This window comes from Paenibacillus sp. D51F (genome assembly GCF_053345695.1).
The window spans coordinates 621,490-671,408 of the sequence record NZ_JBKFAO010000002.1 but is presented as its reverse complement, the minus strand read 5'-3'; the positions used below and the strand labels follow the sequence as shown (position 1 = coordinate 671,408).

The window sequence follows — 49,919 nt, the reverse complement described above, 5'->3', positions numbered from 1 at the left end:
CTGCCGCTTTTAACGGTTGAAATCCGGGGACAAAGGCGACCACATCCGTTTCTCCAGAACGATTTCGCGCCTTACGCTACTTTTTCAGTGGCCTCACGCTGGCCGGCTGCTTCCCTATGCCGATCTCAAGCGAATCCTAGTCTCTGCCGCGTGACCGTCTCTGCCGCGTGACCGTCTCTGCCGCGTGACCGTCTCTGCCGCGTGACCGTCTCTGCCGCGTGACCGTCTCTGCCGCGTGACCATCTCTGCTGTGTGACCGTCTCTGCCGTCTGCCAGTCTCCGCCGGAGCTTGAGCCCGGTTCCAGCGCGCATCTGTCAGCGAGTGTTGGACAACGTTCACACTTCCGCTTTGTCTGTCCGGCCTCCTTCTTGTAAACTAAGGCTGACATACGGAAAGGACGTGTTCAGGCATCATGCAAGTAAATTCTGATCTTCGGCTGTCGCGGCGGCGCCCGCAGCCGATCTATATGAGCTTCCGCTGCCTGATGGCGCTGGCGGCAGCCGCGGCGATCTGGCTCAGCCTGCTGCCCGGCATCGCCTCGGCGCACGCCTCGCTGCAGGAGGCGTCACCGGCAGCCGGCACCCGCGTGGAAGCGGCTCCGTCCGAAGTGAGGCTCGTCTTCAACGAGAGGATCGAGGAAGCGGTAGGAGCGCTCCAGGTACTGGACGGCAAGTCGGCCAGCGTCACATCCGGGAAAGCCGTCCTCAGCAGCGACCATCGGGCGCTGACGCTCGCGCTGCCCAAGCTGGACGAAGGCGTCTACACCGTTTCTTACCGGATCATATCCGAGGACGGCCATCCGGTGGGAGGCTCTTACGTGTTCGTAGTGGGCAATCCTCCCGCGGCCAAGGACGCCTCCGCCTTCGATCTGCACGCGCAGCTCGGCCATGCCGGGCATGAAGCGGAAGGGGCGCTAACGACCGCTGCCTTGCTGCTCTATGCGGTGAGGTTCATCTATTACGCCGCCTTGATGTTCGCGGCGGGAGCGGCGATCTGGTTCTTCCTGTACCGGCCTCTTGCGGGGCTGGCCGAGCCGCTGCGCTCCCGGCTGGAGAGACTGCCGGGCCAAGGGCTGATGCTGGCTGCCCTGCTCTATGTGTTCATGGAATCGACGCAGCTGATGGAAGGGCAGGCCGGATCCGAATGGATCAAGCTGTTCACCCGGACATCGGTCGGCATCACATGGCTGTCGCTGCTCGTCCTGGCGGCTGCAGGACTGATGGTGCCCGCCCGCCTGGCGAAGACGCGGGCTCTATGGGCGCTGCTGCTGCTCGCCCAGGAGGCGTGGAGCGGGCATGCGGCCGCGCTGGAGCCGATGGCGGTCAATCTGGCGCTCGACTATATCCATCTGATTGGAGCCGCATTGTGGGCAGGCGGCCTCATGCTGCTGCTGTCGCTGTGGGCGGGAGACCGCAAGGAAGCCGGACGCTTTGCCGCCAGCTTCACCCGGGCGGCATGGATCAGCATCGCGGTGCTGACTCTTTCCGGCATCGCCATGACGCTGTTGTGGCTGACGGATCTCTCTTATCTGTTCATTACTCCATGGGGAGTCATGCTGCTCGTCAAGACCGGCCTCGTCGTGCTCGTCGCCGTCACGGGAGCCTTCATCCGGCGCCGGATGAAGCGTTCCGGCTTTCCGTCCGGAGCCATGCTCAAAGCCGACGGCATCCTCATGAGCCTGATCCTGATCGTCGTCGGCGCCTTCACCTATTTGAGCCCGCTGCCGGCCAACGAGCCGGTGGCATGGCATCAGATGGGCAGCGCCCTCCATGTGTCGATCCGCATCGCCCCGAACGTGCCGGGAGACAATGAATTCACGACGAGGGTGTGGATGTTCAACAAGCTCGGAGCGCCCAAGTCGGTGAAGCTGCGGCTGATCTCCGAGGACAAGCCCGACATGGGCCCGATCGAGGTGCCGGTGGAGCCGTTCAAGGATGACGAGATCAGCACGTTTGACGGATATACGAAGTTCGCTTACAAGGTAAAAGGCCCTTATCTTCCGTTTGCCGGGAAATGGACGGTCGAGGTCAGGGTGCTGGATTCCAACGACGACGAGCATGTCGAGCGGACCAGCTTCCGCAATTATTGACGGAGGGCGGGAAGACGGATGAAGGCTGTTGCGATCAAGCGCCTGATCCTATGGACGCCGACTGTGGTCACGGCCGCATGGGAATACTCCAGGCATACGTTCCTGCTTCCCTATTTGTCCATGGATACCGGCAATCTGATCAGTCCGGTGCTTGTTTTTCTCGTCACGGTCACTCTGCTGTACCGGCTCTTCGAGATGCTGGAAAATGTCCAGGAGCAGCTGAGGCGGGAGCAGGCGGTCAAAGCCGCCTTTCAGGAGCGGGATCAGCTGGCGCGCGAGCTTCATGACGGCATCTCCCAGTCGCTGTTCCTGCTGTCGGTCAAGCTGGACCGGCTTGAACGGTCGGCTGGCGCAGGGGATGTGAAGGAGGCGACCGACGAGATCCGCCGCACGGTGCGGCATGTCTATGACGATGTGAGGGAATCGATCGCCAATCTGCGCAGCGCGCCCGAGCCCGAGGAGATTCCGTGGCTGAAGTCGCTGAAGGAAGCGGCTTCGGAGCTGGAAGCATCCGGCACCCGCGTCGCGATCGACTGGCGCATCCCCGAAGCCCAGCTGACGAGCCGGGAAAAGGTGGAGCTGCTGGCGATCATCCGCGAGGCGCTGATGAACGTGCGCAAGCACGCCTCGGCTTCGCTTGTGGAAGTGAGCGGGCGCACCGAAGGAGCAGGCGGCTTCCGCTGCCGCATCGTGGACGACGGGGGCGGAGCCGCTCCGGGCGCCGTCGAGGCCAAGGACCGGTACGGAGTTCGCATGATGAAGGACCGCGCTGCCGGAGCGGGCTGGACCTTCCGCTTCTCCAGTCCGGCGGATTCGCAGGGCGGCGGGGGAACGGCCGTAGAGGTGGCGCGGATGCCGGCTGCGGTGAAGAAGGCTGATGACTGAGCGGATTCCAGGCTAGATGGCCGGAATCGGAAAGGAAGTGCGCATATGGAAGAGCCTCAAAGCGCGGAAGAGATTCAAGGCGCAGCAGCGGATCGCTGCAGGGTGCTGCTTGTCGACGACCATCCGCATGGCCGCGAAGGCATGCGGATCATCCTATCGGAGGATGGCTACTTTCAGATCGCAGGAGAAGCATCCGGGGGCGAAGAAGCGGTGCGGCTCGCCGGGGAGCTTGAACCCGATCTGATCCTGATGGATATCCGGATGCCGGATCTCGGAGGACTGGAAGCCACCTCGCGGATCAAGGCGGCGCAGCCCGGAATCAAGATCGTCATGGTGACCGTATCGGATGATATTGCCGATCTGTTCGAGGCGATCAAGCGAGGGGCTCAAGGCTACTTGCTCAAAAACCTCTCTCCATCGGCTTGGCTGGATTATTTGCGGGCGGTGTCGCTGGATCAGGCGCCCATGAGCAGAGAGCTTGCGACCCGCATTCTGCATGAATTCCTGCCTGCCGGCGGCGGAGCGGCGGCTCCGTCCGCCTATCGGGCCAAGCCGGCCAAGCGGGCGGCTTCCTCGTCCCTCACTCCGCTCACCGAGCGGGAAAAAGGAATTCTGGAGCGGGTAGCGCATGGCGAGTCCAACAAAGAAATCGGGGCTGTGCTCGGCATTTCGGAGCATACGGTGAAGAACCATCTCAAAAATATTTTGCAGAAGCTGCATCTGGACAACCGGGTCCAGCTTACCCGATACGCCTTCGAGCAGGGAATGATGGACCGGGGCTGAACGTTCGACGGATGTTCACATCCTTTTGCTTCTGGTAGCTCTTTGGAGTCATGTCCTTTATTGGGAGCAGGACTATACTTTGAAGCAGAGTTATTCAGACCATAAGGAATGGACGGGTGCATGATGAAAGCAAAAGGCATGAAAAAGATGTTCCCTGCGGCGGGAGCCGCGATTCTGATGATGCTCCTGATGAGCAGCATCGCGAGCGCGCATGTGACCGTATGGCCGAAGGCGACGACACAGGGCTCCTACGAGGTGTTCACGGTCCGAGTACCGAGCGAGAAGGCGGATGTCACGACGTCGGCGGTCAAGGTCCGCGTTCCGGACGGGGTGGAAGTATCCCGCACGCAGCCGCTTCCGGGCTGGAAGACGACGCTCGAGACGACGGCGGACGGCAGGATCGAGTCCATCACCTGGACGGCGGATGAAGGAAAAGGCCTCACGCAGCAGGAATTCAACGAATTCAAGGTTTCTGGAAAAGTTGCCGCCGACGCCAAGGAGCTGAGCTGGAAAGCCTACCAGACGTACAGCGACAGCAGCGTCGTGGAGTGGGTCGGAGCGGCCGACGCCGAATATCCCGCTTCCGTCACGACGGTAGCTGCGGGAACCGGCGAAGGCGACGGCCATGGACATGGCGCCGCTGCCGGCACAGAGCCTGCCGCTTCTCCGGCACCTGCTGACGCCGATCATGCGGCAGCTCCGGCGGAGAAGGAGAGCAGCTTGCCGCTCTACTTGTCGATCGCCGCTCTCGTTCTCGGCGCGGTAGCGGTCATTGCCGCATTTGCCCGCCGGGGCGCGAAAGGGTAAGAGCCGGAATCGGGCATCGCCGCTTGCGGCTGTGCATGAGGACTAGACTTAGAAAAAAAGCGAGCCGGATTCCATGAGGCCACTGAAAAAGTAGCGTAAGGCGCGAAATCGTTCTGGAGAAACGGATGTGGTCGCCTTTGTCCTCGGATTTCAACCGCTAAAAGCGGCAGAAATCAGAGAAATCTGGGGACAACAGCGATCGGAAGAATGATTTCCGTCTGCGGCGACACATTTTCAGTGGCCTCGGATTCCATCCGGCTCGCTTTTTTTGATTAATCCAGAGGCAGCTACAGGACGAATTTCCACAGCAGCCAGCTGACCAGAGCCGACAGCCAGGAGATGAGGCCGAAAACGATGACGATCCGGTTCTCGCTCCAGCCGTATTTCAGGCTGAAGTGGTAGTGGATCGGGGTCATGCGGAACAGGCGGAGCTTGGTGCGCTTGTAATGCCATACTTGCAGGATGACGGAGAGCTGCTCGGCCAGGTAGACCGAGAACAGGATCGGAATCAGGATCTCGACTTTTTCGAGGACCGCCAGAAACGACAGGGAGCCGCCGATCGCGAGCGATCCCGTATCTCCCATGAACGCTCTGGCCGGGTGGATGTTATAGAGAAGCAGCCCGAGCAGGCAGGCGATCATGATGAGGGAGAAAGCCTGGACTTCCAGCCGTTCTGAAATGGCAAAGAAGAAAAAAAACGTCGGGATCGCAGCATTGATCAGCAGGCCGTCCAGTCCGTCCGTGAAGTTGATCGCATTGGCCGATCCAACGATGAAGAGCAGCATGACGGCGACATATGCGGCAACGGGCAAATGCAGAGCGAAGCCTTGGAACAGCGCGATCTCGCTTGTCAGAGAAAAATAACGGAACAGGACATAGAGCAGCATTCCGGCGAAAGCGAATTGCAGCACGAGCTTGGCGCGGCCGGAAATGCCTCCAGGATCCTGGCAAGCCGCCTTGCGGTAATCGTCCATGAAGCCGATGGAGCCGAACAGCAGGAAGGCCGAGCAGAGGAAGAGCATCAGCGGCGTCGCATTGAATTGCATGGACATGACGATGCCGACGAGGAGGACGAGACCTGCCATCAGCGGAGTCCCGCGCTTGGCCTGATGATCCGGGGGCAGCTCCGCCCGGATCGGCTGCGTCAGCTTCAGGCTCTGCAGCATCCGGATCAGCAGCGGAGAGCCTGCCGCGACCAGCAGGAAGGTCAATCCCGAAACTACCAGCATTCCATTCATTCTCCGCACGCTCTTTCTTCCGGCGGCGATCCGCCTTTTTAAATTCCAGCAAGCTGGACAACTAGTTCCTATGTATGCCGCCATGGCGATGGATATGCTCGTAGTTCATGTCTTTGACGCGCTCCCGCCGCCGCTTGTTTCACCGGCTGTGCCCAATTTTTCCATCTTTATAGAAGGAACATCACGAAAACGGCTGTAAGCCAAAAACGATGCCTGCCTCGACGGGCTGCCGGCGCCGCTCGCGGCCAGCACGCTCGCGCACGGCAGCCTCAAGCCGCGCTCCTGAGCGGAGGAGGCGTGAGCCCGGGTTGCAACCGCGGCTGAACCCGGATATAATGGGACATAATTGTCTTATTCAATCACATTGCGATGAGGGAGACCAGTAAGCCAGGCCTGATCCACAGGGAGGGAACGCCGCAGATTGAGAGCGTCCCCGGGTTATCAGCATGGCCGAATTCACTCCGGAGCGGAGCTCTGAACGCACGGCCCCGGCCGCGCCTGTAGGAGGCTACGGTCAGCCGGCCGTTATCCGGCAAGAGCAGCCGGGCGCATGATGCGCCAGGGCGGCATGGCTCCTATCCTCGGGTAGGGCGGCCATTTCGTCAAGCAGGCTGGAATCAGGGTGGTACCACGGTCCTTTCGTCCCTTTGCGGAGAGAGGGCCTTTTTGTATTTTTTTATTGAGGTTTCTACGAGGAGTTTAATCAGGGAGGCATGTGAGCCATGAAGGAACGGTTGGAGGCGCTGCGCGCCGAAGCGCTGCAGGAGCTGGAGAAGGTAGCCGGCCCGCAGGAGCTGGGAGATCTCAGAATCAAGTATTTGGGCAAAAAAGGCGCGCTGACGGAAATTCTGCGCGGGATGGGCGCGCTGAGCGCCGAGGAGCGTCCGGTCATCGGCGAGCTCGCGAACAATGTGCGCGGCGCGATCGAGGCCGTGCTGGAAGAGAAAGGCGCCGCTTACCGCCGCGCCGAGACGGATGCGCGGCTGCGCACGGAGACGATCGATGTGTCGCTGCCGGGCAACGTGCTGCCGACGGGCGCGATCCATCCGCTCGTGAAGGTGCAGCAGGAAATCGAGGATATTTTCATCGGCCTCGGTTATTCCATCGCGGAAGGACCTGAAGTCGAAACCGACTATTACAACTTCGAGGCGCTCAACCTGCCGAAAAACCATCCGGCGCGCGATATGCAGGACTCTTTCTATGTGACCGAAGACATACTCATGCGCACGCAGACATCCCCGGTGCAGATCCGCGCGATGAAGGCCAGCGGCGGCAAAACTCCGCTCAAGGTCATCTGCCCCGGCAAAGTATACCGCCGCGACGACGACGACGCGACGCACAGCTTCCAGTTCAACCAGGTGGAAGGCCTTGTCGTCGCCAAAGGCATCCGCATGAGCGATCTGAAGGGAACGCTGCTCCAGTTCGTGCAGGAGATGTTCGGCCGCCAGGCCCGCATCCGTCTGCGCCCGAGCTTCTTCCCGTTCACCGAGCCGAGCGCCGAGGTCGACGTCACCTGCTCGCAGTGCGGCGGCAGCGGCTGCCGGATGTGCAAGCAGACGGGCTGGCTCGAGATTCTCGGCTGCGGCATGGTGCATCCGAAGGTGCTTGAAGCGGGCGGCTACGATCCGGAGGAAGTCAGCGGCTTCGCCTTCGGCATGGGCATCGAGCGCATCGCGCTTCTGAAGTACGGCATTGACGACATTCGTCATTTCTATACCAATGATCTGCGCTTCCTGAGCCAGTTCGCGAGAATGTAAGGGGGAACGAGCGATGAAAGTATCTACGAGCTGGCTGAAGGATTACGTCGACCTGAGCGGCATCACGCCGCAGGAGCTTGCCGAGAAAATGACGGACGGCGGCATCGAGATCGATGCGGTCGAACCGATGGACAAGGGCGTGACCGGAGTTGTCGTCGGTTATGTCAAAGAAAAGACGAAGCATCCCGATGCCGACAAGCTGAATGTATGCAAGGTCGATGTCGGCACCGGAGAGGATCTGCAGATCGTCTGCGGCGCGCCGAACGTCGACGCCGGCCAGCATGTGCCGGTCGCCACGGTCGGAGCCAGGCTGCCGGGCGGACTGAACATCAAGCGCGCGAAGCTGCGCGGCGTGGAATCGCAGGGCATGATCTGCTCCGCCCGCGAGCTCGGCCTGAACGACAAGCTGCTGCCCAAGGAGCTGCAGGAAGGCATTCTCGTTCTGCCCAAGCTGGAGCTGGGCCGTCCGATCGGCGAGGTTCTCGACCTCGACACGCATGTGCTTGAGCTTGACCTGACGCCCAACCGCTCCGATGCGCTGAGCATGCTCGGCGTCGCATACGAGGTCGGCGCGCTGACCGGCCGTCCGGTCAAGCTGCCTGAGCAGGACGTCTTCGCAACGGCAGAGAAGGCGGCCGACCATCTGTCCGTCAGCGTCGAGGCTGCGGAGCTATGCTCCCATTACAGCGCCCGCTACATCAAAGGCGTCAAGATCGCTCCGTCCCCGCTCTGGCTGCAGAACCGCCTCATGGCGGCCGGCGTGCGGCCGATCAACAACATCGTCGACGTGACGAATTACGTCATGCTGGAATACGGCCAGCCGCTGCATGCCTTCGACGCGGATCAAGTGGCGGGCGGCAGCATTGTCGTGCGCCTCGCCCGCGAAGGCGAGACGCTGGAAACGCTCGACGGCCAGCAGCGGACGCTGCAGCCCCATATGCTCGTCATCGCGGACCGCGACAAGCCGGTCGCGCTTGCGGGCGTCATGGGCGGCGCGAACTCCGAAGTGACGGAGGATACGGTCAATATCGTGCTGGAATCGGCGAAGTTCGACGGCTCGACCGTGCGCCGCACTTCCCGCCAGCTCGGCCTGCGCTCCGAATCGAGCCTGCGCTTCGAGAAGGAAGTGGATCCGGCCCGAGTCATCCCGGCGCTTGACCGGGCGGCGTCGCTGATCGCCCGCCTCGGCCAGGGACTCGTAGCGGACGGCGTCGTGCAGGAAGTTTCCAAGTCTGTGGAACCGGCTGTCATTACGGTCGGCCTGGAGCGGATCAACACCTATCTTGGAACGGAGCTTGCGAAGCTGGAAATCCAGACGATCTTCGGCCGCCTCGGCTTCGGCTCCGAAATTTCGGCGGACGGCTCCGCCGTCAAGGTGGAAGTGCCGACCCGCCGCGGCGATATTTCCCGCGATGTGGACTTGATCGAGGAAGTCGCGCGCCTGTACGGCTACGACAACATTCCGACGACGCCGATCCACGGGGACACGACGCCGGGCGGTTTGACGGCTTCCCAGGCGATCCGCCGCGAGCTGCGGCGCCGGCTCTCCGACGCAGGACTGAGCGAAGTGATCAACTATTCGTTCACATCCCCGTCCCGCACGGAGCTGTTCCCTGCGCTTGGAGGGGGCTCTCGTCCGATCCGGCTGGCGATGCCGATGAGCGAGGAGCGGAGCGTCCTGCGCACCTCGCTGCTGCCTCAGCTGCTGGAGACGGCGACATACAACCGGAACCGCAAAAATCCGGATCTCGCCGTATTCGAGATCGGGACGGTATTCCATACCGACGAAGAGGCGCTGACGACTCTTCCTCACGAGAAGCATCGTCTGGCCGTGCTGCTTACAGGCGCCCTGCGCGGCGCTTCCTGGAACCGCAAAGCGGAAAAGGCCGACTTCTACGATGCCAAAGGCGTGCTGGAATCGGTATTCGCCGCGCTCGGCCTGAGCGGTTCCGTCACCTACGAAGCGGACGCGCCGGAGCATCTGCATCCGGGCCGGACAGCTGCCGTCAAGCTGCATACGGAACTCGGCGAGCAGACGATCGGGTACGTCGGCCAGCTTCATCCGGAAGCCCAGCAGGCGGAGGATCTGGACGATACCTTCGTCGCCGAGATCGATCTCGGCGTTCTGTACGACGCTGCGGACCGCTCCATCGTCTACCGCACGCTGCCGAGATATCCGGCCGCGGAGCGCGACATCGCCGTCACGGTAGATGCCGGCGTCGCGGCGGCTGCTCTCACGGCAGCGGTGAAGGAAGCGGCCGGCGAGCTGCTTGAGTCCGTACGTGTCTTCGACGTCTATACGGGCGAGAAGCTCGGTGCCGGACGCAAGAGCGTCGCGCTGTCGCTCGTCTACCGCCATCCGGAGCGCACGATGACGGACGAAGAGGTCGCTGGCCTGCATGCCAAGGCCGTCGCCGAATTGGAACAATCTTTCTCCGCTGAATTGCGAAAATAGGCAGGAAACCCGTAAAGCCGCATCGAAGTAGTCCCCAAAGAGGACTGCGGATGCGGTTTTTCCTTTTGAGTACCGGACTCGGAAGCCTTTTGGGGCTTTTGCTCGTCGTAAGGAAATAGGGTTTTCGCGATAGGAGCATATGGATCGGGCAATCGCTACATAACGAGCAAAACGGAACGGATCGACCCCTAGGGAACCTAGGGACTATATAGATCCAAAGGAACACGTGAACGACATGAACAACATGAACCATATGAACCATATGAACAACATGAACCATATAAACCACATGAACCATATGAACCACATGAACTTCTGAACCATCGCCCGTCACCGGGCCTTAATATAGAGGCTTGCACCGATGCCCGGCACCGCCGAAGACAGGGAGCGCTTGTTCCCCGGGAGCGGTTTCATCGCCGCTGGCAGCCATCGGGAGCACAGCCGTACAACAACGGGAGGATACCGCCTTGAAGGAAGCCGATCGCTTGAAAGTAACGGTTGATATATACGGACATCAATATAAACTCACAGGCCACTCCAGCGTCGACTATATCCGCCGGGTGGCGGCTCTCGTCGACGAGAACATGCATAAGCTGGCGAAAGGCTATCCGAGACTGGACATGCCGAGGCTGGCTGTACTGGCGGCGGTGCATATGGCGGAGGATGTGTTCCGGCTGCGCAGCGACAGCGACCTGCTGAAGGAAGAGCAGAGCCTGCGCAAGACGCTTGTCGGAGAGCTTGAGAAAGCTCAGGCTTCGGTCGAGGGCATGCAAAGGGAAATGAAGCGGCGCGAGGAAGAGTCCAGGGCACGGCTCGATCAGCTGCTGAACGAACGGGAAGAAGCCGAGCGGGCCATGCGCAGCGAAGCGGAAGAAAGGCTTGGAGCCGTGCAGGCCGCCGTAAAGGAAGAGACGCTGCGTCTGGAGCGCGAAGGCTCCGAAGCCGCCGCGCGGCTTGAGGAGCGTTGGCTGGCTGAGCGCGAGGAGCTCGTAAGGGCGCATCGCAGCGAGATCGAGGAGCGCGAGCGGCAGCATGAGAGCGAACGCGGCGAAGCGGCCCGCTTGCTGGAGTCGGAGCGCAAGGAATGGGAGCGGATGTACGAGGAGGAGTCCCGGGAGCGCGAAGAAGCTCACGCTGCGGCGCTGGAGCAGTCGGCGAGCCGGTATGCGGCGGAAAGCTCGGCGCTGAAGGATGGCTTGGAGCGCGAGCGCGAGCTTCTTCAGACACAGCTTGAGGAATCCAGGCGGGAGCTCGAGGAACTGCTGGAAAGCGAGCGGGCAGCGGCTGCGGCACGCTTCGAGGAGCAGCGCCGCGAGCTCGACGAGGCTCATGCCGTACAGATCGAGGAGCGGGAAGCCAGGTTCGCCTCCGAGATGAAGAGCCTCGAAAGCTCCTTGCAGCAAAGAGTCGCAGAGCTGCAGGAGCTGTACGACCGGGAGGCGGATGCCCGCGCCGTGGAGCGCGCCGAGCTTGAACAGCTCTATGAAGCGGAGTGCCGCGAGCGCGAGCAGGAGAGGGAAGCTCTGCTTCAGCAGCATCAGGAGGAGCTGGCTGCGCGCGAGAAGCTGTATCGCGAGCAGGTGAGCGCTCTGGAAGAGAAGCTGCTCGCCGAGCGCAAGGGCAAGGAAAGCGAGCTGGAGCAGCTGCGCGTGCGATTGAGAGCGGAAATGGAAGGCGGGCTTGCCGGCCGGGAGGCCGATTGGCGGAGCGAGGCTGCGAAGCTGGAGGAGCGCCATGAGACGCTTCTCGCAGAAGCGGCCGCCGCTGCGGAAGCGGTTATGCAGCAACGCGAGGCGCAGCTGCGGCTGGAGCTTGAGAGCCGGCATAGCGATGCGGCCGCCGCTGCGGAAGCGTCCTGGCAGGCGCGTGAAGCTGAGCTGCGCAAGCGGCATGAGAGTGAGCGCAGCCAGGCGGCGGCCGCTGCACAAGCGGCCTTGCAGGCGCGTGAAGCTGAGCTGCGCAAGCAGCATGAGAGCGAGCGCAGCCAGGTGTCAGCAGCGGCGGAAGCGGCTTTGCAGGCGCGTGAGGCAGAGCTGCGCAAGCAGCATGAGAGCGAGCTTGGCGAGGCGTTGGCCGCTGCCGAAGCTTTGCTGCAGGAGGCGGAGCAGGCCCGTATCGACGCTGAAGCGCGGCTGCGCGAGCGGACGGCCTCTCTCGAGGCCGAGCTGGAACGACTGCGTCTGGCGTCTTCGGCCGAGCGGGAAGCTGCGGCAAGCGAGCTTAGGGAGTCGCTGGAGCGCGCAGCGCGGGAGATCGAGCATGTGAAGGAAGCCGCAGAGCGCAGGGAGCTGGAGCGCTCGAAGGACGCCGAGGCGGAGCTGGAGCGTGTGAGAGAAGAAGCGGCAGCCGAGGCGGAGCGGATCCGCGAGGAAATGAGGCTGTCGGCCGCAGCTGCGGCCGAGAAGCTTGCCTCGGCGGAAGCGGCAGCCGCGAGTTCGGAAGAAATCGCAGCCAAGGCGGAAGCCAAGGCCGCCAAGCTGGAGGAGAGCCATTCCCGGAACCGCGACCAATGGCAGTCGGAGCTTAAGAAGCTGGAAGATGCCCATCAAGGGGAGCTTCTTCGCAGCGCAGACGGCTGGGCGGAGGAACGAAGCGGGCTGGAACAGCGGCTTAGAGAGGTTGCGGCCACCAATGCCGCGCTGCAGGAGGAATGGAGCAAGCGGATAAGCGACGCCGAGGAGCATCTCTACTCCGTGCTTGAGCAGGAGGAGGCGCGCGGCCGGCTGCTTGAGGCATCGCAAGCCCAGCTCCGCGGCACCCAGCAGGATCTGGATCTTGCCCGCGGTCGGCTGGAGGAGCTGCAAGCCAAGCTGGCGGCAGCCGAAGATCGCCTTGCGCAAGTCGAGCAAGGCCATCAGGGCCGCGTAAGCGGATTGCTTGAGGAGCTCCGGAGCGCCCAAGCGCGCGCCGAATCGTTGGAGCGGCAGGCCGCGGAGCGGTCGGCCCAGGCGGAAGCGGAGCGGGAAGCTTCCGAGCGTGCAGCCGGGGAGCGGATGCTCCAGCTGGAGGACAAGCTTCGGGAGCTGCAGCAGCTGGCGGCTCAGCGTGAAGATCAGCTTAGACAGCTGGCTGAAGAGCAGGAGGAGCAATCCGGCACGGAAGCCGAGCTGCGGCGGGAGATGGAGCGTGCCCGCCAGGAGGCTGCGGCATCGGGAACAGCTCTTGAGCGGCTGGAGAGCGTCCTGCAGGAGCTGGAAGCGGAGCGTTCGGACAATCGCGACGGCATCAGCCATCTCCATACGGAAAACGAGCGGCTGGCCGAATCCCATGAACGGCTTAAGATCGAGCATGAAAAGCTCCGCAGCGAATATTCCAAGCTGCAGACGGAGTACAACGAATGGATCGAGCTGATCGAACAGAGCTGACAGGCTTTGCGACGCCTGCACGCTCTTCACTGAAGCTCAAAAAAACCGTCTCTTTGCCGCTTGCGGCAACCGAGACGGTTTTTTATCATGCCGGCACACTTCATGCCCGCTGCATAATTTGGGAGCGAAGCTCCCTGGAAGAACTCAACCTTACTGGACTTTGAGAACCGCGCGCATTTTTTCGTGGCCGGGTCCGCATGGTATGCTGCAGACAATTTCATATTCGCCGGCATCATTGATGGTGTATACCTTCGATTGTCCGGCTTTCAAGGCAATATCCGTATTGGCGACCTTGATGCCGTGGATGCCGTCGGTTTCGACCTTGATCCGCACCGGCTCGCCTTTTTTCACTTCGTATGTCTGCTGGTCGAACTTGTAATTGGTGGCTTTCACGACGACCTCCTGGGAGGCTGGAGTCGAATCCTCCATCGTGGAGGCGGAATTGCTCGCGCCGGAGCCGCATGCGGCAAGAGCCACGAGAAGTACGGCCATGGCGGCCGCGAGCGGCAGCTTTCTTCCCCATTTATGCAACATGACAGTGTTTGTCCCCTTTCGGATTATCTTCTATCTATCATAACGAATTTGGATGAGGGATGAAACGAGTATGCCGGACAGGGTTTGAACAAAAAATGACATATGTAGAGGCACGAAAGGAGCGGTTTACTGCTCCGTTTCGTGCCTTCGTTCAATGCTCTTTCTTGCTGCGGCCGGCATCGAAAGGCGTCGGAATGAAGAGATCGATGATCCCGATGACAAGCGCGGCCAGAATGGCGCCGAGCCAGGTCGCGTGTACTCCTCCGACGATGAATTGGGCCAGCCAGATGACGACGACGCTCGCGATGAAGCCGACGATGCCGCGTCCAAAGGGGGACACTCTTTTGCCGAAAATGCCTTCGATGACCCATCCAAGCAGAGCAATGACCAGAGCCAGCATCAAAGCGCTCCAGAATCCTCCTACGGCAAACTGGGGAACGATATAACCCACCAGCATCAGAACGATGGCCGCGACGATAAAACGAACGACATGTCCTAAAAAGCTCATGCGGGTACCTCCTTAGTGAATTGAAGTTTGAACTCAGCCTTCGCTTCCTAGTGTGGATGTTTTCGGGCTATTTCATGTATAGCCGATTTGACCTGCGTGCGCGGATTCCCCGCTTCCGGTATAATGACGTTGAAAGGAGCTGCATGACGCTCGTGGACAGCAAAATCCTGCATACACTCGAATATGCCAAAATCATCGATCAGCTGCTTCAACATACATCGACCCCGATGGGGCGCCGTCTGGCCGAAGAGCTCGCTCCCTCTTCGGATCTTCACGATGTCGACCGTTCTCTTCAAGCTACCGAGGAAGCGGCGGCGGCATACCGTCTGAAAGGTATCGGCCCGTTCCGCGGCATTGCCGACATCCGCGCCCATCTCAAGCGGGCGGTCATCGGAGGAACGCTGAGCTCGGCGGAGCTGCTGGAAACGGCGCTTACCGCCAGAGGAGCCCGCAGGGTCCGAAGCCATATCCTGCATTTGCATGAAGATCATCCGATTCCTCTGCTGGAGCATATCGCCGAAGGCATTTATCCGCGGAAGGAGCTCGAGGACGCGATCTTCGCCTGCATCGACGAGGACGGCCATGTCCTCGACAGCGCCAGCAGCGAGCTGGCCCAGATCCGCCGGGAACTCCGACAGGGCGAGGGCAAGGTAAGGGAGAAGCTCGAATCGATGCTGCGCTCTTCCTCCGTCCAGAAGATGCTTCAGGACAGCCTGATCACGCTGCGGGGAGACCGTTATGTCATCCCGGTGAAGCAGGAGTACCGCTCTCACTTCGGCGGCATCGTCCATGACCAGTCCAATTCCGGCGCGACGCTGTTCATCGAGCCGGAGGCAGTCGTCGCGATGAACAACAAGCTGCGGGAGGTCAAGGCTGCGGAAGCGCGGGAGATCGAGCGCATCCTTCAGAAGCTGACCGCCGAGGCGGCCGAAGCGGCCGAGGATCTGGCCATCAACCACGATCTGCTTGCACAGCTGGATTTCGCCTTCGCCAAAGCCGTGCTTGCGCATAGCATGCGAGCCGAGCGCCCGGCCATGAACGGCAACGGGTACTTGCGCATCCGGCGAGGACGCCATCCTTTGATCGAGCGGGACAAGGCTGTGCCTCTCGATCTGGAGATGGGAGGAAGCCATACCGGCATCATCGTAACGGGTCCTAATACCGGAGGCAAGACGGTCGCGCTCAAGACGGTCGGCCTGCTCAGCCTGATGGCGATGTCGGGATTGTTCGTTCCGGCTGACGACAGTACGGAGCTTTGCGTCTTCGATGCCATCTATGCCGATATCGGCGACGAGCAGAGCATCGAGCAAAGCCTCAGCACGTTCTCCAGCCACATGACCAACATCATTCGCATTCTCGGACGCATGACATCGAGCAGCCTGGTGCTGCTCGACGAGCTTGGCGCCGGAACGGATCCGGCGGAAGGCTCCGCGCTCGCCATCGCCATTCTCGACCATATCCACCGGTCCGGCGCCCGCATGCTGGCCACGACCCATTACAGCGAGCTGAAGGCCTATGCGTACAACCGCGAAGGACTCATCAATGCGAGCATGGAATTCGATATCGCGACCTTGAGTCCGACCTATCGCCTTCTGGTCGGCGTGCCGGGCCGAAGCAATGCGTTCGCCATTGCCGAGAGGCTTGGTCTCGACAAAGGCATTATCCAGCAGGCCCGGGGTGAAGTCAGCGAGGACGATCTCCGCGTAGAAAGCATGATCGCTTCGCTCGAGCGGGACCGCCAAAGCGCTGAAGCGGAGCGCGGACTGGCCGAAGCGCTTCGCAGAGAGCTGGAAGAGGAGCGCACCCTGTACGATCAGGAGCTTAGGCGCTTCGAGGAGCAGCGGGAACGGATGCTGGCCAAAGCGCAGGAAGAAGCCCGACTTGCCGTGGCCAAGGCGAGGCGCGAAGCGGAAGAGATCATCTCGGAGCTGCGCCAGCTTGCCAAGGAAGAAGGAGCGGCGGTCAAAGACCATAAGCTGACCGAAGCCCGCAAGCGGCTCGAGGAGGCTTCTCCGGAGCTTGTCCGGAAGCAGTCCGCCCGCAAGAAAGCGGAAGCCGGCCGCAGCATCGGTCCTGGGGACGAGGTTATCGTGCACAGCCTGAATCAGAAGGGCTACGTCGTAGACATGTCCGGGGGCGAGGCTACCGTGCAGCTAGGCATCCTCAAGATGAAGGTCAAGGAAGACGATCTGGAGCTCGTGAAGCAGGCTCCGGCTCCGAAGACGCAGCCGCCCAAAGCTTCGGCGACGCTCAAGCGCACCCGTGACGACAGCGTGAAGATGGAGCTCGACCTCAGAGGCAGCAATCTGGATGAATCCATCATCGAGGTCGACCGGTTCCTGGACGAGTCGTTCTTGTCGGGGATGGGGCAGGTGTACATTATCCATGGCAAGGGAACGGGAGTGCTCCGGACGGGCATTCAGGACTTCCTGCGCCGCCACAAGCTTGTGAAGAGCTATCGTCTGGGCAACTATGGCGAAGGCGGATCGGGAGTGACCGTCGCGGAGCTGAAGTAAGCCTCGCGGCTGCGGCGGGCTATGGAGAAGCGCCTTATTGAAGCAAAGGCAAGCAGGGAGGAGGTGCAGGAATGGACAAAATTGTCGATGGTCTGCTTCGCAACGAGTACTTTTCCTCCCTGATTTATGTATCCATAGCCATCATGGCTTTGATCCTGTTCTTATCCTTGTTCGAATGGGTCGCGAAGTATAAATGCTGGGATGAAATCAGCAAAGGCAACATGGCGGTCGCGTTCGCGACCGGCGGCAAAATATTCGGCATCTGCAACATTTTCCGTTTTTCCGCCAATGCCGGGGATTCCATCTATGCGGGCTTGCTTTGGGGCGCATACGGGTTTATCATATTGCTTCTCGCCTACTTTCTGTTCGAGTTTCTGACTCCGGTATTCCGGATCGACGAGGAAATCAGGAAGGATAACCGTGCGGTTGGATTCATCGCAATGGTCATATCCGTCTCCATTTCCTTCGTGATCGGAGGAACGATATAGAAGCCGGACTTGCGAGGCATAAGCAGCGGAGGGCTTGGGATGAAATACTTATGGGGTACGCTGGCCGTGCTTGCGGTATTGTTTTTTGTTTTGGGAATCATCTATTTGAATTGACGGAAGGAGACGGAGCCGATGAGCAAGGAAATGCAGGAAACAGGCTTGATCTGCCCCTGGTGCTCGACCGAGATCGTATGGGATGAGGAGATCGGTCCGGAAGAGTACTGCCCTCATTGCGAGAACGAGCTGACCGGATACCGGACGTTGAAGCTTGGCGAGAACGATGCGGACGCACCTGAAGCGGCAGAGGCAGAGGAAGGCGAAGCTGCGGACTGGGATGAAGACGATCAGGCCGGCGACGACACGGGCTGGGCCGGAGGAGGCAGGCCTCGTTCCTGGCTGCAGGCCGACGAGAAAATCCAGCGGATCATGGACGATCAGGAGGAAATGCCGGAATGTCCATCCTGCAGAGAGTACATGCTGTTCGGCGGCACCCAGCAGCTGGCTCCATTCGAGCCGGCCGCGCCTCCGGCGCTGAAGAAGCCGCTCCTCCCGCCGTCGCCGAGCCTGCAGGTATACGTCTGCCCGGCTTGCCATGAAGTGTCGCTCAAGCTTGACCGCGATGCGAGGGGGTTCTTGACTTCCGCGCTCGGCGCGGAAAGCTGATTCTGCTGTTTTTGCGAATCGACGGCTGAACAAAAGCCGGGGCTGTCCTGCAAGTCATGAAAATGACCAGGGGCAGCCCTTTTCGTTTTTTTAGCTTTATGTTCCAAAGGAAAAGAAACGAATGTCTTCCCGCTGAACCAAATAAAGGCATGCAGACGAACTGGGCGGCCGGGGAATGCTGTCATGATGGAGGTGGCTGCAGACATGAGCAAACGCAAATATCGCAGGCGGCGGCTGTCTGCTCCGGCAGACTTGCCTGTTCCCGGACAGGGCACGGAACCGGGAAGAGGAGACGTGGAGGCAGCTGCAATGGCGGGAGAAATGCCGATCGGAAGGGGCGGCAGGCAGGAGGCTGCAAGCCGGGGCTCGGCGGCCATCGACGGCCAAGCCGCGATGCTGCTCGTCGTGCTGACCTTGTTCAATGCGGCGAATGCCTTTTCGGGGACGTTCGTACCGGTCTACCTGTTCAAGGCAGGCCATAACTACAGCCTGGTCGGCGTGTATTCCCTGCTCCAATACTTATGCGGAGGAATATGCGTATGGCTCGCCGGGGCATGGGTGAAGCAGAAGGGACTGGTGCTTTCGCTGAGAACCGGCGTCGCTTTATCCGGCATCTTTTATTTGAGCGTGCTGCTGCTGGGGGGAGCGGCCCGAAGTTATGCCGCGCCGCTCGGCATGCTGCATGGCATCGCTGGCGGATTTTTTTGGCTCGCTTACAATGTCCTCTATTTTGAAATTACCGAAAGGGACAACCGGGACCGGTTCAACGGCTGGGCCGGCTTGCTCGGTTCGGGGGTCGGCATGTTCGCGCCATGGCTGTCCGGAATCATCATCGCTGCCCGTGGAGGCGATGCCGGATATGCGGTTATTTTCGGCTTGTCGCTTGCTCTGTTCGTATTGGCCGCTGTCTTCAGCGCCAAGCTGAAAAAAAGACCGCCTCAAGGACGATACGAATGGTTCATGGCCATACGGGAGCTGAGGAATCCGTCAAGCCCGTGGCGCCGCTTCGTGCCGGCCATTCTTTTTCAAGGGCTGAGGGACGGCGTCTTCATGTTCCTGATCGGCTTGACGGTATACGCGGCGACCCAGCAGGAAAAGCAGCTCGGCACCTTTTATCTCGTCACCTCGCTTGTCGCCCTGGTGAGCTTCTGGATCTGCGGCAAGCTGCTGACGCCGTCCAGACGGAACGCGGCTATGCTGGCGGGTACGCTGGCCATGACGGCGGTCATCGCTCCTCTTCTGGCCGGAGTGGAATATTCCACGCTGCTTCTGCTTGGGATCGGGACGTCTTTGTTCGCTCCGCTCTATATGATTCCCATGACTTCCGCCGTGTTTGATCTGATCGGAAGAAGCGAGGATTCGGCAAGGAGAAGGGTGGAATATACGGCGCTTAGAGAAGCCTCGCTCACAGTCGGACGCGTGGCGGGAGTGTCGGCGTTCCTCGTCGTGGCTGCCGGAGGAACCCCGAGTCCGGAGCGGCTGGCTTGGCTTCTGCTTATTCTGGGATCTGCTCCGATCGCCGGCTGGTGGTTCATCAGGCGTTCCCTGAGGCCGCAGGAGCAGCAGGCGTCGGCCGCAGCGGGGAGACAGCCATGAATTTGCCGGCCCAGTCTGCGGGTGCCCCGCCAACTGTCGGCTCCAGTCTGCGGAACCGCCCGCCAACTGCCGGCCCAGTCAAAGGAACCGTCAACAGCAGGCTCAGTCTTATGAACCGCCAGCTGCCGGATCAGTCTGCGGAACCGCCCGCCAACTGCCGGCGAGGCAAGCTTGCGCCATCACCAAGCCAGCGTCTCAGCTCAGCCCTGACAAATCGGCGGCGTTTGCCGATGTAGGCGAGGATGAAGGCTTTCTCTCCGCTGAACGCCTTCAGCGTCGCTGCACGCGCTGGATCGAGCTTGACGGCCGCAGCGATCCTCTCCAGCATGCCGCCCGCGGCGGGACCGATCCTCTCTTCCGTGAATTCCGTCTCCATGACGCGCTCCAGCTCTTCGGCATATCGCCTTCTCCATTCCGGGAACTGGAAGATCCGGCGCGTCAAGCCGTTGTAGCCCTGGATTCGTACGAGATCAGCCGAGCAGGGCTTGCCGTAGCAATTGCGGCCCCATGTGCCTTCATAGTCCCAAGGAAGGATCCCGTAGCGGCCGGAAGCGTCATCCTCGTACAAGGCGTAGTTCTGCTCGAAGCCGTCGTAGTTGCCGGTGAGCACGGCTCCGGCCAGCCATTTGAAATACAGGTCCAAATCAAGCCGCTCCTCGATCGCCTCCTGCAGGCTCGAGTCTTTAAGCCGATGGAGCCGGCCGATGAAGTCGGATAACCGGACAAGCGTGCCCCCGTCTCCCTCGACGAACTCGTATCCGTCAGAGAGAGAGCGCTTGCGGCGCCGGGACTCGGGATCCTTGAGCTCGAAGTTGGCGCTGTCGTTGGCCGCATACAGAAGAGACCGGTAGCGGATTCCGCGCATGGAAAAGAAGCGGGAGTTGACGGCTTCGATTTCCAGATAGATGCCGTCCGGCTTGCCGCTGACCGACAGCCATACCGGGCGCGTGCGCGGGGAAGGGACCCCGATCCGCTCCATGAAATGAAAGCTGAGCGCGTTGCGGATCATGGAAGGGTCATCCGATTCCGCATTCCAATGAAGGACCAGCCCGCTGTCCAATTGGATCTCATAGGATTTCTTCGCGTATTCCCGCGTATGTCCGCCTCTGTAGCGGATTCTTGCGCCTGATATCCGTCCGCCGATGCCGAGCTTCGCAGGCACATATCTGCGGCTCCATATATCCCGGTCAAGCTCCGACCTCTGATCCGGTCCCATCAACACCGCCCGCTCCGGAATTCCTGTCCGCATATGCCCATCCTCCTCTTTCCGCCTTCGGCATGCGGCGTATCCGCCCATGCGTTACCCTATTCGGAATACGGCAGGATGGTTCGGCAGCCGGCAGCTTTCCCGCTCCGCCAACCTCCCTGTCGCCGTGAAGACAGGCTGCATATACTGGGGACAGGAAGAGCGGTTATGCGTCCGAGAGCTTCTTCCTTCAAGAGGAGGCGATCCAACAGCATCCATGAAATCCAAACATCCCTGGCAGAGCCGCTTCGTAACCGTCATTCTGGAAGGAGGCGGCAGGCTGGAGGGAATTTTATGCGAGATGGGCGAAGACGTGCTCTCCATGTTCATCCTCCCGTCGCAGCGCCACGGCTACATTCCTCTGGTGCAAGTCAAGGAGCTGTCCGTCTCCACCGTTCCCGTCCCCGAAGGCTCCCCGATCGTCGATGACCATCCTTACCGCACCCCGTCCGAGCGCATGAGCTACCGCAAGATCCTGCTGGCGTCCAAAGGCTCGTTCTCCGAAATCAAGCTTTCCTCCCATCGGCAGCTTCACGGCTACCTGGCGGGAGTCATGAACGATTTCCTGATCTTCTGCGTGCCGATGAACGGGGTCGTGCTTGTCCCGCTCGGCAGACTGCGCTGCCTCTCGCCCTACCCACCAGGCCTGGCGCCGTACCATCTGACGTTGGAACAGTTTCCGCTGCGCCCGCTGTCGCTTGGCCTGGCGCGCAGCTTCTCCCAGCAGCTGGCCAAGCTGCAGGGGGAATTCATTCTTGCCGGAAGAGGCGAATTGCCGGATCTGTCCGGCGTTCTTGCCGCGATCGACGGTCAGCTCGTCACGCTGACGGACGCGTCCGGCAGCAGCGTCTGCCTGCATTTCTCCGCAATCGAAGCGCTGCATCTCTAACCTCGGAATCCCGCCCGCCGCACTTATGCCGCAGTTGGCGCCGAGGGTACATATTGACAGTCCGACGGGGCATCCTACAGCTTGGAAGCAATTCAAAACCAAGGGAGTGGGCACCATGCTGCAACCGATGACCAGCAAGGAAATTCAATACATCTCCGATTCCATGACCAATGAGGACCTGCTGATGAAGCAATGCGCCTGCATGGCTACAAGCGTGGGCAATCCCGGCGTCAGCCAGCTCGCCTCGAGAATGGTCATGAACCACCAGCAAAATTACGCAGCGCTCTTGAACAGCTTGTACCAGCATCAGACGATGGCTCCGTCCTCGCCGCAAAGCTGACAACCATTCCAGCAAGGAGGCCAATATATGTATCAGCAGCAAAATCAAAACGCCATGCAGACTCCGTTCCCGGAAGACGCGTGGGCCAATACGGTCCTGTGCGACCTGAAGCGGGTCGTGCGCGAATACGCGACGGCCGCGACGGAGAGCTCCTGTCCCGAAGTGCGCAAGATGTTCACGTCTCTGACGAACAGCACCCTGCAGCTGCAAGGAGAGCTGTTCAACGCCATGCAGCAGGCGAATATGTACACGGTGCCTTCGCCTGCGCTGCGCCAGGACATCCAGAAGAATATCGCTTCGTTCCAGCAGCAGCAGCAGCAGACCCAGCAATTTCTCCACCAGCGGATGAGCGGCCAGGCGGCGCAGCCTTACATGCAGTCTCAGGCGAAATCGCAGCAGCCTTACATGCAGCCGCAGATGCACTCTCCGCAGCAGTATGTGCAGCCGCAGATTCCGCAGCCCGTGCAGGATCATCAGCACCAGCATTTCTATAGTTGAGCAGCCGGAAGAAGGCGGGCGGGGACATGTTCCCTGCCTGTCTTTTTTTGTGCCGGAACTTGCTTCGCGATCAGCCTCCGGCGTACGGCTCTGTCTTCGTCAGGAAGTTTGTCGCGATGGCGGAGTCCGCGGAATCGGGAGTGGGGACGAGGCTGGAGCGCCGGACGAGCGGCATGGGGATGATCTGCATCTGGCGGACAAGCTTGCGATTTCACTTTCCAAATAGCTTGTTAACGGTGTAAAATGTTCTTTATAACGCTTCAGGAAGGGAGTCAAAGACGATGAACGAAATGAAATTCAAGGTGCTCGAGCTGCTCAAGGAAGACGCTCGCAGGAGCCCCGAACTGATCGCCACGATGCTTGGAAAGCCTCAGGAAGAGGTGGAGCAGGCGATCGCGGAAATGGAGCAGGATCACGTCATCGTCAAATATGCGCCCGTAATCAACTGGAGCAAGGTGGACGACCAGAAAGTGACGGCTCTGATCGAGGTTCAGATTACGCCCGAGCGCGGCCGCGGCTTCGAAGGAATCGCGGAGCGGATCTACCTGTACCCGGAAGTGAAGACGGTCTACCTGATGTCTGGAGCGTACGATCTGCTCGTCGAGGTGGAGGGCCGCACGCTGAACGAAGTGGCCTCGTTCGTCTCCAGCAAGCTGTCGACGATCGACTCGGTGCTTTCGACCAAGACTTTCTTCATCTTGAAGAAATACAAGCAGGACGGCATCATTTTCGAAGAAAAAGAAGGGGATCAGCGGCTGCTGGTCACTCCGTGAGGTTGACGGATCATGACCATCTCCAGCAAGACTCCAACTCCGTCCGAACCTTCTGTCCGCCGTTCCATGTCCGACTACCTGTCCCCGAGCGCAAGGGCGATCAAGCCATCCGGAATCCGCCGGTTCTTCGATCTGGCGAACAGCCGCAAGGATGTGATCACGCTTGGCGTAGGCGAACCGGACTTCGTCACCCCGTGGCATGTCCGCGACGCCTGCGTGGCCTCGCTGGAAGCGGGCAAGACGCAGTATACGTCCAACGCCGGCACGCCTGAGCTCAGAGGAGCGATCGGCCAATACCTGAACGACTCGTTCAGTGTCGCGTACGACCCGGCCAAGGAAATTCTCGTAACGGTCGGAGGCAGCGAAGCGATCGACCTCGCTCTGCGGGCTCTGATCAGTCCCGGGGACGAGATTCTCGTGCCGGAGCCGAGCTACATCTCGTATTCGCCGATTACGACGCTGTCCGGCGGGGTGGCCGTCGGCGTGGAGACATTCGCGGAGCATGCCTTCAAGCTGCAGGCCGACACGCTGCGGGCTGCCATCACGCCCCGCTCCAAGATTCTGATCCTCAGCTATCCGAGCAATCCGACCGGCGGCATCATGACCTACGAGGACTGGCTCCCCATCGCCAAGGTCGTGGAGGAGCATGATCTGGTCGTCATATCCGACGAGATCTATGCCGAGCTGACCTATGGAAGCAAGCATGTCAGCTTCGCCGCCATGCCGGGAATGAAGGACCGCACGATTCTGGTCAGCGGCTTCTCCAAGGCGTTCGCCATGACGGGCTGGAGGATCGGCTACGCTTGCGGCCATCCCGAGCTGATCGGCACGATGCTCAAGATCCACCAGTACACGGTCATGTGCGCCTCCAATATGGCGCAGGTCGCCGCGCTGGAGGCGCTGACGAACGGCATGGAAGAGATGTACCGCATGATGGAGTCGTACAACCAGCGCCGCCGCCTCGTCGTCAAAGGGCTGCGCGACATCGGCCTGCACTGCCACGAGCCGCAGGGAGCCTTCTATGCCTTCCCGTCGATCGCATCGACAGGGCTGAGCTCGGAGGAATTCGCGGAACGGCTCGTTCAGGAGCATGGCGTAGCGGCTGTTCCGGGCAGCGTGTTCGGACTTGGCGGAGAGGGACATCTGAGATGCTCCTACGCGACTTCCGTATCCCAGCTGAATGAAGCGTTGGATCGAATGGGAGCGTTCGTCCACAAAATCAGGTAGGAATCAGGAAGATGTTTTGCTATAATCAGGACTAATAAAAATTCAATTTTTTTACATCCTGTCGAGCGAACGGCATTCCGGATTGAAAAAGATTGCAATTGCAAGCGGGGAGGGATGTCAGAATGGCGGCAGGCATGGATTGTCTATCAGCGGTAGAAGCGAAGCCAAGATTACGAAATGTTCCCGACTGGTCCCCGCTTTTGAGAAGTCTCTCGGAAGAAATCGACGCGCTTCGCAAAGAGATGGAAACCATCTATGAGGATAGATCGGGCTTTCAGTCCGAGGAGCTTTTGGCGGCAAGCCAGAGGCTGGATTTGAAGATCAACGAGTTTCTCCATTTCCAGCTGAGCTGATCCCATCGACCCACCCGCTCCGGCGCTGCCGGAGCGGGTTTTTTGCATGCATCCGTCTCTTCTTTTGTCGATGAGAGCTTTAAGAGAGACTCGGATTGAAGATTCAAGGCCGCCGTTCGACCTTAAGCTGGAAGCAGCCGGAGAATGAGAGGAAGCCGCCCGGTATGGTATAATGGAACCTAACCTATTGAGTGCAGGAGGCTGGCGATGAAGCTCTATACAAGAACCGGCGATTCCGGTCAGACCTCGTTGATCGGGGGCAGGGCCGACAAGCATGACGCCCGGGTAGAAGCGTACGGGACGATTGACGAGCTTAATGCCTTCACGGGGGCAGCCCGGGCGGAAACGGCTCGCGATCCGCGGCTGGACGATCTGACGGAGCAGCTCGAGGAGATCCAGCACGAGCTGTTCGACTGCGGCTCCGATCTCAGCTATGCCGCCCCCAAGCCGGAGCAGCTCAAGGTGTCGGAGACGATGTCGCTGAAGCTGGAGGGCTGGATCGACGCGCTTAGCTCCGAGACGCCTCCGCTGAGAAGGTTCATCCTGCCGGGCGGGACAGCAGCGGCATCTGCGCTTCATGTATGCCGGACTGTAAGCCGCAGGGCGGAGAGGCGGACGGCGGCGCTGGCTGCGGCAAAGGAAATCAATCCGGGCGTCCTGCAGTACTTGAACAGGCTTTCGGATTACTTCTTCGCGGCTTCGCGGGCGGCGAACTTCCGGACGGGAACGGCCGATGCCGAATATGTGCGGGGAGCGGATGTATTTCGTGGTGACCGCTAGAACTTCGGAACGGTATTCGCAAGGAATCGCCCCCCCATTCGGTTATTATGAGCCGATCCGGATCGAGGCCGGAGAGCAGGAGGACGGCTGGAGGCTGAGCAAGCTGCTTGAGCGGCGGCTCGGCGTCTCCCGCAAGCTGCTCTCCCGGCTCAAGCTGACCGAGCAGGGGCTTATGATCAACGGCGTCCGCGCCTATTCCGGCGACCCGGTGCGATCCGGGGACATCGCGGAAATCCGCATGGAGCAGGAGCGTTCGGAGGATATCCTCCCGCAGGATCTGCCCCTGAAGATCGTGTTCGAGGACAAATGGGTGCTGCTCGTCAGCAAGCCGGCAGGCATGGTCGTGCATCCGACCCACGGCCATTATACGAATACGCTGGCCAACGCGGCCGTGCACCACTGGCAGCAAGCGGGCGAGAACGTAAGGTTCAGGCCGGTGCATCGCCTCGACGAGGATACGTCGGGTCTCGTGCTGCTCGCCAAAAACCCTTATGTGCATCAGCAGCTGTCCGAGCAGCACGGGGACGGGCGCATCCGCAAGCAGTATGCGGCCTATACGTATGGAGTGCCGGAGATTCCGGCCGCCCGCATCGACGCGCCGATCGACCGGGATCCGGACTCTCCTCACCATCGGATCGTGACCCCGTCCGGTTATGCTTCCGCTACCCGTTACGAGACGCTGGCCGGCTACGGCGGACGAGCGGCCAAAGTCCGGCTGCGGCTGGAGACGGGAAGGACGCATCAGATCCGGGTCCATATGGGCTGGATCGGCTGTCCGCTGATCGGAGACCTCATGTACGGCCCGGCCGCGGCAGGAGCGGGCATCGGCAGCTGGGAGGAAGCAGCCGGACGGCAGGCGCTGCATGCGGAGATGCTCTCCTTCGAGCATCCCATGACAGGGGAAGAGATGACATTCACGGCGCCGCTGCCGCCTGATCTGGAGCGGCTGGAGCGGCTGCTGCGGCAGGACGGCGGGCAAAGAAATGATGAAGGAGAAGGACGGACAAGATGAGCGACAAAAAGGAAATGATCCTGTACGAATACAGCAAATGCGGCACCTGCCGCTCTGCCTTCAAGGACTTGGAGGCTGCCGGCCGCAGCGTGAGGCGGATTCCCGTCTTCGAGACGCCGCCCTCGAAGGAGGAGCTCCGCTCCCTGGTCAAGAAGAGCGGGCTTGAGCTGAAGAAGTTTTTCAACACCTCCGGCGAAGTCTACAAGGAGCTTGGGCTCAAGGACAAGCTTGGGGCCATGAGCGAGGAGGAGCAGCTGGAGCTGCTGTCCTCGAACGGAAGGCTGATCAAGCGGCCGATCGCCACGGACGGAGAGAAGGTCACCGTAGGCTACAAGCCGGAGTCGTACAAGGCTGCCTGGCATGAGTAGCGGCTGGCGCTCGGACAAGCTGGACCGGCTCGGCTCGTCGATCTTCAGCGAAGTGGCCCGGTGGAGGCAGGAAGCCTCCGAAGCCGGACTGGACGTGATCGACCTCAGCATCGGCAGCCCGGATCTGCCTCCGAGCGCTGCGGTCCGCCAAGCTCTCAGCGAAGCGGCGCTGCGGCCGGGGGCGTACCGGTATCCGTCGTCCGAGGGGAGCATCGAATTCCGCCGGACGGCGGCTGAGTGGCTGCGCCATCGGTTCGGGACGGAGGTGGATCCGGAGACGGAGGTCGTGACGCTGATGGGTTCCCAGGACGGGCTGGCGCATCTGGCGACGGCGATCTGCAATCCCGGCGACACGGCGATCGTGCCGGATCCCGGCTATCCTATCTACGCCGCTTCGCTTGCGGTGGCGGGAGTGGAGGCTGCCTTCCTGCCGCTGAGAGCGGAGGGAGGGTTCTTGCCTGATCCCGATCTGCTCTCTGACGAGATTTGGAACCAGGCGCGCTTCGTGCTTGTCGGCCTGCCGGGCAACCCGATCGGGACCGCGGCGGAGCTGGACGTGCTGGAGCGGCTCGTGGACAAGGCGCGCAGGCATCGGACGCTGCTCGTCCTCGATCTGGCCTATTCGGAAATGGGATACGGCGATTACCGTCCCTTCAGCGTTCTGACGATTCCGGGCGCGAAGGAAATCGCCGTCGAATTCCACTCGATGTCCAAGAGCTTCCATATGGCAGGCTGCCGCATCGGCTTCATGGCGGGCAACGCCGCTGCCGTGGGAGCTCTCAAGGAGCTCAAGGCGAACATCGACTACGGCGTATTTCCCGCCGTTCAGGAGGCGGCTTCGGCAGCTCTGCGCGAGGCAATGGACGACCCCGGTTATGCCGGATTCCGCGACGTCTACGAGGAGCGCCGCGACCGGTTCGCCGAGGCGCTGTCAAGGGCGGGCTGGAGCGTCCCGAAGCCGGATGCGACGATGTTCCTGTGGGCGGCCGTGCCTCAGCCAGCAGGCGGTGCGGCTTGGAGCAGCCGCCGGTTTGCCCGGCAGCTGCTGCAGGATGCGGGCGTAGCCGTCGTGCCCGGCGACGCGTTCGGCCGCGAGGGAGAGGGTTATGTCCGGATCGCGCTCGTCGAGAGCGCAGACCGTCTGGGAGAGGCGGCGGAGAGAATCGGAGCCTGGCTGAAAAAGCAGGGCTTGGGAGAGGGGAGATAAGGAATGGATTTATTCACATGGAATGAGGAACCGCCCGTTATGCAGGAGGAGGCGGGTTCGCGGCTGCTGCTCGTCGACGGCATGGCGATTTTATTCCGGGCTTACTTTGCCACCGCTTACGGCGGCAGCGTCCGGCGCACGAGCTCCGGCCTGCCGGTCAACGCGGTGCATGGCTTCGTCCGATATTTCATGGATGCCGTGCGCAAGTTCCAGCCCACCCATGTCGCTTGCTGCTGGGATCTTGGGAGCACCACGTTCCGCACGGGTGAGTTCGCGCTGTACAAGGCCAACCGGCCGGATGCGCCGGATGACCTGATTCCGCAGTTCGATCTCGTCAAGGAGGTCGTGGCGAGCTTCGGCGTGCCGAACATCGGCGCTCCCGGCTTCGAGGCGGATGATTGCATCGGCACGCTGGCCAAGCTGCACGGCCGGGAGCACGAGGTGTTCGTGCTGACCGGGGACCACGACATGCTGCAGCTGGTGGACGAGAAGGTGTCGGTCGTCATCATGAAGAAGGGCCACGGCAATTATATGGTCTATACGCCTCAGACGCTGCTGGAGGAGCGCGGGCTGACGCCGGCGCAAATCATCGACGTGAAGGGCCTCATGGGCGATGCAAGCGACAATTATCCCGGGGTGAAGGGCATCGGCGAGAAGACCGCCCACAAGCTCGTTCAGGAGCATGGTTCGGTAGACGGCATTCTGGCAAGCCTGGAGCTGCTGTCCAAGACTGTCCGGGCCAAGATCGAGGCCGACCTGGACATGCTTCATCTATCCCGGCGGCTCGCGACGATCCACTGCGAGGCTCCCGTCGCCCTGGCGATGGACGACTGCTGCTGGTCCGTCAATCGCGCGCTCGTGGAGAAGAAGTTCGAAGAGCTGGAATTCAGAAGCCTGATCAGCCTGATCAGTTGATCGATCGCCAGCGGACGCCTGAGGGCGTCCTTTTTTTATTTTTACGCAAAGAAGATAACGGAATAATATTGACATATTATTCCAACCTTTATAATCTTATACGATAGAATCGACCTCATCAGATGAAAGGATGGTCAAATGAAGACGGCAGCCTCACCCTTCGCAGAACTCGAAACCCCAAGGCTTGCACTTCGCCGGCTGCGTTCGTCGGATGCAGAGGATATGTACGCTTATTTCTCGCTGGATGAAGTGACGAAGTATTACAATCTGGAATCGTTCTCGGAGCTGAGCCAGGCGGAGGCGCTGATCAGCCGCTTCAATGAGCGGATCGACAGCGGCGCCGCCCTCCGCTGGGCTGTCACCCTCAAAGGCGAGGACCGGCTCATGGGAACATGCGGATACCATAACTGGAGGCGGGATCACTGCCGCGCCGAGATCGGCTATGAGCTGCATCCCCGCTGCTGGCAGCAGGGTTATATGACAGAGGCTGTGTCCGCCATTCTGGAGTTCGGCTTCGGCGCGATGGGCTTGAACCGCGCGGAGGCGTTCATTGATCCGGATAATGCCGGCTCCCGCAGGCTGCTGGAGAAATGCGGCCTCAAGGAGGAAGGCTTGCTCAGGGATTATTTCTTCGAAAAAGGAATGTTCGTCGACGCGGCCGTCTTCTCCATTCTGAAGCGGGAACGCGCTTGAACGGCGCCTGGCGGCATGCATGAGCCGGCAAGGAGAAGTCTGAGCAGGACAGGAACTAACCGGCAGATCGGACAACATCGGATAGGAATATGGAGGGATGTGTCTGCAAGCGGGAGGACAGTTCGGTTCCAATCCGACTTTCACTTTTATGGACTCGTTCGGGCCTGTATTAATCGTCATCGTTTTTGTCATCTTAATCGGAAGCCTTCGAATTCGTAGACGGCGGCCGTGTGGAGCTGAGAATGCCTGCGGACGAGTTCGGATTGGCCGTCGTCGGAGACGTCGGAGAGCTGACTTACCAAGGAACGACGTACAAAGGCTGTGAACGGCATGTCCAGGCTCCCGGCACGGGGAGCTGATTTGCGGACCCAGGCTGGAAGGAGCATCCGGTCGACACGCACGCAGCCTGAATAGAGCCGCCGGAAGTCCGGCGGCTCTCTTTTCTATGGCCTGGGCTGCGCTTGTTCTCTTAACGACGGCCTTCCCATTCCCCGTAGAACTGCTCCAGGTAATCCAGCATGAAGGCATGGCGCTCCGCGGCCAAACGGCGGCCTGCCGCCGTGTTCATGCCGTCCTTCAGCTTCAGCAGCTTCTCATAAAAATGCGCGATCGCCGTTCCGTCGCGGCCGCGGTATTCCTCGGGCGTCAAGGCAGCCCGCGGAGAGAAGCCGGGATCATGGACGGGCCTGCCTACGGCGCCGGAATAGGCGAACACGCGGGCGATGCCGATGGCTCCGATCGCGTCCAGCCTGTCCGCATCCTGGACAACCTGCCCCTCGAGGGTCGCCATGGGCGGCCTTCCGCCCCCCTTGTAGGAAATCGTCGAAATGATTTCCAGCGTGGCGGCGATCGTGCCATCGTCGGCTTGAAGGCGTTCAAGCCATTCTCTGACCTCCCGAAGTCCGGCTTCCTCTCCATCCCGCAGCTTGTCGTCCGCCAGGTCATGCAGCAGCGCTGCCAGCCTGCAGACGAAGCGGTTGGCGTTCTCCTCCTCTCCGATGACATCGGCCGTCCTGGCGACCCGGCTGATATGGAACCAGTCGTGGCCGCTGAAGTCGTGCTTCAGCTGTTCCCGCACATACTCCTCGGTCTTCTCCACCATTTTCTGCTTCTCAAGGCTTCCTTCAAGACCCCAATCCATCCCTGCCTCGACAATCGCCTGCAGCTCCTCGTCGCCTGCATCCGCCAGCTCCAGCAGCCGGGCATAAGGATCGCCGCTGAGACGGAAGCGGCAAGCAAATGCCGGCTCTGTTTTCATGCCCTGCTCCTTCAGCCTCCGGATGGCCGAGCGGGCTTCGGCTCCGGACAGCTCCAGAAGCCTGCCTTCCGCAACCATATGGCGGAAAGCGTTTTGCCTGACAGCCTCGCGAGGCTGCGCGAACAGCTCGACCGCCCAATCCTTCCAGCGGAAGGAAACGGCGACGGACGGCAGCCCTTGGGAGAGATGCCTTTGTGAAGAGTATCCATCCAAATGAGCGAAATTCGCTTCCGTCTCTCGCAGAAACCGTTCCAGGTCGCCTGCTTCGCAGATGACATCGAGATCGCTCGAGGGTATGTCCACGTCGATAGGAACCGTGCCGGCAAGCACGGGAGTATATTCCTCCAGAATGGCGAAGAGATCCAGCTCGCGCAGCGCGGCAGCCGCCGAGCGCTGTCTCGGCGTTCCTGACGCCAGCCTGTCCAGACTGTAATCGCTGATGTTCATTGTCGCTCCCCTCTCCTGGCCTGCTTTAGAAGATTGTTCGAATGACGATACCATCTCATATAGCGGCAACATTCCATTCTATCACGGACACAGCGCTTCGGACAGGCTTGCAAGGCCGGCAGCCGGCATCTTATGCTATAATGCACAGTACAATCCCATTACCGGAGGTTTCACATGTTATCGTTCCAAGAAAAGCTAGACATCCTATCCTCGTTCCCCGAGCTGACGCGCAATGACGTGTCGATGGGACGGGTGAACTTCCATTTTGAAGGAAGCCAGCATGAGAAGAAAACCGTCGGATACCGGCTGCATCCGAACGGAAGCGGATATATCTACGCCGGTCTGCTGAAGGGATACGAAACCGATGACAAAGGGTATGCAAGCATCCGCGACCTGAACGAAGAGCAGTTGCGGGAGCTTGCGGCCGCGTCGATCGAATCCTTGTCCGCGCCGCCGTCCGGACCTGCGCGCGAGCCCGGCCAAAGCAGGGCCGCCCGCAAGCGCCGCATGGCGAGGACGGCCTGGGTAAGCCCTGACGGCGATGAGCTGGAGCTGAGGAGCGAGGACGATCTCTGGTATTTGTATGCCGGCATGAGCCTGGAGATGGCATTCGAGACGTTCGAGGAAGCGGAGGAATATTTGCAGGAAGAGGGCTTCCAGCCGAAGGCGTAAGGCAATCAAAGTCCAAATTCTTGTCGCCTTCCTCCATGGGCTGTGCGTGCTCAGTCGCCTTATAGTAGGGAAAAGGCTTCTGGAGGCGGAACCAAGATGAATAGGAAAATGTATTCCATTATTGTCAGCCGATGCGATGCAGCCGAGGCCGACGCCATCGCTCCGTTGTTCGACCAGTACCGGATCTTTTACGGCCAGTCTTCCGATGAGGAAGGCGCGCGCCTGTTCCTGCAGGAAAGGCTCGTCCGGGGAGAATCGGTCCTGTTCGCCGCAGCGGCAGAAGGCGCTCCGATCGGGTTCGCTCAGCTGTATCCGGTGTTTTCTTCGGTATCCATGAGGAGAGCATGGATTCTGAACGACTTGTACGTGCGTGCCGAATGGCGCGGGCGAGGGGCGGCCAAGCTGCTGCTGCAGGCGGCCAGAGACTACGCAGCCGCGGGAGAGGCCAAGTCGGTCCAGCTCTCGACCGCTGCAAGCAATGCGGCGGCAAGGTCTCTTTACGAACAGGCAGGGTATGAGCTCGACACGGTTTTTTTGACGTACGAGCTGTCGCTGGACAAGGCTTAGCTTGATTCCAGATGCGAAATGAACACTCCGAGCGGCGGCTGGATTGCGGCAGCGCGGAGTCCAAAAAGGAATTCGGGAAACCCCGGATTCCTTTTTTTGTCCTTTATTGCAGGGCTAACCGCGATAAGCTGGCTCCGCCGGTTGGATCAGATGGGAAATGGACTCGATTCCCCTGCAGCCATCCGCATAAAGGCATGCTGATCCTCCTTTTCATGAGGAGCCGCAATGCTCGGGGAAGAGCCGGATAATTGCCGCAGCCTGCCTTTTTTTTGCGAACAGCTGTCCCATATGGAGTCAAAAGCCCAAGCATTCTGCATATAGTAGCGATAATGAAGCCGGGCAACAAGGAGTGGACAGAGGTTATGGCGAACAGCAGAAAAGGGAAAAGGCCGAAGGCCAGAAAAGTGTTCTTCGTTGAAGATTCCTCGATATCGGAAATCAACTGGCTCAATGAGGGGGAGGAAGGCAAGGGCGGGAAAACGGCGCAGGCCAGCGGGCATAGCGCGCTCATTCAGGAAGAAAAGGATCTGAATACAGAGCCTCTTCACTCGAATGGGCTGGAGAAGTCGGAGACGGATCTGCCGGAGAAGAGCGAGCTGTCGGGGAAGGCAGCCATGCCGGTGATCCCGGAGAAGGCCGAACAATCGGAGAGCGTGCGCAAGCCCGGTGACTCGGAGGAGACGGAACAGCCGGAGGCTCGGGCACAGTCGAAGGAAGCAGCTCCTGCTCCTGCCACCAGCGAGGAAACGGCCGCCCCTGCGGACCAGCGGCTGGCCGAGCGGCGGAGAAGCGGAAGCTCAGCCCCGATCGTCTATGCCTCCGATTTGGCCGACGGTTCCGTGAACGAAGCCAAGCTGGCGCCGGCGTCGGTGTCCCGCAGCAAGCTGCAGCGGGGATCGGTAAGCTCGGAGGCTATCGCGGATGCCGCCGTAGACAACGCCAAGCTCCGGGACGGAGCCGTCACATCGGACAAAATCGCCAATAAAACGGTGCTGCGCGAGCATCTGGCTGATGGAGCCGTCTCCGGAGCGATCATAGCGGACGGAGGCATCTCGGGAGCCAAGCTCCGCTCCGGCAGCATCGGTTCCGACAAGCTGGCGAACCGCTCCATCGTCGGCGACAAGATCGCCGAAGGAAGCCTGGAGGCGCGGCATTTAAAGGCGGGAGCCTTCTCCGGAGAGCTGCTGGCGGAATCATCGATCCAATCGATCCATTTTGCCGTGGAGTCCGTCGATACGCCTGCGCTGGCGAATGAAGCCGTGGACAACGCCAAGCTTGCGGCCGAATCCGTCACGGAATCGAAGCTTCGAGACGGCGCGGTTACTTCATCCAAGCTGGCAGAGGAAGCGGTAAACGCCTCCCATGTAGCCCCTTCTTCCATCGGGGGCAGCCATCTGGCTCCACAGAGCGTGGAGGGTACTCATGTCGCCGATGCATCCCTGGAAGGAAGGCATCTGGCTGCGGGAGCCGTCGGTTCCAGGGAATTGGCGGATCAAGCGGTCGGCTCCGACGCGCTGGAGCCGAATGCGGTCGGTCCCGAGCATATCCAGCCCTTCGCCGTTGCCGGAGACCATATCTCGCCGGGAGCGGTGTCGTCCGTCCATTTGGCGGATGCTGGCGTCGGCTCCGTGAACTTGCAGCCGGACTCGGTCACGACGATCAAGCTTGCCGATCATGCCGTCACGTCGTCCAAACTGGCTGACCAAAGCGTAAGCAAGTCCAAGATCGCGGATCAGGCGGTATCCAGGAAGCATCTGGCATCCGATGCGGTGGACGGCTCCAAGCTGGCTTCCGGAAGCGTGTCGGAACGCCATCTGACCGCTGAATCAATCGCTTCTTTCCATGTGAAAGACGGCTCGATCCTCGGAGAGCATCTGGCTGACGATGCGGTGACGGAAGAGAAGATCGCCGGAAACAGCGTCGGAACCGGGCATCTGAAGGACGACTCCGTGACGGCGAAGCAGCTCGGGAATGCTTCCGTCATCCGGTCCAAGCTGGCCGAGGATTCCGTCGGACCGGAGCATCTGACAGCCGAAAGCGTGCGAAGCCGCCATGTCGCCGACGACAGCATCGGATTCAGCCATCTTGCGCCCGGTTCCGTCCGCGCCCGCCAGATCGGGCCGTCCGCGGTGACGTCGGAGGCGGTTGGCGAAGCCCAGATCGCGGGAAGACATCTGGCGGACCGAAGCATCGACGCCAGGCACATTGCCGAAGGCTCGATCCGGACAGCGTCCCTTGCGGACGGCTCCGTGAGCCAGGAGAAGCTGGCCGACAGCTCGGTGAGCGGCCGGGCGCTGGCCGAAGGAGCCGTGACCGCAAGGCATTTGGCCGATTATATGGTGAACTCGCTCAAGCTGTCTCCGGAGTCGGTAACATCCGACAAGCTGACGGAGTTTTCCGTAACCGAATCCAAACTCGCGCCGGGAAGCGTGACCGAGTCGAAGCTGGCCGACAGCTCCGTTGGAAGCAGCCATTTGAAGACATCCTCCGTCGGAGCCGATCATATCCAGGATGCATCCGTCGGCAGCTCGCAGCTTCGTGCCGGGGCGGTAACATCCATTCATCTCGCAGGCGGCCTTATCGATTCGGATGCCCTGGCCGACCAGGCCGTGAAGGAAAGGCATTTGGAAGCGAACAGCATCAACGCCGCAGCGATCGCCCCGGAAGCGGTGCAGAGCGTCCACATCGCTCAGGAAAGCATCCTTGGGCTGCACTTGACGCCGCAGCTCATCCGTTCTATCCATCTGGCGCCGGAATCCATCCGTCAGGAGCATCTGGCTGCAGGAACGGTAGGGCAGGAGCAGCTTCAGGCAGGAGCTGTCAGCTCCAGGGAACTCAGGGAGCTGGCGGTCGAGTCGGCCCATATCTCCCCTGGCGCTGTCGCCTCCGAGCATTTGGAGCCGAGCAGCGTCAGACAGGAGCATCTTGCCCGACATTCGGTAGGAGAGGAGCAGATCGCTCCGGCAAGCATCGATGCTTCTCATGTGAAGGAGGGCGCAATTCAGTCCGAACATATCGAAGGCGGCGCCGTGAGCGGCTTCCATGTCGGGCTGGAGACGCTGGCGGGCAAACATTTCAAGCCGGCTTCGATGCTCGGCTACCATATTTCGGCGGGAGCGATCGGAGCGGAGCAGCTGCATGAAGGCAGCGTGGAAGCCCGGCATGTTCGAGCCCGTTCCATCGGCTCCGCGCATTTGGCGGCAAGCAGCGTCGGCGGCGAGCATATCGCGCCTTCGAGCATCGGCAGCGGCCATCTGGCCATCGGCAGCGTGGGAAGCGGGCATATCGCGCCTTCGAGCATCGGCAGCGGCCAGCTGGCCGCAGACAGCGTGGGAAGCGAGCATATCGCGCCTTCAAGCGTAGGCAGCGGGCAGTTGGCAGCAGGCAGCGTGAATGGCGGGCATATCGCGGCTTCGGCCGTCGGGAGCAGGCATTTGGTCGCGGGCAGCGTGGAGAGCAGGCATATCGCCCGAGCCAGCGTAGACGGCGAGCATGTGGTCCAGGAGAGCATTACGGGGAACCTGATTGCGCGGCAAAGCATCACCGGCATCAACTTGGCGCCGGGCAGCGTTGATTCGCTGCAGCTGGCGGAAGACAGCGTGACCGGCTTGCATTTGGCTTCCGGGAGCGTAAGCAGCGAGCATATCGCGCTGTCAAGCGTCGGAAGCGGGCAGCTTGCTGCCGGCAGCGTGGCAGGAGAGCATATCGCGCCGTCAAGCATTGGAAGCGAGCATATCGCGCCACTCAGCATTACAGGCAGCCAGCTTGCACATCAAAGCGTCGCCGGCCGCCATTTGCTGCCGGGCAGCGTGAGCTCGGTTCAGCTGGCGCAGGAAAGCGTGAAGAGCCCGCACTTGGCAGCCGGCAGTGTCGGCAGCGAGCAGCTGGCCGCAGAGAGCGTGAAAGGCGAGCATATCGCGGCGGCGAGCGTGGGGAGCGGGCAACTGGCCACTGGAAGCGTGACGTCGGAGCATATCGCGGCGGCGAGCGTGGGGAGCGGGCAGCTGGCCACTGGAAGCGTGACGTCGGAGCATATCGCGGCGGCGAGCGTGGGAAGCGGCCAACTGGCCACTGGTAGCGTGACGTCGGAGCATATCGCGCCGGCGAGCGTGGGAAGCGGCCAACTGGCCACTGGTAGCGTGACGTCGGAGCATATCGCGCCGACCAGTGTGGGAAGTCAGCAGCTGGCCGCAGGCAGCGTGACGTCGGAGCATATCGCGCCTGCGAGCGTGGGGAGCGGGCAGCTGGCCACTGGAAGCGTGACGTCCGAGCATATCGCGGCGTCGAGCGTGGGAAGCGGGCAACTGGCAGCAGGCAGCGTGACGTCGGAGCATATCGCAGCGTCGAGCGTGGGGAGCGTGCAGCTGGCCACTGGAAGCGTGACGTCGGAGCATATCGCGGCGTCGAGCGTGGGAAGCGGGCAGCTGGCAGCAGGCAGCGTGACGTCGGACCATATCGCGGCGTCGAGCGTGGGGAGCGGGCAGCTGGCCACTGGAAGCGTGACGTCGGAGCATATCGCGGCGGCGAGCGTGGGAAGCGGGCAGCTGGCCACTGGAAGCGTGACGTCCGAGCATATCGCGCCTGCGAGCGTGGGGAGCGGGCAGCTGGCCACTGGAAGCGTGACGTCGGAGCATATCGCGCCGGCGAGCGTGGGGAGCGGGCAGCTGGCCACTGGAAGCGTGAAGTCGGAGCATATCGCGGCGTCGAGCATAACGGGCAGCATGCTCTTGGAACAAAGCGTTACCGGCCGCCACTTGGCTCCGAGCAGCGTGAACTCGGTCCAGCTTGCGGAAGAGAGCGTGACCAGCGCGCATTTGGCTGCCGGCAGCGTGAGTGGAGATCATATTTTGCCGTCGAGCGTAGGAAGCGAGCATTTGGCGTCAGGAAGTGTGGGCGGCGAGCACTTGGCGGCAGGGAGTGTGACCAGCAAGCATTTTGCCTTCTCGAGCATAAATGGAAGTTTAGTCCAGGAGCAAAGCATAACCGGCCGTCAATTGGCGCCTGGCAGCGTGAATTCCGTCCAATTGGCTGAGGAGAGCGTGACCAGCTTGCATTTGGCCGCCTGCAGCGTAAGCGGCGAGCATATCGCGCCGTCGAGCGTAGGCGGCGAGCAATTGGCCGCAAGCAGCGTGACGTCAGAGCATATCGCGCCGTCGAGCATAGGCGGCGAGCAATTGGCCGCAAGCAGCGTGACAAGCAATCATATCGCGCCGTCGAGCATAGGAAGCGGGCAGCTGGCTGAAGGCAGCGTGACGCTCGCGCATCTTGCCGCGGAAGTCCTCCATCAGCTGACGCATCCGGCTGTACCGATTCCGGAGCCGGTTCAATCACGTAAAAGCAGCAATCTCAACCAGCAGTTCGGGCTGACGGCATTCGCTTTCGACGACCGGGACGATCAGCTTGAACTGGAAGTGGCCTTCAGCGAGCCGTTCGAGGATGCCTCCTATGCCCTTACCGCGAATACGGACCATCCGTATTGCTATGCGGCAATCAAGGCCAAGGAGAGGGAACGCGCCGTCCTTACGATCGTCCGTACCCGCATAGGTCCGGTGCCGGCCGGCAGCATCAACTGGATCGCGATCGGAAAAGGCCGAGAAAGCAACGAGTAACCTGAAATGAAGAGGCTGCCGCCAGGCGGCCTTTTCTTTTGCCCTGAAATAGGCAAGATTTTGATTACAGCCCGAATTGTTTATAATCAAGGAGAACGTTTATTGTCGATCGGAGGAACAGGCATGAAAACGAAGTATGCCGCCGGCACGTCCCTCGCCGTCATGGCGGGTGGCTTTATATTGACGACGATCTTCACCAGCGAGCAGCACAACGCGCTGTCGCTGCTTCAAGGCGGCTTTGAAGCGGGGCTTGTCGGGGGAATAGCGGACTGGTTCGCAGTGACGGCGCTGTTCCGACATCCTCTCGGGCTGCGGATTCCGCATACGAACCTCATCATCCGCAACAAGGACAAAATGGTCAACGCTCTCGTGTCGGCGCTGGAAAACGAGCTGCTCAACAAGGAAAGCATCAGCGCGCGGCTTCGCCGGCTCAATCTCATCGGGGGAGCGGGCCGGTTCATCGTGAAGCAGCTGGCCAAGCGGTCCAACCGGGAAGCGGTGATCGGCGCCGCGATGGCGGTTGTGGAGCGGCTGCCGCTTGAACGGCTGTCAGCGTCTGTGCGCAGCGGGCTCGCCGGTTATGCGAGAGGCGTGGACCTTCGCCCGGCGGTGGAAGGAGCGGCATCGGCGATCATCCGCGACGGTCTCGACGAGAAGGCGCTGGACTATGCGCTCGATCAGGCCGTCGACTGGGTAGCCAAGCCGTCTACCGGCAAAATGCTGGGGGAGATCGCTCAGAAGAAGCTGCAGGAGCTGCAGGTGGGCGGTTTCATGGGCTTTGCCGTCCAAGCGTTCGCCGGCTTCATGAACGAGGAGAAAATGGGTGCGATGCTTCAGCACATGCTGCTGTCCGGCATTAAGGATCTCGGCACCCCGGGAAGCAGGCAGCGCGACAACCTGCTGCTGGAATTCCGCTCGCGAGTGATCGGAATTGCCGAGGATGAAGAGAAGCTCGCCGCAGTCAAGGGCTGGCTCGAGGGCAAGGTCGATTCGGAAGAAGCGGAGGCGTTTTTTGTCGCCCGCCTGTCCGAGCTGAAGGCTTTCGTGCTGCAATGGCTGCAAAGGGACAAGGAAGAAGGCGGACGAAGCCTCGTCCGCATCGCCCATGCAGCCAACGAGCGGCTGAAACGCGAGGAGGAACTGGTCCGCAACTGGGAGGAGCGCTTGTCGGCCGTCCTGGTGAGCACGATCGAGGCCAACCATTACCGGCTCGGATTGCTTGTCCGCGAAAACCTGAACAGCTTGGACAACAAGGCTCTGGTCGAGCTTCTGGAATCCAAGGTGGGAAGCGACTTGCAGTGGATTCGGGTAAACGGGGCGGTCTGCGGTTTCCTGGTGGGCATTCTGCTGACTTTGCTCGGCTGGGTAGTCTAGGCGCGCGAACAAGCGGAAGCTTGCGGGCACTGCTGTTGCATGGAGTACGCTTGATCTGATCAAGGAAAGCAAGAAGTCACGAAAAAAAGAAGCCGCCTTCCTTGAACAGGGAGGGCGGCTTCTTGCGCGCTCTATCACCGAAGCCGCGCTGCGATTCGGAGGATGCTTCCAAGCTTCCACAGTCTTCCGGCAGCCGCCTGCAAGGCTTCGCCTAGCGGAGAAAGATCGAGCGGATATGGAACATGCAGACAGGCGAGGATCACCGACCTTCATCAATAAGTTCGGCTAACGGCTACTTGTCCTCTTGGACAGCCCGGCTGTCGGCTCCGCTGCGGTCGTCGCCGGGATATTCACGTTCCTTGCTGCCGTGCAAGGCGTGATTCTCATAGCCGAAACGGTTCGGCTGCCTCTGCTCCGGCCGCCAAGGGGTGCTTTTAACCGGCTCCTCTTCATGGAGGACAGCTCCGTAAGGGCCTTCCGGAAATTCCTCGAACGTAAGATCGTTGCGCTGCGACTCGACCGTGGACAGATCGGTGTATTTCTCCTGACGCGATTCTTCTGTCGCGAAGTCGGTGTCGCCGCGCCGAATGTCGTTGTCCATCCTTCGTACAGCCCCTCTCTGCTGCCGGGGGGTCATGCTCCCCTGCGTGAAGGCAGCTGTACTAGCTTTTCCCAATCAGTCGGTGAAATTCACTTCGCCGACGACAAGCGACAGGAAGCCGCCAAGTTCGGACGCTTCTTCCTCGTCCAGCTTGAACGTATGCTCCAGGTAGCCTTCCTCCTCCAGGTCATCCTGGCCGATGATGGCTGTCTTGCCGCTCTGCAGATCGGTGACGAGCTTTTTGCCGTAGAAGCGGTTGGTCGTCGTGACGGCCAGATCGAAGCGCTTGAGGCCCGGCGTGATGAAGGTGACGAAACGAGTCGAGGTCTGCTCGGTCGAATCGGACATGAAATCATAATCTTTCAGCAGCAAGTGGATCCGTACCTCCTTCTCATCCGATGTAAGACGGGTCCGATCCAGTATAGCATGGATGTTATGCGGCTGCCGCTTGCAAGGAGGATAAATAAGGCATTGCATATGTGCCGAGCCGTATGATAGGATGAATTTACCAGAACAAGAACCGAACGACCGGGAGGAAGCACCTCTCTTGCCTGCATTTGCAGGCGGGAGAGGTGCTTTTTGCGTTTCCAGCCTGATAATCGTCTTGATCTGGACCACAATCGGAGGTGCGCGAAAAATGCAGATCGTCTTTTTGAATTCATTCGAGAAACCGCTTGGTGACGGGAGAATCGACAACGCCCAGCTGTCCATCTGCGAGCAGCAGGGAACATGGTCCGTCGTATGGAACGGAGCCCGGCACGGCAATGCGGAGCCCTCTTCCATATGGTATGAGGGAAGCTCCTGGGAGGAGATGATCACCGCTTTCCGGCATGGGGTCGCGGTACGGATGGGCGAAGGATTCACGCCGCTCATCGACGGCATGCTGGACGAGCGGCCGGCCGGCAAGGGAGGGATCATTTCCATGCAGCAATGCTACGGAGAGCTTCATGCGGATCACGAGCTGTTCGAGGCGCTTCGAGACTGGAGGCGGATCAAGGCTTCCTCCGAGAAGAAATCGGCCTATCTGGTGGCGACGAACCGCACCTTGCTCATGATCAGCTCCTATGTCCCGCATACCCTCGAAGAGCTTGCCCAGATTCCGGGGTGGGGACCGGGCAAAAGCCGCGAATATGGAAAGGAGGTGCTGGAGCTTACGGGAGCGCGCACTCAAGCAAGGGCGTTCCCTCTAAGCTGGGTGAGCGAGGCTCTTGAGCCCAAAGCCTATATCCAGTGGCTCTACAAGCAGAAGGAGACCAAATTCAAGAACAAGATGGACAGGCAGCAGTGCAGCCGCCTCATTCTGGAAGGGATCAATCAGGAACGGACATTGGAGCAGCTGCTGGCGGATACCGGCCTGCAGAGAAGGGAGCTCATGGAAAGGATCGAGCAGCTGGAGCAGGAAGGCTATGATTTGGAGCCCTTGATCGCCAAGGAGCTGGAAGGAATATCGCAGGAGGAGCAGCAGCGCATTTGGGAGGCGTTGAAGGAGGAAGGGGACAAGTATCTGAAGCCGATCCTTCAAAGGGTTTACGGCACGGAGCCTGCACCCTCTGCCAAGGTCGACCTGATCTATGACCGGCTTCGCCTGGTACGGATGCGGTTTCGCCGCAGCGCCGCCGGCGGAAGCAGCAGCCTCGAAGCGATGTAGCACGAGCACATGAAACCGGGCGGATTCTTGCAAGGCAAGAAAAGGAGGCCAGTAGCCGACAAGGGCCGATTCATCGAGGGCCAGGCGGGTCCCGGAACCATTCCTCCATGCGGCGCACGAGCGCGGCGCGCAGCTCTGCCTCGTGCCGGCCGAAATCCTCCGCGGCGGCGGCCGATTGTTTGGCCGCAAGGGACAGTGCCGCCTCGTTGCGGATGACGGAAGCTTTCAGCCAGCGGACGATGATTGCAAGCAGGCTTGCGGCTGGATCCACAAGGTCATGATAAGCTTCCCATGCATGTTCCGGCTCTACGACGGAATGCAGAGTCGATGAACCGACTGAATGCAAGGAGTCCAGCCCTTCTCTCCGGACTCGCGAATAGGCTTCCGGGGCGATGAAGCGCGAGGCGATCATGCTTTTGAGACCCCGGGGATCCTGCACATGCCTCAAGACAGCCAGCATGCCGCGCATGCTCTTGTTCCAGTCTTCCTTTTTGACGTAAGGAGCAAGATCCGCATAATGGACGGCGATCATGCATTCATAATTTTCGATCACGGTTTCCGGCAGAGGATCGGCGGCGGCCTGAAGCATCCATGCGTCGGGCCTGATATCGGCCTCTAGGCGTGCATGCATAGCCAGTGCCTGGTCAAGGTTCATGCTGCGGCTGATGGCAATATCCCCGTCAGGAGAGACGCTGCCGTCCAGCTCCATGCCGGCATCAAGCAGCAGATGGATGATGAAACCGAGCGTGTAGACGACAGCTTCGTCAGACTCCGAATCATCGAGATGACGTCCGGAGACTCCGTCGAGCAGATCCAGCAGCACGGGCAGGGGATCCTGCCGATGAAGCCGGTCGGCCAGCACGTTCATGAGAGATCGTTTCGGCCATGGCACCAGCCGATGGCAATAAAGAAAATCCGGGCCCAGGCACCCCAGGAGGAAGCATCTTTCCAGCTCCGGCGAAGACAGCAGGCGCCGCTCCCCGGAGTGCTCGAGCACCAGCCGGCCGAATCGGATATGGGTCCATATACCAGGCATGAGCGATCCTCCCCCTCTCCAAAATTAGAACCATGCTCACCTTGACCTTATAGGTCTTTAGTAGCGTTAATGGTTATATTGGTATACTTGCACTAGTTATTTTAGTATAATTGCTACCAATATAAGGTTGACGTGAAACTTGGTCTAAAAGGAGCATAAGTGCCGATGAGAGCTGAATTTATCAATCCGTTCCTGGAGTCCGCAGTCATGGTATTGGAACAGGTCGTCCAGATCAAACCCATGCCTGGACCAATTGGCCTGAAGGTGCTGAGCGGCGCCAACGATTTTATATGGATTAGAATTCAATTGATCGGTCAAGTGAGCGGAGATATCATGTTCGGCATGAGCGAGGTGGATGCCTTGAATATCGTTTCGGCGATGATGGGCGGATTCCAGGTCGACGCGCTGGACGAGATCGGCCGCAGCGCCATATCGGAACTGAGCAATATGATCAGCGGCAATGCCAGCACGAGGCTGTCCAGCCAGGGAGTGCATGTAGATATTACGCCTCCGGCGCTGCTGCAGGGAGCGGAGCTTGATTTCCTGGAAACGCGCCAGGCGCTGTCCGTGCCTCTGATGCTGGAAGGAATCGGCCAAATGGACATCCAGGTATTACTTGCATCGTAACATAAGCCTGCCGGTTATGGCGTCTTTTTTTGGATGCCGGCACGGACAGAGGAATTAAGGCCGGCAGTGCAGCAACAGCATTTTTCCATGACGAAATGAAGCTAAGCTCCCCAGGGAGCTTTTTTTTATGGCTTCGGCGGGGAGGGATGAGGCTGGCTTTCCCGAGCGGCCTGATGCCTTCTTCGAGATGGGGAGCATGCCGGCCAGCTTTGCTATCATATCGCTTATAAAGTACACTTGTAGCAGGTGATAACAATGATTCGCGACAAAGTAATCGTGGTTACAGGAGCGACCAGCGGCATCGGGGAGCTGATCGCCCGCAGGCTTGCCGACAAAGGCGCCATTCCGGTGCTTTGCGGTCGCAACGAACAAAGGCTTGCTGTGGCGGCTGCATCCATTGCGGGCCGATGCGGGAGCAGGCGGCTTGACGTGACGGACAACGAGGCGGTCCAGGCCGCGATGGAGAGCGTGCTCAGAGAGTTCGGACGAATCGACGTGCTGATCAACAATGCCGGCTTCGGTCTTTTCAAGACTTTTGCCGACAGTTCCGTTCAGGAATTTGAATCCATGATGGATACGAATTATATGGGCATCGTGAGATGCACCAAGGCCGTTCTGCCCTCCATGCTGGACAATCGAAGCGGACATATCATCAATATCGCTTCGCTGGCCGGCAAGCTCGCTACGCCGAAATCAAGCGGTTATTCGGCCAGCAAGCACGCGGTCGTCGGCTTGACGGATGCTTTGCGGCAGGAGGTAAGAGGTCAAGGCATTGCCGTATCCGCCGTCAATCCGGGTCCCATCGATACGCCTTTCTTCGATCAGGCCGATCCTGACGGTTCCTACGTCAAGAACGTAGGCTGGCTCATGCTGAAGCCGGAGAAGGTTGCGGATCGCATCGTGCATCTGGTCGAAAAGCCTCGTGCAGAGCTTGATCTGCCTTGGATTGCTGCCGCCGGAGCGAGGCTGTACCGGTTGTTCCCAAGACTGGCTGACCGTATCGCCGGACCGATGCTGAACAAGAAATAAAGAATCCGCCTTCGCCCGAGCAAGGGGAGGCGGAGCGAACAAGGAGAACTAGACAAGATGTCATTAGATACTTGGAAGCAGCTTGGAATTGAAGAAGCCGCAGCATGCAAGCTGGCGGAGAACGGCATCGGGGAGCCTACCCCTATACAGGCGCAGGCCATTCCTCTCCTGCTGGAAGGCAGGGATGTGTCAGCTGGATCGCAGACGGGAACGGGCAAAACTCTCGCCTACATGCTGCCGCTGCTGCAGCGGATCGATTCGACGAGCAAGTCGGTGCAGGCCGTCATCCTTTCCCCTACCCAGGAGCTTGCGATGCAGATCGTGCGTGTGGCGGAGCTGTACGGCGAGGCCTATGGAGTCCGTGTGCAGCAGCTGATCGGGGGAGCCGCGGTCAAAAGGCAGATCGAGAAGCTGAAGCTGAATCCGCAGCTTGTCATCGGAACGCCTGGGCGCATCCACGAGCTGCTGAAGCTGAGAAAGCTCAAGATGTCCGAAACCCGGACGATCATCGTCGACGAGGCGGACCAGGTTTTCGGGCTCGGTTCGACGAGCGAAGTGGAGACCATTTTGTGGGCGGCACCCAAAGACAAGCAAGTCGCTTTCTTCTCCGCCACCTATCCGCAAGTTCTGAAGACGCTGGAGAAACGTTGGATGAAAAATCCGGAGCGCGTCGACATCGAGCCTGCCCAGCGCGTATCCGGCACGATCGAGCATGCGTTCATCGGCTGCGAATGGCGCGACCGCCTGGATACGGCACGCAAGCTCATCCGCCTGCTCAACCCCGCCTCGGCGCTGTTGTTCATCAACGATACGGACCAGATCGCCAACTATGAGGCCAAGCTGTCCTATGAAGGCTTCAATGTCGAGACGCTGTACGGGGATGCCAACAAGCAGCGCCGTGCCGCTACGCTGGCGAGATTCCGCGAAGGGCGCTGCCAGCTGCTGCTTGCCACGGATGTGGCGGCGAGGGGGCTTGATATTCCCGGACTTCCGCTCGTCATCAACCTCGAGCCTCCGGCAGACGCGGACCAGTATGTCCATCGCTCCGGCCGTACGGGCCGGATGGGCCGGGAAGGGCAGGTGTTCACCATCGCAGCGCCGGGCGAGCGTTATCTGATCGACAAGTACAAGCGCAAGCTGGATGTCGACATTCCGGAGCTGGCCATGTACAAAGGCAAGCTGGTCGATCCGGCGGATGTCCACCGCAGGCCGTCCCCTGCGAGAGGAGCTGCGGCTCCATCGCAGAAGGCCCGCACGACGCCGTCGCGGACGCCGCTGCTGGATCAGCTGTCGGGATCCGGTTCCGGCCAGAAGCCGCGTACTCCGCTGGAGTCCCGTCCCGCTCAGGAGCGGCATTCCCCGCTGGAGTCCCGTCCCGTACAAGAGCCGAGATCACAACGAGGCCTCGCGGCAGGGCAAAAACCAGCCGCCAAGGCTGATGTCTCCGGATTCCGGACATCAGCAGCGGGCAGCCGAAGCAAGGCGGCGGATTCTGCCGGCGGACGGCCGGAAGAAGCGGACCGCAGGCTCGAAGCGCAGCCTGCGGCGGGAATCGCCAAGCCGAAGGCTGCGGCAACGGCATCTTCCGGGCAAGGAGCCAAGGTGCGGAAAGCCAAGGCAGACAAGAACAAAGGGGCCCCGAAATGGCTGAAAGCCAAGCGGGATCAGCCCGATCAATAACCGCTCCGGCGCAGCAAGCCGGGATTTCTTGCCTTCAGGCAGACAGGCTTCCGCAGCGAATGAAGCGGAAGCCTGTTCCTGCACATTCTGCAGGCACGGGAGGGAACGATAGTGGCAGAAGCATTCGCAGAGGAAGATGTGCTGCAGGTCAGTCATCTTGTAGGAGGATACAGTCCGCGCAGGCCGGTATTGCATGATCTGGATTTTACGGTCAGGCGCGGGGAGATGATGGGGCTGATCGGCCTCAACGGAGCCGGCAAAAGCACGGCAGTCAAGCATATTCTGGGCTTGATGACGCCGCAGCGAGGAGAGGTCCGGATCCGCGGCGTCAAGCTGGAGGAGCAGCCGGAACGCTATCGTGGAGCATTCGCCTATGTACCGGAATCGCCGGTGCTGTTCGAAGAGCTCACTGTCGAAGAGCATCTGAGGATGACGGCGATGGCTTACGGCTTGCCGGAGGAGGATTTCCGGGAAAGATCGGAGAAGCTGATCGCGGAATTCCGAATGGGTCCCAAGCGCGGCTCGCGTGCGGCGCATCTGTCGAAAGGGATGAAGCAGAAGGTCATGCTCATGAACGCTCTGCTGGCCCGGCCGGATCTGTACATCATCGACGAGCCGTTTCTCGGCCTCGATCCGCTCGGGATCCGCTCGCTGCTGGACCGGCTTGTGGAAGAGAGGGAACGCGGGGCAGCCATCCTCATGAGCACGCATATCCTCTCGACGGTCGAGGCTTACTGCGACCGCTTCATGATCCTGCACCAAGGGCGGGTCAAGGAGCTCGGGACGCTGGCGCAGGTCAGAAGCTCGCGCGGAGCCGAAGGGCAATCGCTGGAGAGCATCTTCTACGGCATCGTGGAGGAGAGTGACGCCGATGGGCGAGACGCTTGAAGCGATCTGGAAAAAGAGGGCTTCGGCCTTTTACCGCGACTCCATGCCCTATGTCGGCTATATGCTCCGGAGCGGCGTTCCGCTCGTCCTTTTTCTTGTCATCATCGTAAGCGCCGTTTACTATACGGAATTCATCAAGCAGGTGCCGGCCGACTTTCCCGTCATCGCCGCAGGCGCTGTCCTGCTGACGCCGGTTGTTTCCTGGAGCCCTTTGCGGACTTGGCTGCAGCCTGCCGACCTCGTCTTTCTCATGCCGAGGGAAGCGCATATGGGCGCTTACATCCGGAGATCCTTCCGCCATAATCTTCCGGGAGGGCTTGCGCTTGCAGGCATTGTCCTGCTGCTGTTCTGGCCGATACTCGCTGGCGCGGCCGAATCGGCTGACGCCTGGAAGCCCGATCTCTGGATCACGCTTGCTGCCGTTCTGATCATGAAGGCAGCCAACAGCCTGGCTGCTTGGCGGGAAAGGCAGGCGGCCTGGCCGTCTGCCCGCTGGACGCTGCGGCTGCTGCGCTGGTTCCTGACCGCTTGGGCGGCCGCGGCCTGGCTCGCCTTCCTTCCTTGGAAGGCCGCTGCCTTCACCGCTCTCTCCGGAGCTCTCTGGTGGGCGGCTTCAAGGCCGGCAGCCCGCCAGAGCCTCCCATGGGAAACGTTGATCCGCGAGGAAGGCCGGACGCAGATCCGCTATTACCGGTTTTTCGGCTGGTTCACGGATGTGCCCGGGCTCGGCTCGGCAGTCAGCTCCCGTCCTTATCTGAGCTGGCTGTCCAAGCTCGTGCCGCTGCGCAGACAGAGCACCTATACGTACTTGTACAGTCTCAGCATGGCCCGCACGGAGCTTGGGGGCATGCTGCTGCGCCTGACGCTGCTCGGCATGCTGTCCTGCTACTGGCTTGGCGAAGCCGCCTGGCTCGGAGGCTGGGGAACGGCCGCCGCGCAGCTGCTGTTCCTGCTGATCGCCGGCCTCCAGACTTCTTCTCTCGGTTCCTGGCATCAATACACGGTATGGCGACATGTGTATCCTCTGCCGGAGAAGGAGCGGCTGCACTCGCTTATCCAAGTGGACAGGCTCGCGCTGCTGATCATCCTGCTGCTGCTCTGGCTCGCCGGCAGCCTGCCTCTGCTGCTGCAGGGCAAGCCGCTGGCCGCTGCAGCGGCCGCCGCTGCCGGAGCGGGATACATCCTGCTCCTGCGTCCCCGCCGGCTGACGAAGCGGGTGCTCGCGGACGAAGACGAGGATTGAGCTCCAGCCGCATTCGTTGTTCGGAATGCGGCTTTTTCGTTTCGCGGACCGTTTGCCGTCAATTGCTCCCCAGACAAAAAAACAGGCAGGCCGGACCATCCTGCGATGGCCCGGCCTGCCTGTTCCTTATCGGGATCCGTTCGTCTTCAAGTCTCGTACCGCCTGATGCACCAGGTTGAACAGCTCCTCGAGGTTGGACTCCTCGGTGCAGCTGAACGCGACCCGGAGATCACTTTCGCCGAGAGCGATCGTGCCGACTCCGTATTCGTTCAGCAGCCGCTGGCGCACATCCTCCGCGCTGACGCCGATGAGGCGCAGGCACATGAAGTAGCCGGAGTTGAACGGGTAGTACGTCCAATCGCCGTCGTAGCGGCTGCTGTCCAGCAGCTGCTTGACCCGGTTGGCGCGTCCCTTCATGATGGCGTATTTCTCCGCTCTCTGGGCTTCAAAATCAGGCGAGCGCAAAGCGCGGAGCACGAAGGTCTGGGATGGATGCGGACCGCTGGAGATCGTCGCGCGGATGATGCCCATCGTCTTCTGCTCCAGAGCGGCCAGAACCTCGGGTGAATCCGAGGCGTAGGTGATGAAGCCGACCCGGAACCCCCATACATATTCTTCCTTGGTGGCGCCGTCCACCTTGATGGGGAGGATGCGCTCATGGATTCCGGCGAGGCTGCCGAACAGCGATTCATGGACGGAATCCTCGAAGAACAGGCCGAAGTAGGCGTCGTCCGTGACGGCAACGACGAGAATGCCTTCATCGGCGGCCGCCTTGAGGGCGGCGACGATTTCCCGGCATTCATCCGGGCCGGGGGTGTAGCCGGTCGGATTGTTCGGGAAGTTCAGGATGACGATAGCTTTGCCTTTGTCCCGCTGGGCGAGCAGCGCCTCGCGCAGGCCGTCGGCATTGAAGCGGCCTTCGGCGGTGTAGAGAGGGTATTCCACGATTTCGGCCCCGCGGCGGATGCCGAAGGTGAGCTCGTAGTTCTCCCAGTTTTTATCCGGTATGATGACCGCGTCCCCGGCATCGGCGAACAGATCGGCTACGATGCTCAGGCCATGCGTGAGAGCGTTGGTCGCGACGGGATTGCCGAACGACTTGGCGGCAAGGGACGGATTGTCCTTGATCATCTTCTCGCGCCATGCGGCCCGCAGCTCCGGCTTGCCGGCAGGAGGAGCGTATTCGTACAGATCCTTCGGCTCATAGGCCGACAGCGTTTCCTGGATAGCCTTCAAGTGCATCGGGGCTCCGCC

Annotated in this window: 42 protein-coding genes and 1 pseudogene (1 of these 43 running past the window's edge); 34 read left to right on the top strand and 9 right to left on the bottom strand. The window is 60.7% G+C overall.

The window, feature by feature from the left end:
• Positions 1–413 precede the first annotated feature (413 nt).
• The 4 genes from ACLBWT_RS06620 (at position 414) to ACLBWT_RS06605 (ending at position 4,565) form a co-directional block, all read left to right on the top strand.
• Positions 414–2,090: a copper resistance CopC/CopD family protein gene (locus ACLBWT_RS06620; RefSeq protein WP_447662234.1), complete on the top strand. Its 1,677-nt coding sequence runs from the start codon at positions 414–416 to the stop codon at positions 2,088–2,090.
• Positions 2,091–2,108: 18 nt separating this feature from the next.
• Positions 2,109–2,975: a sensor histidine kinase gene (locus ACLBWT_RS06615; RefSeq protein ID WP_447662233.1), complete on the top strand. Its 867-nt coding sequence runs from the start codon at positions 2,109–2,111 to the stop codon at positions 2,973–2,975.
• Positions 2,976–3,020: 45 nt separating this feature from the next.
• On the top strand, positions 3,021–3,758 hold the full coding sequence (locus ACLBWT_RS06610; protein WP_447662232.1) for a response regulator: 738 nt from the start codon (positions 3,021–3,023) through the stop codon (positions 3,756–3,758).
• A 120-nt stretch (positions 3,759–3,878) separates the two neighbouring features.
• Positions 3,879–4,565, top strand: coding sequence for a YcnI family copper-binding membrane protein (locus ACLBWT_RS06605; protein ID WP_447662231.1), 687 nt, complete (start codon positions 3,879–3,881; stop codon positions 4,563–4,565).
• A 287-nt stretch (positions 4,566–4,852) separates the two neighbouring features.
• Here ACLBWT_RS06605 and mraY read toward each other — a convergent pair whose 3' ends face one another.
• On the bottom strand, positions 4,853–5,803 hold the full coding sequence (mraY, locus tag ACLBWT_RS06600) for a phospho-N-acetylmuramoyl-pentapeptide-transferase (protein ID WP_447662230.1): 951 nt from the start codon (positions 5,801–5,803) through the stop codon (positions 4,853–4,855).
• A gap of 722 nt (positions 5,804–6,525) precedes the next feature.
• Here mraY and pheS point away from each other — a divergent pair.
• From pheS to zapA, 3 genes are all read left to right on the top strand, one after another.
• Positions 6,526–7,560, top strand: a complete 1,035-nt coding sequence (pheS, locus tag ACLBWT_RS06595; protein ID WP_447662229.1) for a phenylalanine--tRNA ligase subunit alpha — start codon at positions 6,526–6,528, stop codon at positions 7,558–7,560.
• Positions 7,561–7,573: 13 nt separating this feature from the next.
• Entirely contained in the window at positions 7,574–10,015 is a 2,442-nt protein-coding gene (pheT, locus tag ACLBWT_RS06590) for a phenylalanine--tRNA ligase subunit beta (protein WP_447662228.1), read from the top strand.
• A gap of 467 nt (positions 10,016–10,482) precedes the next feature.
• Entirely contained in the window at positions 10,483–13,380 is a 2,898-nt protein-coding gene (gene zapA / locus ACLBWT_RS06585) for a cell division protein ZapA (RefSeq protein ID WP_447662227.1), read from the top strand.
• A gap of 150 nt (positions 13,381–13,530) precedes the next feature.
• On the opposite strand, the gene ACLBWT_RS06580 is transcribed toward zapA, so the two are convergent.
• Together ACLBWT_RS06580 and ACLBWT_RS06575 are read right to left on the bottom strand one after the other, a co-directional pair.
• Complete coding sequence (locus tag ACLBWT_RS06580; RefSeq protein WP_447662226.1) at positions 13,531–13,914, bottom strand: cytochrome C oxidase subunit II; 384 nt, start codon at positions 13,912–13,914, stop codon at positions 13,531–13,533.
• 151 nt (positions 13,915–14,065) lie between these two features.
• Positions 14,066–14,422: a phage holin family protein gene (locus tag ACLBWT_RS06575; RefSeq protein ID WP_447662225.1), complete on the bottom strand. Its 357-nt coding sequence runs from the start codon at positions 14,420–14,422 to the stop codon at positions 14,066–14,068.
• Positions 14,423–14,574: 152 nt separating this feature from the next.
• Between ACLBWT_RS06575 and ACLBWT_RS06570 the strand changes: the two genes are divergently transcribed.
• The 4 genes from ACLBWT_RS06570 to ACLBWT_RS06555 all read left to right on the top strand — a co-directional run bounded on the left by ACLBWT_RS06570 (position 14,575) and on the right by ACLBWT_RS06555 (position 19,685).
• Positions 14,575–16,938 carry an endonuclease MutS2 gene (locus ACLBWT_RS06570; protein ID WP_447662224.1) on the top strand — a complete coding sequence of 788 codons (2,364 nt, stop codon included), beginning with the start codon at positions 14,575–14,577 and terminating at the stop codon, positions 16,936–16,938.
• Between the two features lie 71 nt (positions 16,939–17,009).
• Positions 17,010–17,426 (top strand): DUF350 domain-containing protein, encoded by a 417-nt coding sequence (locus tag ACLBWT_RS06565; protein WP_447662223.1) that lies wholly within the window; start codon positions 17,010–17,012, stop codon positions 17,424–17,426.
• Between the two features lie 132 nt (positions 17,427–17,558).
• On the top strand, positions 17,559–18,089 hold the full coding sequence (locus ACLBWT_RS06560; RefSeq protein WP_447662222.1) for a hypothetical protein: 531 nt from the start codon (positions 17,559–17,561) through the stop codon (positions 18,087–18,089).
• Between the two features lie 204 nt (positions 18,090–18,293).
• Positions 18,294–19,685: an MFS transporter gene (locus ACLBWT_RS06555; protein ID WP_447662221.1), complete on the top strand. Its 1,392-nt coding sequence runs from the start codon at positions 18,294–18,296 to the stop codon at positions 19,683–19,685.
• Between the two features lie 130 nt (positions 19,686–19,815).
• Here the strand turns inward: ACLBWT_RS06555 and ACLBWT_RS06550 are convergent, their stop codons facing one another.
• Positions 19,816–20,934: a CotH kinase family protein gene (locus ACLBWT_RS06550; RefSeq protein WP_447662220.1), complete on the bottom strand. Its 1,119-nt coding sequence runs from the start codon at positions 20,932–20,934 to the stop codon at positions 19,816–19,818.
• Positions 20,935–21,148: 214 nt separating this feature from the next.
• Here ACLBWT_RS06550 and ACLBWT_RS06545 point away from each other — a divergent pair, with 214 nt between their 5' ends.
• The 13 genes and pseudogenes from ACLBWT_RS06545 to ACLBWT_RS06485 form a co-directional block, all read left to right on the top strand.
• Positions 21,149–21,820 carry a DUF2642 domain-containing protein gene (locus tag ACLBWT_RS06545; RefSeq protein ID WP_447662219.1) on the top strand — a complete coding sequence of 224 codons (672 nt, stop codon included), beginning with the start codon at positions 21,149–21,151 and terminating at the stop codon, positions 21,818–21,820.
• 115 nt (positions 21,821–21,935) lie between these two features.
• On the top strand, positions 21,936–22,160 hold the full coding sequence (locus ACLBWT_RS06540; RefSeq protein WP_447662218.1) for a hypothetical protein: 225 nt from the start codon (positions 21,936–21,938) through the stop codon (positions 22,158–22,160).
• Positions 22,161–22,187: 27 nt separating this feature from the next.
• Entirely contained in the window at positions 22,188–22,658 is a 471-nt protein-coding gene (locus tag ACLBWT_RS06535) for a spore coat protein (RefSeq protein ID WP_447662217.1), read from the top strand.
• 281 nt (positions 22,659–22,939) lie between these two features.
• Complete coding sequence (locus tag ACLBWT_RS06530) at positions 22,940–23,431, top strand: Lrp/AsnC family transcriptional regulator (RefSeq protein ID WP_447662216.1); 492 nt, start codon at positions 22,940–22,942, stop codon at positions 23,429–23,431.
• 12 nt (positions 23,432–23,443) lie between these two features.
• A complete protein-coding gene (locus ACLBWT_RS06525) occupies positions 23,444–24,658 on the top strand; it encodes an aminotransferase class I/II-fold pyridoxal phosphate-dependent enzyme (protein WP_447662215.1) in 1,215 nt (404 codons plus the stop codon).
• A 122-nt stretch (positions 24,659–24,780) separates the two neighbouring features.
• Positions 24,781–25,011 carry a Spo0E family sporulation regulatory protein-aspartic acid phosphatase gene (locus ACLBWT_RS06520; RefSeq protein ID WP_447662214.1) on the top strand — a complete coding sequence of 77 codons (231 nt, stop codon included), beginning with the start codon at positions 24,781–24,783 and terminating at the stop codon, positions 25,009–25,011.
• Between the two features lie 207 nt (positions 25,012–25,218).
• Entirely contained in the window at positions 25,219–25,791 is a 573-nt protein-coding gene (locus ACLBWT_RS06515; RefSeq protein WP_447662213.1) for a cob(I)yrinic acid a,c-diamide adenosyltransferase, read from the top strand.
• Positions 25,781–26,803, top strand: a complete 1,023-nt coding sequence (locus ACLBWT_RS06510) for an RluA family pseudouridine synthase (RefSeq protein WP_447662212.1) — start codon at positions 25,781–25,783, stop codon at positions 26,801–26,803. Before ACLBWT_RS06515 ends, ACLBWT_RS06510 begins: the two co-directional genes overlap by 11 nt.
• On the top strand, positions 26,800–27,171 hold the full coding sequence (locus tag ACLBWT_RS06505) for an arsenate reductase family protein (RefSeq protein ID WP_447662211.1): 372 nt from the start codon (positions 26,800–26,802) through the stop codon (positions 27,169–27,171). The genes ACLBWT_RS06510 and ACLBWT_RS06505 overlap by 4 nt, the downstream gene beginning before the upstream one ends.
• Positions 27,164–28,378: an aminotransferase class I/II-fold pyridoxal phosphate-dependent enzyme gene (locus ACLBWT_RS06500; RefSeq protein ID WP_447662210.1), complete on the top strand. Its 1,215-nt coding sequence runs from the start codon at positions 27,164–27,166 to the stop codon at positions 28,376–28,378. The genes ACLBWT_RS06505 and ACLBWT_RS06500 overlap by 8 nt, the downstream gene beginning before the upstream one ends.
• A gap of 39 nt (positions 28,379–28,417) precedes the next feature.
• On the top strand, positions 28,418–29,293 hold the full coding sequence (locus ACLBWT_RS06495) for a 5'-3' exonuclease (protein ID WP_447662268.1): 876 nt from the start codon (positions 28,418–28,420) through the stop codon (positions 29,291–29,293).
• 138 nt (positions 29,294–29,431) lie between these two features.
• On the top strand, positions 29,432–29,986 hold the full coding sequence (locus tag ACLBWT_RS06490) for a GNAT family N-acetyltransferase (protein ID WP_447662209.1): 555 nt from the start codon (positions 29,432–29,434) through the stop codon (positions 29,984–29,986).
• A gap of 218 nt (positions 29,987–30,204) precedes the next feature.
• Positions 30,205–30,345: pseudogene (locus tag ACLBWT_RS06485) on the top strand (hypothetical protein); the annotation flags it as partial.
• Between the two features lie 110 nt (positions 30,346–30,455).
• Here ACLBWT_RS06485 and ACLBWT_RS06480 read toward each other — a convergent pair.
• Positions 30,456–31,691 (bottom strand): DUF4269 domain-containing protein, encoded by a 1,236-nt coding sequence (locus tag ACLBWT_RS06480; protein ID WP_447662208.1) that lies wholly within the window; start codon positions 31,689–31,691, stop codon positions 30,456–30,458.
• A 174-nt stretch (positions 31,692–31,865) separates the two neighbouring features.
• Here ACLBWT_RS06480 and ACLBWT_RS06475 point away from each other — a divergent pair, with 174 nt between their 5' ends.
• The 4 genes from ACLBWT_RS06475 to ACLBWT_RS06460 all read left to right on the top strand — a co-directional run bounded on the left by ACLBWT_RS06475 (position 31,866) and on the right by ACLBWT_RS06460 (position 39,913).
• Entirely contained in the window at positions 31,866–32,363 is a 498-nt protein-coding gene (locus ACLBWT_RS06475) for a hypothetical protein (protein WP_447662207.1), read from the top strand.
• A 96-nt stretch (positions 32,364–32,459) separates the two neighbouring features.
• Entirely contained in the window at positions 32,460–32,930 is a 471-nt protein-coding gene (locus ACLBWT_RS06470; protein WP_447662206.1) for an N-acetyltransferase family protein, read from the top strand.
• A 362-nt stretch (positions 32,931–33,292) separates the two neighbouring features.
• Positions 33,293–38,539 (top strand): WIAG-tail domain, encoded by a 5,247-nt coding sequence (locus tag ACLBWT_RS06465; RefSeq protein WP_447662205.1) that lies wholly within the window; start codon positions 33,293–33,295, stop codon positions 38,537–38,539.
• A 123-nt stretch (positions 38,540–38,662) separates the two neighbouring features.
• Entirely contained in the window at positions 38,663–39,913 is a 1,251-nt protein-coding gene (locus ACLBWT_RS06460; RefSeq protein ID WP_447662204.1) for a DUF445 domain-containing protein, read from the top strand.
• Positions 39,914–40,205: 292 nt separating this feature from the next.
• On the opposite strand, the gene ACLBWT_RS06455 is transcribed toward ACLBWT_RS06460, so the two are convergent.
• Together ACLBWT_RS06455 and ACLBWT_RS06450 are read right to left on the bottom strand one after the other, a co-directional pair.
• Complete coding sequence (locus ACLBWT_RS06455; protein ID WP_447662203.1) at positions 40,206–40,514, bottom strand: hypothetical protein; 309 nt, start codon at positions 40,512–40,514, stop codon at positions 40,206–40,208.
• 75 nt (positions 40,515–40,589) lie between these two features.
• On the bottom strand, positions 40,590–40,862 hold the full coding sequence (locus ACLBWT_RS06450; RefSeq protein ID WP_174806355.1) for a DUF3055 domain-containing protein: 273 nt from the start codon (positions 40,860–40,862) through the stop codon (positions 40,590–40,592).
• A 289-nt stretch (positions 40,863–41,151) separates the two neighbouring features.
• Between ACLBWT_RS06450 and ACLBWT_RS06445 the strand changes: the two genes are divergently transcribed.
• The gene (locus ACLBWT_RS06445; protein ID WP_447662202.1) at positions 41,152–42,162 is read left to right on the top strand and encodes an HRDC domain-containing protein; all 1,011 of its coding nucleotides are present in this window, start codon (positions 41,152–41,154) and stop codon (positions 42,160–42,162) included.
• 70 nt (positions 42,163–42,232) lie between these two features.
• On the opposite strand, the gene ACLBWT_RS06440 is transcribed toward ACLBWT_RS06445, so the two are convergent.
• Positions 42,233–43,198, bottom strand: a complete 966-nt coding sequence (locus ACLBWT_RS06440; RefSeq protein WP_447662201.1) for a hypothetical protein — start codon at positions 43,196–43,198, stop codon at positions 42,233–42,235.
• A 165-nt stretch (positions 43,199–43,363) separates the two neighbouring features.
• Between ACLBWT_RS06440 and ACLBWT_RS06435 the strand changes: the two genes are divergently transcribed.
• The 5 genes from ACLBWT_RS06435 to ACLBWT_RS06415 all read left to right on the top strand — a co-directional run bounded on the left by ACLBWT_RS06435 (position 43,364) and on the right by ACLBWT_RS06415 (position 48,665).
• Positions 43,364–43,825 carry a chemotaxis protein CheX gene (locus ACLBWT_RS06435; protein ID WP_447662200.1) on the top strand — a complete coding sequence of 154 codons (462 nt, stop codon included), beginning with the start codon at positions 43,364–43,366 and terminating at the stop codon, positions 43,823–43,825.
• 255 nt (positions 43,826–44,080) lie between these two features.
• A complete protein-coding gene (locus ACLBWT_RS06430; RefSeq protein ID WP_447662199.1) occupies positions 44,081–44,854 on the top strand; it encodes an SDR family NAD(P)-dependent oxidoreductase in 774 nt (257 codons plus the stop codon).
• A 57-nt stretch (positions 44,855–44,911) separates the two neighbouring features.
• Positions 44,912–46,534, top strand: coding sequence for a DEAD/DEAH box helicase (locus ACLBWT_RS06425; protein WP_447662198.1), 1,623 nt, complete (start codon positions 44,912–44,914; stop codon positions 46,532–46,534).
• Positions 46,535–46,645: 111 nt separating this feature from the next.
• On the top strand, positions 46,646–47,422 hold the full coding sequence (locus ACLBWT_RS06420; RefSeq protein WP_447662197.1) for an ABC transporter ATP-binding protein: 777 nt from the start codon (positions 46,646–46,648) through the stop codon (positions 47,420–47,422).
• A complete protein-coding gene (locus ACLBWT_RS06415; RefSeq protein WP_447662196.1) occupies positions 47,406–48,665 on the top strand; it encodes an ABC transporter permease in 1,260 nt (419 codons plus the stop codon). Before ACLBWT_RS06420 ends, ACLBWT_RS06415 begins: the two co-directional genes overlap by 17 nt.
• 126 nt (positions 48,666–48,791) lie before the next feature.
• Here the strand turns inward: ACLBWT_RS06415 and ACLBWT_RS06410 are convergent, their stop codons facing one another.
• Positions 48,792–49,919 carry the 3' portion of an aminotransferase class I/II-fold pyridoxal phosphate-dependent enzyme gene (locus tag ACLBWT_RS06410; protein ID WP_447662267.1) on the bottom strand. Its footprint extends 180 nt past the window's final position, so only the last 1,128 of its 1,308 coding nucleotides appear in the window; its start codon lies off the right edge, out of view; its stop codon occupies positions 48,792–48,794.

Excerpts from the sequence above, each read along its gene's own strand:
- ACLBWT_RS06620 (WP_447662234.1), top strand. The coding sequence starts at position 414 with ATGCAAGTAAATTCTGATCTTCGGCTGTCGCGGCGGCGCCCGCAGCCG.
- ACLBWT_RS06615 (WP_447662233.1), top strand. The coding sequence starts at position 2,109 with ATGAAGGCTGTTGCGATCAAGCGCCTGATCCTATGGACGCCGACTGTG.
- ACLBWT_RS06610 (WP_447662232.1), top strand. The coding sequence starts at position 3,021 with ATGGAAGAGCCTCAAAGCGCGGAAGAGATTCAAGGCGCAGCAGCGGAT.
- ACLBWT_RS06605 (WP_447662231.1), top strand. The coding sequence starts at position 3,879 with ATGATGAAAGCAAAAGGCATGAAAAAGATGTTCCCTGCGGCGGGAGCC.
- mraY (WP_447662230.1), bottom strand. The coding sequence starts at position 5,803 with ATGAATGGAATGCTGGTAGTTTCGGGATTGACCTTCCTGCTGGTCGCG.
- pheS (WP_447662229.1), top strand. The coding sequence starts at position 6,526 with ATGAAGGAACGGTTGGAGGCGCTGCGCGCCGAAGCGCTGCAGGAGCTG.
- pheT (WP_447662228.1), top strand. The coding sequence starts at position 7,574 with ATGAAAGTATCTACGAGCTGGCTGAAGGATTACGTCGACCTGAGCGGC.
- ACLBWT_RS06580 (WP_447662226.1), bottom strand. The coding sequence starts at position 13,914 with ATGTTGCATAAATGGGGAAGAAAGCTGCCGCTCGCGGCCGCCATGGCC.
- ACLBWT_RS06575 (WP_447662225.1), bottom strand. The coding sequence starts at position 14,422 with ATGAGCTTTTTAGGACATGTCGTTCGTTTTATCGTCGCGGCCATCGTT.
- ACLBWT_RS06565 (WP_447662223.1), top strand. The coding sequence starts at position 17,010 with ATGGACAAAATTGTCGATGGTCTGCTTCGCAACGAGTACTTTTCCTCC.
- ACLBWT_RS06560 (WP_447662222.1), top strand. The coding sequence starts at position 17,559 with ATGAGCAAGGAAATGCAGGAAACAGGCTTGATCTGCCCCTGGTGCTCG.
- ACLBWT_RS06555 (WP_447662221.1), top strand. The coding sequence starts at position 18,294 with ATGAGCAAACGCAAATATCGCAGGCGGCGGCTGTCTGCTCCGGCAGAC.
- ACLBWT_RS06550 (WP_447662220.1), bottom strand. The coding sequence starts at position 20,934 with ATGCGGACAGGAATTCCGGAGCGGGCGGTGTTGATGGGACCGGATCAG.
- ACLBWT_RS06545 (WP_447662219.1), top strand. The coding sequence starts at position 21,149 with ATGAAATCCAAACATCCCTGGCAGAGCCGCTTCGTAACCGTCATTCTG.
- ACLBWT_RS06540 (WP_447662218.1), top strand. The coding sequence starts at position 21,936 with ATGCTGCAACCGATGACCAGCAAGGAAATTCAATACATCTCCGATTCC.
- ACLBWT_RS06535 (WP_447662217.1), top strand. The coding sequence starts at position 22,188 with ATGTATCAGCAGCAAAATCAAAACGCCATGCAGACTCCGTTCCCGGAA.
- ACLBWT_RS06530 (WP_447662216.1), top strand. The coding sequence starts at position 22,940 with ATGAACGAAATGAAATTCAAGGTGCTCGAGCTGCTCAAGGAAGACGCT.
- ACLBWT_RS06525 (WP_447662215.1), top strand. The coding sequence starts at position 23,444 with ATGACCATCTCCAGCAAGACTCCAACTCCGTCCGAACCTTCTGTCCGC.
- ACLBWT_RS06520 (WP_447662214.1), top strand. The coding sequence starts at position 24,781 with ATGGCGGCAGGCATGGATTGTCTATCAGCGGTAGAAGCGAAGCCAAGA.
- ACLBWT_RS06515 (WP_447662213.1), top strand. The coding sequence starts at position 25,219 with ATGAAGCTCTATACAAGAACCGGCGATTCCGGTCAGACCTCGTTGATC.
- ACLBWT_RS06505 (WP_447662211.1), top strand. The coding sequence starts at position 26,800 with ATGAGCGACAAAAAGGAAATGATCCTGTACGAATACAGCAAATGCGGC.
- ACLBWT_RS06500 (WP_447662210.1), top strand. The coding sequence starts at position 27,164 with ATGAGTAGCGGCTGGCGCTCGGACAAGCTGGACCGGCTCGGCTCGTCG.
- ACLBWT_RS06495 (WP_447662268.1), top strand. The coding sequence starts at position 28,418 with ATGCAGGAGGAGGCGGGTTCGCGGCTGCTGCTCGTCGACGGCATGGCG.
- ACLBWT_RS06490 (WP_447662209.1), top strand. The coding sequence starts at position 29,432 with ATGAAGACGGCAGCCTCACCCTTCGCAGAACTCGAAACCCCAAGGCTT.
- ACLBWT_RS06480 (WP_447662208.1), bottom strand. The coding sequence starts at position 31,691 with ATGAACATCAGCGATTACAGTCTGGACAGGCTGGCGTCAGGAACGCCG.
- ACLBWT_RS06475 (WP_447662207.1), top strand. The coding sequence starts at position 31,866 with ATGTTATCGTTCCAAGAAAAGCTAGACATCCTATCCTCGTTCCCCGAG.
- ACLBWT_RS06470 (WP_447662206.1), top strand. The coding sequence starts at position 32,460 with ATGAATAGGAAAATGTATTCCATTATTGTCAGCCGATGCGATGCAGCC.
- ACLBWT_RS06465 (WP_447662205.1), top strand. The coding sequence starts at position 33,293 with ATGGCGAACAGCAGAAAAGGGAAAAGGCCGAAGGCCAGAAAAGTGTTC.
- ACLBWT_RS06460 (WP_447662204.1), top strand. The coding sequence starts at position 38,663 with ATGAAAACGAAGTATGCCGCCGGCACGTCCCTCGCCGTCATGGCGGGT.
- ACLBWT_RS06455 (WP_447662203.1), bottom strand. The coding sequence starts at position 40,514 with ATGGACAACGACATTCGGCGCGGCGACACCGACTTCGCGACAGAAGAA.
- ACLBWT_RS06450 (WP_174806355.1), bottom strand. The coding sequence starts at position 40,862 with ATGTCCGATTCGACCGAGCAGACCTCGACTCGTTTCGTCACCTTCATC.
- ACLBWT_RS06445 (WP_447662202.1), top strand. The coding sequence starts at position 41,152 with ATGCAGATCGTCTTTTTGAATTCATTCGAGAAACCGCTTGGTGACGGG.
- ACLBWT_RS06440 (WP_447662201.1), bottom strand. The coding sequence starts at position 43,198 with ATGCCTGGTATATGGACCCATATCCGATTCGGCCGGCTGGTGCTCGAG.
- ACLBWT_RS06435 (WP_447662200.1), top strand. The coding sequence starts at position 43,364 with ATGAGAGCTGAATTTATCAATCCGTTCCTGGAGTCCGCAGTCATGGTA.
- ACLBWT_RS06430 (WP_447662199.1), top strand. The coding sequence starts at position 44,081 with ATGATTCGCGACAAAGTAATCGTGGTTACAGGAGCGACCAGCGGCATC.
- ACLBWT_RS06425 (WP_447662198.1), top strand. The coding sequence starts at position 44,912 with ATGTCATTAGATACTTGGAAGCAGCTTGGAATTGAAGAAGCCGCAGCA.
- ACLBWT_RS06415 (WP_447662196.1), top strand. The coding sequence starts at position 47,406 with ATGGGCGAGACGCTTGAAGCGATCTGGAAAAAGAGGGCTTCGGCCTTT.